The sequence below is a fragment of the Pseudomonas sp. NBRC 111123 genome, from assembly GCF_001320205.1.
GTDB lineage: Bacteria > Pseudomonadota > Gammaproteobacteria > Pseudomonadales > Pseudomonadaceae > Aquipseudomonas > Aquipseudomonas putida_J.
The window spans coordinates 56,259-113,929 of the sequence record NZ_BCAZ01000006.1 but is presented as its reverse complement, the minus strand read 5'-3'; the positions used below and the strand labels follow the sequence as shown (position 1 = coordinate 113,929).

Here is a 57,671-nt window from a genome sequence, read left to right as displayed (position 1 = left end):
ACGCTCGTCGTGACCACCACCCATGCCCGCGCCACGGTGGCGACCCACAGCATCGATCTCGTCGATGAAGATGATGCACGGCGCGTGCTTCTTGGCCTGTTCGAACATGTCACGGACACGGCTGGCACCGACACCGACGAACATCTCGACGAAGTCGGAACCGGAAATGGTGAAGAACGGTACCTTGGCCTCACCGGCAATGGCCTTGGCCAGCAGGGTTTTACCGGTACCCGGCGGGCCAACCATCAGCACGCCGCGCGGGATGCGCCCCCCCAGGCGCTGGAACTTGCCCGGGTCACGCAGGAACTCGACCAGTTCGCCAACCTCTTCCTTGGCCTCGTCGCAACCGGCGACGTCAGCCAGGGTGGTCTTGACCTGGTCTTCGGACAGCAGGCGCGCCTTGCTCTTGCCGAAACTCATCGGCCCGCCCTTGCCACCGGCACCACCTTGCATCTGGCGCATGAAGAACATGAACACGGCGATGATCACCAGGATCGGGAAACTTGCCACCAGCAGTTGAGTCCAGATGCTCTGCTGCTCAGGCTGCTTGCCTTCGACGACCACGTGGTTGTCGACCAGGTCGCCGATCAGGCCATTGTCGGTGATAGCCGGGCGCACGGTCTTGAAGTTGTCACCGTCCGCGCGCTTGCCGGTAATGATGTAGCCATCGACGGTCACTCGCTCGACCTTGCCATCCTTGACCTGCTGGATGAAGTCGGAATAGTTGAGGGTCTGCGGCTCGTTAGGGCTGGAGAAGTTGTTCATCACTGTCACCAGGACAGCCGCGATGATCAACCACAGGATCAGATTCTTTGCCATGTCGTTCAATTCGCTACCCTCTGAGGCCGGCGCACGACGCAGCCGTGCCTCGCATGATATTCATCGCCCTAACTTACTACATTACCTACGCATCCGCAGGCACCGTCTGTAACCCTTTGTGAAACCTAGACTACACGAAGTTCGGACGATCCAGACGGGGCAGCCGATTGGAAATAACTATCAGCCACCCCGCAACACGCCTCATGCCCCTTTGAAACCCTTGCCCAGCAAGTACTGCTCGCGGGAGCGGTCCCGCGAAGAGGACGGCTTGCGCATCTGTACCTTGTCGAACTTGCTGCGCACATCCTTGAGGTACATATCGAAACCTTCGCCCTGGAAAATCTTGATCAGGAAGTCCCCGCCTGGCTTAAGCACGCGGGTCGCCAGGTCCAGGGCCAGCTCGCAGAGGAACATGGCTCGCGGCATGTCCACCGCAGGCGTACCACTCATATTGGGGGCCATGTCGGAAATCACAAGGTCTACGTGCGAATCACCGACCGCCTGAAGAATTTGCTGCAGCACTTCATCCTGGGTGAAATCGCCCTGAATGAAGGTGACATCGGGGATCGAGTCCATCTCCAGAATATCGGACGCGATCAGGCGGCCCTGCCCGCCAATCAGACGACTGGTCACCTGCGACCAGCCTCCGGGGGCCGCGCCAAGGTCGATCACGCTCATGCCGGGGCGGATCAGGCGGTCTTTTTCCTGGATCTCCAGAAGCTTGTAGCTCGCACGCGAGCGGTAGCCATCCTTCTGTGCCTGCTTAACAAAAGGGTCGTTGAAATGCTCTCGCAGCCAGTTTGCGCTGCTTTTGGAACGTTGTACCACGGGGCACCTCGATGATATGCGTCGTGATTGACTGGGCGGAGCCGGTGGCCCTCGGGTAAAATGCCCGTCAATTTTACAGAATCAGACGGAAAGGGTCAGATTATGCCGCTCAATAACGAGCAGAAGAAGCAATACAAGTCCATTGGTCATGACCTGAAGCCGGTCCTCATCGTTGCCGGCAACGGTTTGAACGAAGGCGTGATCGCCGAATTGGAGCGTGCGCTGGTCGACCACGAGCTGATCAAAGTCGAAATTCGCTCGGAAGATCGCGAAGAGCGTGCAGCTGTCATTGCCGAGCTGTGCAAGGCAGGCCGTGCGGAGCTGGTGCAGACCATCGGCAAGAAAGCCCTGATCTACCGCAAGAACCCACAGCCAAACAAGCAGCTGTCCAACATCCACCGTTACAAGTAACGGGTGTGGGAGCGGCCTTGCGTCGCGAAAGGGCTGCAAAGCAGCCCCAGCGGTATTTGCGATAAAGCTGACACCCCAGGGTCGCTTCGCGACCCTTTCGCGACACAAGGCCGCTCCCACAAGGCTGCGTACCGACTAGCGGCGCGCCCTGACCGGGACCGGTTGGGCCACCAGCACGATGCCGGAGAAGCCCAGCACCAGGAAACAGAACATCTGCCAGCGCTCGCCGACCGAGATGCCGTAGCGCAAGGTGTAATACCCCACGCAGGCCGCAAAGCCCAACAACAGCATCTGCCCGCGAAACTGCCGCCACCAGGCCGCCAGGCCGTCCACCCTCGCCAGCACCGCCAGCTGGGTCAACAAGCCAAGCAACGCCACACCGATCAACCAGCGGTCGATCTGCCCGGCGACGTCCTGCACCAGCAAGGGTGCCAGGCCACTGACTTTCAGCGCCGGCACCAGCCCCACATGGAACACCCACAGGCCACCGACCCAGAAAACCTGGGCCAGTTGCCAGAGGATCCCCTCGAGGGATGGCGCCCGCAGGCGCCGATCAGATGTGTTTGACTTCGACAATCTCGTACTCGACCGTACCGCTTGGCGTCTTGACCACCACGGTGTCACCTTCTTCCTTGCCAATAATGGCACGGGCGATCGGTGCGCTGCTCGAAAGCTTGCCTTGTTTCACGTCAGCTTCATCTTCGCCAACGATCTGGTAGGTCACCTCGTCATCGGTCTCGGTGTTGGCCAGCACCACGGTGGTGCCGAAAATCACCTTGCCGGTGTGGGCGATGGTGGTGACGTCGATCACCACCGAGTTCTGCAGACGGCCTTCGATATCGCGGATACGCGCCTCGACCATACCCTGCTCCTCACGGGCGGCATGGTATTCGGCGTTTTCCTTGAGGTCGCCCAGCTCACGCGCTTCGCCAATGGCTTGGCTCAGGCGCGGGCGCTCGGTCTTGCTCAGGAAGGTCAGCTCCTCTTCCAGGGCGCGAGCGCCCTGGACGGTCATCGGGTACTTGGTCATGCTCATGCTTTGAGTCCTGCATGCAGATCCTGCAGGCGACGAACAGTCTTCTCGGGACCGAATTTCAGCGCCTCGCAGATGGCTTCACCAGCCGCAATGGTAGTGGTGCAGTAAATCTTGTGCTGCAGCGCATTGCGACGAATCGAGTAGGAATCGGCGATCGACTGGCGGCCTTCGGTGGTGTTGATGATCAGCGACACTTCGTCGTTCTTGATCATGTCGACCACGTGCGGACGACCTTCGGTCACCTTGTTCACACGGCGCACTTTCAGGCCAGCCGCTTCGATGACCTTGGCAGTACCCGCCGTGGCAACCACTTCGAAGCCCAGGGCGATCAGGTCGCGCGCCACGCCAGCCACTTGTGGCTTGTCGTCATCACGCACGCTGATGAATGCGGTACCGCCGGTCGGCAGCACTTCGCTGGCACCCATCTGGGCCTTGGCGAAGGCTTCACCGAAGCTGTCACCGACACCCATGACTTCACCGGTCGATTTCATCTCAGGGCCGAGGATCGGGTCAACCCCTGGGAACTTGGCGAACGGGAAGACGGCTTCCTTGACGCTGTAGAAGTTCGGGATGATTTCCTGAGTGAAGCCCAGCTCTTTCAGGGTTTTGCCAGCCATGACGCGGGCAGCGATCATTGCCAGGGAGGTGCCGATGCACTTGGAAACGAACGGCACGGTACGCGAGGCACGCGGGTTGACCTCGATCACGTAGATCTTGTCGCCCTGCAGGGCCAGCTGCACGTTCATCAGGCCGACTACGCCCAGTTCCAGGGCCATTTTCTTGACCTGTACGCGGACTTCGTCCTGCACTTCCTTGCTCAGCGAGTAAGGCGGCAGCGAGCACGCCGAGTCACCGGAGTGAACGCCGGCCTGCTCGATGTGCTGCATGATCGCGCCGATCACCACGTCGGTGCCGTCGCAGACCGCGTCCACGTCCATCTCGATGGCGCAGTTGAGGAAGTGGTCGAGCAGTACCGGGCTGTCGTTGGAAACCTGTACAGCTTCACGCAGATAGCGCTTGAGCTCGTCCAGTTCGTAGACGATTTCCATGGCACGGCCACCCAGTACGTAGGATGGGCGTACGACCAGCGGGTAACCGATGCTGCCAGCAGCGCGGATGGCTTCATCTTCGCTGCGCACGGTGGCGTTTGGCGGCTGCAGCAGGTTCAGGCGTTGAACCATCTGCTGGAAGCGCTCACGGTCTTCGGCGCGGTCGATAGCGTCCGGGCTGGTACCGATGATCGGTACGCCGGCTTCTTCCAGGGCACGAGCCAGTTTCAGCGGAGTCTGGCCGCCGTAGTGAACGATGACACCCTTCGGCTTCTCGACGCGGCAGACTTCCAGCACGTCTTCCAGGGTCAGCGGCTCGAAGTACAGGCGGTCGGAGGTGTCGTAGTCGGTGGAGACGGTTTCCGGGTTGCAGTTGACCATGATGGTCTCGTAACCGTCTTCACGCAGCGCCAGTGCGGCGTGTACGCAGCAGTAGTCGAACTCGATACCTTGGCCGATACGGTTCGGGCCGCCACCCAGGATCATGATCTTGTCGCGGGTCGACGGGTTGGCCTCGCACTCTTCCTCATAGGTCGAGTACAGGTAGGCGGTGTCGGTGGCGAACTCGGCGGCGCAGGTGTCGACGCGCTTGTAAACCGGGAACACTTCCAGCTTGTGGCGGTGACGACGCAGGTTCTTGTCGGTGATGCCGAGCAGCTTGGCCAGGCGCTGGTCCGAGAAGCCCTTGCGCTTGAGGCGCAGCATGTAGTCCTTGTCGATCGACGACAGGGCCAGGGTCTTGACCTTTTCTTCTTCCTTGATCAGGTCTTCCATTTGCACCAGGAACCACAGGTCGATGCCGGTCAGCTGGAAGATCTCTTCGATGGTCATGCCCGAACGCATGGCGTCGGCGACGTACCAGATACGCTCGGCACCCGGCACGGTCAGTTCGCGCTTGAGGATGCCAGCGGCTTCCGGGCTGGCCAGGTCGACTTTCGGGTCAAGACCGCAGGCACCGACTTCCAGGCCGCGCAGGGCTTTCTGCAGGGATTCCTGGAAGGTACGGCCGATGGCCATGACCTCACCCACGGATTTCATCTGGGTGGTCAGGCGAGCGTCGGCTTTCGGGAATTTCTCGAAGGCAAAGCGTGGCAGCTTGGTGACGACGTAGTCGATCGACGGCTCGAAGGACGCCGGGGTGCGGCCGCCGGTGATGTCGTTCTGCAGTTCGTCGAGGGTGTAACCAATGGCCAGCTTGGCGGCGATCTTGGCGATCGGGAAGCCGGTGGCCTTGGAAGCCAGGGCGGACGAACGCGAAACGCGCGGGTTCATCTCGATCACGACCATGCGGCCGGTGTTCGGGCAGATACCGAACTGCACGTTGGAACCGCCGGTTTCGACACCGATTTCACGCAGCACCGCCAGCGAGGCGTTGCGCATGATCTGGTATTCCTTGTCGGTCAGAGTCTGTGCTGGCGCGACGGTGATCGAGTCACCGGTGTGCACGCCCATCGGGTCGAAGTTTTCGATGGAGCAGACGATGATGCAGTTGTCCTTCTTGTCACGGACCACCTCCATCTCGTATTCCTTCCAGCCGATCAGCGATTCGTCGATCAACAGCTCCTTGGTTGGCGACAGGTCCAGACCACGGGTGCAGATTTCTTCGAATTCTTCACGGTTGTAGGCGATACCGCCGCCAGTGCCACCCATGGTGAACGACGGACGGATGATGCACGGGAACCCGAGCTTCTCGAGGACCGCGTTGGCCTCTTCCATGCTGTGGGCGATGCCGGAACGCGGGCATTCCAGGCCGATGTCCTTCATGGCCTTGTCGAAGCGCGAACGGTCTTCGGCCTTGTCGATGGTGTCGGCGTTGGCACCGATCATCTCGACGCCGAACTTTTCCAGAACGCCGTGGCGCTCCAGATCCAGGGCGCAGTTCAGTGCAGTCTGGCCACCCATGGTCGGCAGCACCGCATCCGGGCGCTCTTTTTCGATGATCTTGGCCACCGACTGCCATTTGATCGGCTCGATGTAGGTGGCGTCGGCCATGGCCGGGTCGGTCATGATGGTGGCCGGGTTGGAGTTCACCAGGATGACGCGGAAACCTTCTTCGCGCAGGGCTTTGCAGGCCTGGGCGCCGGAATAGTCGAATTCGCAGGCCTGGCCGATCACGATCGGGCCAGCGCCGAGAATCAGGATGCTTTTGATGTCTGTACGTTTTGGCATGGTTGTCACTCAAATCCGCGGGTCAGTCGGCAAGCCGTCTTGAACAATCTGGGTCAGGCGCTTCCGGGCGCGGCGCGAGCCGGCCCGGGGCCTTGATGCAGGATGCTCAGCGGCGCTTGGCCATGGCATCGGTGAAACGATCGAACAGTGGCGCGACGTCGGTCGGGCCTGGGCTCGCTTCAGGGTGACCCTGGAAGCTGAACGCGCTCTTGTCGGTGCGCTCGATACCCTGCAGGGTGCCGTCGAACAGCGACTTGTGGATGGCGCGGACGTTGCCCGGCAGGGTGGCTTCGTCAACGGCGAAACCGTGGTTCTGGCTGGTGATCATGACCACGCCGGTGTCCAGGTCCTGGACCGGGTGGTTGGCACCGTGGTGACCGTGGCCCATCTTCACGGTCTTGGCGCCGGAGGCCAGGGCCAGCAGCTGGTGGCCGAGGCAGATACCGAAGACCGGGATCTCGGTCTCGAGGATTTCCTTGATCGCCTGGATCGCGTAGTCGCATGGCTCCGGATCACCAGGGCCGTTGGACAGGAACACGCCGTCCGGATTCAGCGCCAGCACTTCGCTGGCCGGCGTCTGGGCAGGCACCACGGTCACGCGGCAGCCGCGAGCGACCAGCATGCGCAGGATGTTCAGCTTGACGCCGTAGTCGAAGGCGACCACGTGGTACGGCAGGTCGGCAGCGTCGATGGTCGGGTGGCTGTCGGTTTTCAGTTCCCACACGCTGGAGCGCCACTCGTAGCGTTCCTTGGTGGAGACGACCTTGGCCAGGTCCATGCCCTTCAGGCCTGGGAAGCCGCGGGCAGCAGCGATGGCGGCTTCTTCGCTGATGTTGTCACCAGCCAGGATGCAGCCGTTCTGAGCGCCTTTTTCGCGCAGGATACGGGTCAGGCGGCGGGTGTCGATGCCGGCGATGGCGACGACGTTGTTGGCCTTGAGGTACTCAGGCAGCGACTGGGTGTTACGCCAGTTGCTGGCCAGCAGCGGCAGGTCACGGATGACCAGGCCAGCGGACCAGACACGGTTCGACTCGGCATCTTCCGGTGTAGTACCGGTATTGCCGATGTGCGGGTAGGTCAGGGTAACGATCTGCTGCGCGTAGGAAGGGTCTGTAAGGATTTCCTGGTAGCCGGTCATAGCGGTGTTGAATACCACCTCACCAACGGTCTGACCGTCGGCACCGATGGCTTCACCGCGGAAAATACTGCCGTCGGCAAGGGCGAGTATGGCTGGCTTTGTCAAGAAGACCTCCCGTAAATCAAGCATGAAAGGGCGATCGCAGGTTGCAAAAAAGCGGAGTGACGTATGGACACGTCACCCCGCTTTTATGTGCTGAATTCAATTCGCTGCGCGCTTTTAGTGGACACACTAAAGCTGTAGCTTACAGAAAAGTGCGTTTTCGGTCTACCGCATATGTGCCTCTAAAACACATGATTGCGACAGAGCGTCATTCCTGTGCTGCCCTCTTCGCGGGCAAGCCCACTCCCACAGTGACCGCACAGAAGCACTTAAGCCATGCATAAATCCTGTGGAAGCGGGTTTACCCGCGAAGAAGCCAACACCGCTCGAACCGATCAGCGCAGCTCGAGCACGTCCTGCATGTCGTAGAGGCCCGGCTCACGCCCATCAAGCCACAGCGCTGCACGCACCGCACCCTTGGCGAAGGTCATGCGGCTGGAGGCTTTGTGGGTGATTTCAAGGCGCTCGCCTTCGGCAGCAAACAGTACGGTGTGATCACCCACCACATCGCCGGCACGCACAGTGGCGAAACCGATGGTCTTGCGATCACGCGCGCCGGTCTGGCCTTCACGACCATACACAGCGACTTCCTGCAGATCACGCCCTAGCGCATTGGCAACCACTTCACCCATGCGCAGCGCGGTGCCGGAGGGGGCATCAACCTTGTGCCGGTGATGCGCTTCGATAATCTCGATGTCGACATCATCGCCCAGCACCCGCGCCGCCATATCGAGCAGCTTGAGGCTAAGGTTGACACCCACACTGAAGTTGGCCGCGAACACGATCGGGATATCTTTGCCCGCCTCGGCCAGCAGCTGCTTTTCCTCGACCGTAAAACCGGTGGTGCCGATGATCATGGCCTTGCCGTGCTTACGGCAGAAGGCCAGGTTCTTCAGGGTCACCGACGGATGAGTAAAATCAATCAGCACGTCGAATTCGTCGGCGACTTTGGCCAGGTCATCGGACAGCAGAACACCAATTCGACCGAGGGCCGCCAGCTCACCAGCATCAGCGCCGACGAGCGAACTATCCGGGCGGTCGATTGCCGCCGTCAGCCCTGCACCCGGGGTTTGCTGCACGGCTTCGATAAGGGTTTTGCCCATCCGCCCTGCCGCGCCCATCACTGCAATACGTCGCATAGCCATTTCCTTGTCAGAGATCGCCGAAGAAGCGCTTCACGCCATCGAACCAGCCACTGGCCTTGGGCGAATGGGAGCTGTCGCCTTCCAGCGAACTGCGCAGCTCTTCGAGCAGCTCACGCTGGCGGCGGCTGAGATTGACCGGGGTTTCCACCGCCACGCGGCACAGCAGGTCACCTGCACCACCGCCACGCACTGGCGCCACACCCTTGCCACGCAAGCGGAACTGCTTGCCGGTCTGGGTGCCTTCGGGAATTTTCAGCTTCACGCGACCATCGAGGGTCGGCACTTCCAGCTCGCCACCCAGGGCAGCATCGGTGTAGCTGATTGGCACTTCGCAATACAGGTGCTTGCCGTCGCGCTGGAAGATCTCGTGTTCGCGCACGCTGATCACAACGTACAGGTCGCCGGTCGGGCCACCGTGGGTACCCGCCTCGCCCTCGCCAGACAGCCGGATGCGGTCGCCGGTATCGACGCCAGCTGGCACCTTGACCGACAGCGTCTTGTATTCCTCGACACGGCCTTCGCCATGGCACGAAGTGCACGGGTCGGTGATGATCTTGCCCTGGCCGTGGCAGCGCGGACAGGTCTGCTGCACCGAGAAGAAGCCTTGCTGCATGCGCACCTGGCCAATACCGCCACAGGTCGGGCAGGTCGACGGGGTCGAGCCCTTCTTGGCGCCGGAGCCATCGCACGGCTTGCAGTTGACCAACGTTGGCACGCGGATGCTGACCGTAGTGCCACGCACCGCTTCTTCCAGGTTCAGTTCCAGGGTGTAGCGCAGGTCGCTGCCACGCTGGGCACCGCCACGGCCACCGCCGCGACCGCCACCAAAGAAGTCGCTGAACACATCACCGAAGATGTCGGAGAAGTTGGCGCCACCGAAGCCGGCACCACCGCCACCCATGCTCGGGTCGACGCCGGCATGGCCGTACTGGTCGAATGCCGCACGCTTGCTCGCATCGGACAGCACTTCGTAGGCCTCGTTGGCCTCCTTGAACTTGTCTTCCGACTCTTTATCGCCCGGGTTGCGGTCCGGGTGGTATTTCATCGCCAGGCGGCGGTAGGCCTTCTTGAGGTCAGCTTCGCTGGCGCCGCGCTCGACACCCAGGACCTCATAATAATCACGCTTGGACATAGGTCATTTGCACCTTGTGGGGCGTCCGGCATCTGCGCCGCGCCGTCAGCACCTGCCTGCACACCACGAATGGCGTGGACAAATGCTGTAAAAAATCTCGAATTCCAGATACGCCAACGCGGGAGCAAGCCCCCGCGCGGCGACATCCTACCAGTTCACAAGCTCAAGCCGGTGAACGGGTCGACAGCATGCAACGCTTACTTCTTGTCGTCGCCTTTCACTTCTTCGAACTCGGCGTCAACCACGTCATCGTGCTTGGCTTCCGGCTCGGCTTGCTGCGCGCCGCCCTGAGGCTGTTCGGCCTGCTGCTCGGCGTACATCTTCTGAGCAACGGGTGCCGAGACCTTGGACAGCTCTTCGACCTTGGCGTCGATGGCAGCCTTGTCGTCGCCTTTGACAGCGGCTTCCAGGGCAACCACGGCAGCTTCGATCGCGGTTTTCTCTTCAGCAGTGACCTTGTCACCCGCGTCAGCAACCATTTTGCGAGTCGAGTGCACCAGCGCGTCACCCTGGTTACGGGCAGCGGCCAGCTCTTCGAACTTGCGGTCTTCCTCGGCGTTGGCCTCGGCGTCACGCACCATGCGCTCGATTTCTTCGTCGGACAGGCCGGAGTTGGCCTTGATCACGATCGACTGAGCCTTGCCGGTGGCCTTGTCTTTGGCGCCGACGTGCAGGATGCCGTTGGCGTCGATGTCGAAGGTCACTTCAATCTGCGGTACGCCACGTGGCGCTGGCGGAATGTCAGCCAGGTCGAACTTGCCCAGCGACTTGTTCTGCGCGGCCTGCTTACGCTCACCCTGCAGCACGTGGATGGTCACGGCGCTCTGGTTATCGTCGGCAGTCGAGAACACCTGCGACTTCTTGGTCGGGATGGTGGTGTTCTTCTCGATCAGCGCAGTCATCACGCCGCCCATGGTTTCGATACCCAGGGTCAGCGGGCTGACGTCCAGCAGCAGTACGTCTTTTACGTCACCGGCCAGCACGGCGCCCTGGATAGCAGCACCCATGGCCACGGCTTCGTCCGGGTTGACGTCCTTGCGCGCTTCTTTACCGAAGAAGTCGGCAACAGCCTTCTGCACCATCGGCATACGGGTCTGGCCACCGACCAGGATCACGTCGTCGATCTTGCTGGCGTCGATGCCGGCGTCTTTCAGAGCGATGCGGCAAGGCTCGATGGTACGGTTGACCAGGTCTTCGACCAGCGACTCCAGCTTGGCGCGGGAGATCTTCACGTTCAGGTGCTTCGGACCGGTCGCGTCTGCAGTGATGTACGGCAGGTTGACGTCGGTCGACTGAGCGGAGGACAGCTCGATCTTGGCTTTTTCAGCAGCTTCTTTCAGACGCTGCAGCGCCAGTGGGTCGTTCTTCAGGTCCATGCCGGACTCTTTCTTGAACTCGTCCACGAGGTAATCGATCAGGCGCATGTCGAAGTCTTCGCCACCCAGGAAGGTGTCGCCGTTGGTGGCCAGTACTTCGAACTGGTGCTCACCGTCGACTTCGGCGATTTCGATGACCGAAACGTCGAAGGTACCACCACCCAGGTCATAAACGATGACGGTGTGGTCGCCCTTGGCCTTGTCCATGCCGTAAGCCAGCGCAGCGGCGGTCGGCTCGTTGATGATGCGCTTGACGTCCAGACCGGCGATGCGGCCGGCATCCTTGGTGGCCTGGCGCTGGCTGTCGTTGAAGTAGGCCGGAACGGTAATGACCGCTTCGGTGACAGGCTCGCCGAGGTAGTCTTCGGCGGTCTTCTTCATTTTCTTCAGTACTTCGGCGCTGATCTGTGGTGGCGCCATGTCCTTGCCGCTGGCCTGCACCCAAGCGTCGCCGTTACCGCCTTTGACGATCTTGTATGGCACCAGCTTGATGTCTTTTTGCACGACGTCTTCTTCGAAGCGGCGGCCGATCAGGCGCTTCACTGCGAACAGGGTGTTGTGCGGGTTGGTGACTGCCTGGCGCTTGGCCGACTGACCCACCAGGATTTCGCCGTCGTTGGCGTAGGCCACGATCGAAGGGGTGGTACGCGCGCCTTCGGCGTTTTCGATGACCTTGACGTTACCGTTTTCCAGAATGGAGACGCACGAGTTGGTGGTCCCCAGGTCGATACCGATGATTTTGCCCATGTTAGCTCTCCCGAAACTTGAATTTGGTGGCAGCGGCTACTTCTGGCCAACTGCGGTAATACTTGAACGCTTGACACCTAGATGGGGGTGCCCCGACAGATTTCAAGCCTTCTCATCGATAGAAGGTTGCTGGGCTGCCGGTGCCTTGCTCACCACCACCATGGCGGGGCGCAGCAGGCGACCGTTGAGCAGGTAACCCTTCTGGAACACGTTGAGCACGCTGTTCGGCTCTACGTCGGCGCTTTCCTGCATGGCCATCGCCTGGTGGTGCTCGGCGTTGAATGGCTGGCCGTGCGGGTCGATGGCTTCGAGGTTGTAGCGCTTGAGGGTGTCCTGGAACATCTTCAGGGTCAGCTCGACGCCATCACGGATGGTCTTGACCTGTTCGTCGTCGGCACTGGAGTGCGCCAGGGCCAGCTCAAGGCTGTCGATCACCGGCAGCAGGTCGCCAGCAAACTTCTCGAGGGCGAACTTGCGGGCCTTGTCGACCTCCTGCTCAGCGCGACGAATGCTGTTCTGCGCTTCTGCTGCGACACGCAGGGACTGATCCTTGGCGGCGGCCAGCTGCTCCTCGAGCTCCTGAACGCGGGCGCCGTTATCCACTGCACCAGCCTCTTCGGCATTAAGGTCTTTTTCATTCAGCTGTTCGTCAGCCATGGGGTCTCTCCTCCGCAATTTCTGTTGTACGAGCAAAGCTCGCCGTGTCTGCCGGCTATATGGGGCCGGAAAAAACAGGTTCAAGGGGCAAGTGGGTTTTCAGGGCCACAACAGAATCCGCCAGAGGGCATTGGCAGGCTCGAAAAAAGTACTGTATAAATAACCAGACCTGAACTTCGGGAGCCGCCCCCATGCTGGTGCACCTGTCCATTCACAACTACGCCATCGTCGAGCACCTCGACCTCGAAATCGCCCGCGGCATGTCGGTCATCACCGGCGAGACCGGCGCAGGCAAGTCGATCATGCTCGACGCCCTCGGCCTGGCCCTGGGCGACCGCGCCGACAGTGGCGTGGTGCGCCCCGGCACCGACAAGGCAGACATCCTTGCCACATTCGACCTGGTGGACATCCCCGAAGCCCATGCCTGGCTGGCGGAGCGCGACCTGGACAACGACGGGTTGTGCATTTTGCGCCGGGTCATCACCGCAGAAGGCCGTAGCCGCGGCTACATCAACGGCACCCCTTGCCCGCTCGGCGACCTCAAGGCACTTGGCGAGCTGCTGATCGATATCCACAGCCAGCATGAACACCAGTCGCTACTGAAAACCGACACCCACCGCCGCCTGGTGGACGAGTACGCCGGCGCCATCGACCTGGCCCGCCAGGTGCAGCTTGCCGCCAAGCGCTGGAACCAGACCCGCCTGGAGCTCGAGCGACTGAGCAATTCCGGCGACGAGCAACGCGCCCGCCATCAGCTGCTCAGCTATCAGCTTGAAGAGCTCGACAACCTCGGCCTGGGCGAGAACGAACTGGAGCATCTGGAGCAGGAGCACAAGAATCTGACCAATGCCGAAGCCCTGTTCGGCATCTGCCGCCAGGTCATCGACCAGTGCAGCGAGAGCGATTCGGGCAACGTGCTCAGCGCCCTCACCTCCAGCCTCAACCGCCTCGGCGCTGCAGCGAACGCCCCGCGCGCGCTGGGCGAGGCCGCGAACATGATCGCCAGCGCACAGATTCAGGTAGAAGAAGCGATGGGCGAACTCAACCGCTTCCTCGACAACTTCGATGCCGACCCCATGCGCCTGCAAGCCCTGGAAGAGCGCCTCGACACCATCTATACGCTGGCGCGCAAACATCGGGTGCACCCCACCGAGCTGCCGCACCTGCAGCAACAGCTGATGGACGAACTGGAAGGCCTGAACGCCAGTGACGAGTCGATCGAGCGCCTGGGCGAGGAGCTCGGCGCCTTCGCCCAGCACTATAAAGAAAAGGCACTGGAGCTGAGCGCCCTACGCCAGCAGGCAGCCAAGCAGTTGGCCGTCGCGGTTGAACAGGAAATCCAGCGCCTGGGCATGCCAGGTGGCCGGTTCTGCATCGAACTCACGCCCAACGAAGGTAACGACCTGTCACCGCACGGCCTGGAGCAGATCGAACTGCTGGTCAGCGCCAACCCCGGCCAGCCGCTCAAGGGCCTGGCCAAGGTGGCGTCTGGGGGCGAGCTGTCGCGTATCAGCCTGGCAATTCAGGTGATCACGGCGCAAACCTCGCGCATTCCGACCTTGGTATTCGACGAAGTCGACGTCGGAATCGGCGGCCCGACAGCCGAAATCGTCGGCCAGCTGCTACGCCGCCTGGGCGAACGCGGCCAGGTACTGACCGTGACGCACCTGCCGCAGGTGGCTGCGCAAGGGCACCATCACCTGTTCGTGCACAAGGTACGCAACAGCGACACCACCCATACCGCAGTGGCCAGCCTGGGCAAGCGCGAGCGGGTCGAGGAAGTGGCGCGGATGCTCGGCGGCATCGACCTGACCAAGGAATCCCTGGCGCATGCGCGCAAGATGGTGGTTTCCGGCAAGGCCTGAAGCTGTCGCGACTTTTGTAGGAGCGCCCCGGCAAGGCCGCTCCTACAGGGGTCACCTCCCTGATAACTTCAACTCAGAAAGCACAAAGGCGACCCGAAGGTCGCCTTTGTCATTCGTAACGCGCTAAATCGTTACTTTTTCTTACGCACATAAAGGACCAGGTTATGGTCCACGAGCTCGTAGCCATGCTCGGCCACGATCTCTTTCTGGCGACGCTCGATTTCAGCGTCCATGAACTCGATCACTTCACTGGTCTCCACGTTGACCATATGGTCGTGGTGACCGCCGTCAGCCAGCTCGAACACCGCGTGGCCACCGTCGAAGTTGTGGCGTACCACCAGACCAGCTGCTTCGAACTGGGTCAGTACGCGATAGACGGTTGCCAGACCGACGTCCTCGCCAGCCTCCATCAGCGCCTTGTAGACATCCTCAGCACTCATGTGACGTTGCTCGGTGGAGTCGAGCATTTGAAGGATCTTGACTCGAGGCAGGGTCACCTTGAGGCCGGCTTTGCGCAATTCGCTATTTTCAACCATGGTCAGCTTTCTCGCCGATGCTGCTTCGCAGCTTCTACTAATACGGGTATGATCGGGGTTTACGTTGTCCAGCCAAGATAGTGGAAGTCGCCCACCGATGCAAAACACCAAGCTCTTGCTAAACAGCCTCGCCCTCGCGGGACTGCTCGCACTCGCCGGTTGCTCGTTTCCCGGGGTTTACAAAATCGACATCCAGCAGGGCAATGTCGTCACGCAAGACATGATAGACCAATTACGCCCCGGAATGACCCGTCGGCAAGTAAGGTTTATCATGGGCAACCCGCTGCTGCAGGATACGTTCAACACCAACCGTTGGGATTACCTGTACAGCCTGCAACCGGGTGGCGGCAAACGCCAGCAGGAACGCATGAGCATCTTCTTCAACGACAGCGACCAACTGGTCAGCCTGTCGGGTGACTTCATGCCAGGCGTGAGCCGCGACCAGGAAATCCTCGGTGGCAGCAACACCACCACGGTCAGCCCGGAAGCCCAGCCAGAGCAGGCCAAGCCGCAACCGGCAGAAAAACCGGCCAAGCCAGGCTCGACGGAAGAGTCCATCCAGCGCGAGATCGACACCATCGAGACCACCCCGGTCCCGACGCCAGCGCCGCTGGAAACCTCGCCGCAGTAATTGCCGGCCAGATGAAAAAGCCCGGACCATGGTCCGGGCTTTTTATTGTCAGCCAGATCAGCTAGCGCTTGGCCTTGGCCTGTGCAGCTCGCTGCCTGCGCGCCTCGACCGGGTCGAGCAGCAGAGGCCGGTAGATTTCCAGACGGTCCCCCTCCTCGACCAGGCGCTCGTGCGCATCCGCAACCACTTTGCCGAAAATGCCTACAGGGCATTGCTCGATATCCAGCCCACCGACTTGCCCGGCAATGCCGGACAGGCGCAGCGCTTCGCGCACGGCCACCCCACCCGGCACTTCACAGGCCAACAGCCACTGGCGCTCCGCCGTGGCGTAGGCCACCTCGACATTAACCATTGAGCTGCTTGGCACGCTGACAGAAGGCATCCACCAGGGTATTGGCCGCCTGGTTGAACAGCGGCCCCAGCGTGGCGCGCACCAGCGCACCGGCGTAGTCGAAAGTCAGGTCGAGGCTGATCTTGCAGGCTTTTTCACCAAGCGGCTTGAACACCCACAGACCATGCAGTTGAGTAAACGGCCCCTCTTCCAGGTTCATCTCGATGGACTGCCCCGGCACCAGCACATTGCTCGTGACGAACTGCTGGCTCATGCCCCCCTTGGCCACTTCCAGCTTCGCACGCATGTGCGTGTCACTGGCCTCGATCACCGTCGACGCCGAGCACCACGGCAGGAATTCAGGGTAGCTGGCCACGTCGTTGACCAGATCGTAGAGTGCCTGGGCAGGGTACGGCAGCAGGGCGGAGCGTTGAATATGGGTAGTCATCCAGGCGTCACTTCCAAGGCTGGGTGGCGGCGCTTCGCAGCGTGCCGAAAACAGGTTCTGTGCATAGAACAGGCCTTGTATTGTCCGGTATTCATTGCAGTGGCTCAAGCACACCGAAATCCCATAGCCGACCGCGCGATGACTTGCCTATAATGCCGCCCCTATGGCTAAACAAAAGAAACATCCGACCGGGACCATCGCGCAGAACAAGAAAGCGCGACACGATTACTTCATCGAACACAAGTTCGAGGCCGGGCTGGTCCTGTCCGGTTGGGAAGTAAAGAGCCTGCGGGCCGGCAAAGCGCACCTGACCGACAGCTACGTGCTGCTCAAGGATGGCGAAGCCTGGCTGTTCGGCAGCCACATCACCCCGCTGAACACCGCCAGCACCCACGTCATCGCCGACCCCATGCGCACCCGCAAGCTGCTGCTGAACAAGCGCGAGCTCGAGCGCGTGGAAGCCGCCGTGGCGCAAAAGGGCTACACCTGTGTGGCCCTGGCGCTGTACTGGAGCAAGCACCTGATCAAGTGCGAGATCGCGCTTGGCAAGGGCAAGAAGGAGTTCGACAAGCGCGACACCATGCGCGAACGCGACTCCAACCGCGAGCTGCAGCGTGCGGTGCGGAACAAGGGCAAGGAAGAATAATCCTAGCCCCGCCCGCTGTAGGAGCGGCCTTGTGTCGCGAAAGGGCCGCAGAGCGGCCCCGGGAAATTCAGCTGCGAAGCTGAAATCCTGGGGCCGCTTCGCAGCCCATTCGCGACACAAGGCCGCTCCTACAAAAGCTGCGCTCAGCCTGAAGCACGTGCGCTCAACGCCCGCTGCGCCGCTCCGCCCGGGCCACCCGCTGCGCCTCGTCCTGCGCCTCTTCCAGCACCTCCTGCACATACAGAATGTGCCGGCTGGACACCTCCCGCGCCTCTTCCGCCCTGCCCTCGACAATCGCCTGGTACAACTCGCGGTGCTGACTGATCAGCATGTCGCGTGTTTCCGTGCGCTGCTGATACATGCCACCAATGTTGGTCACCACGTTGCGCTTGAGCAGGTCGAACAAGCCACGAATGGTATGCAGCAACACGGCGTTATGGCTGGCCTCGGCAATCGCCAGGTGGAAGCGCGCATCGGCCGCGCCCTCCTCCGCCCGCGTCACCTCGTCAGCACGCGCATAGCAGTCCTGCAAGGTATCGAACGCCGCCTTCAGCCGCGCACGGTCCGGCTCGGTGGCACGCTGGGCCGCGTAGTAGGCGCATGACGCCTCCAGGGTATGGCGGAATTCCAGCAGGTCGCGCTGCGCTTCGGCACTGTGCTCAAGCAGCTGCAGCAACGGGTCGCTGAAGGTCGAGCCAAGCGATTCGGCCACGTAATTGCCACCGCCCTGGCGGCTTACCAGCAACCCCTTGGCCACCAGCTTCTGGATCGCCTCACGCAGTGACGGGCGCGACACACCGAACTGTTCGGCCAGGACGCGCTCGGCCGGCAGCCGCTGCCCGGAGGTCAGCGTGCCTTCCAGAATCATCCCTTCCAACCGATCGACGATGTCGTCGGACAGGCGCCGCTGGCGGACCTGATCAAAAACCATCACGTGCTCTCCACAAACCCCCAGCAAATTTCAGGGGGGGCGCCTATTCTCGCCGATTCGCGCCGCGCCAGCACGCATCAGCCGACGGTTTTCGCAAGCAAGCAGCTGCCCGTTCATCGAACCACGACCAAAGTTTTGCACGGGACAAATTGACACACCCACGACAGCGCTTTTAACCTAGCGACCAGCCATTGTAAATTGGTCTTACCAATTATCCAATGCCAGTGCCTGACCAACAACAATTAGGGGCCACCCCATATGCAAACCTGGCAACAACTCTACACCCCGCTTGGTAGTCTCGGCCTGTCCGCACTGGCGGCGGTCATCCCTATCGTGTTCTTCTTCCTGGCCCTGGCCGTGTTCCGCCTCAAAGGCCACGTGGCTGGCAGCATCACCCTTGCCCTGTCGATCCTGGTGGCGATCTTCGCCTTCCAGATGCCTGTCGACATGGCCCTGGCTGCCGCAGGTTATGGCTTCCTCTACGGCCTCTGGCCGATTGCCTGGATCATCGTTGCCGCGGTGTTCCTCTACAAACTCACCGTCAAGAGCGGCCAGTTCGAAGTGATCCGCAGCTCGGTGCTGTCGATCACCGACGACCAGCGCCTGCAGGTGCTGCTGATCGGCTTCTGCTTCGGCGCCTTCCTCGAAGGCGCGGCCGGCTTCGGCGCCCCGGTGGCCATCACTGCCGCACTGCTGGTGGGCCTGGGCTTCAACCCGCTGTACGCCGCCGGCCTGTGCCTGATCGCCAACACCGCACCGGTGGCCTTCGGCGCCCTGGGCATCCCGATCATCGTGGCCGGCCAGGTCACCGGCATCGACGCCTTCCACATCGGCGCCATGACCGGCCGCCAGCTGCCGCTGCTGTCGCTGTTCGTACCGTTCTGGCTGGTGTTCATGATGGACGGCCTGCGCGGCGTGAAAGAAACCTGGCCCGCAGCCCTGGTCGCCGGCTTGAGCTTCGCCGTGACCCAGTACTTCACCTCGAACTTCATCGGCCCAGAACTGCCCGACATCACCTCGGCCCTGGCCAGCCTGATCTGCCTGACCTTGTTCCTGAAAGTCTGGCAGCCCAAGCGTTCTTTCGCCGAAGCCAAAGGCAGCGTCGGCGCCGCCGTAGTGCAGCCGAGCGGCAGCCAGCCGACCCCATACAGCTTCGGCGAGATCTTCAAGGCCTGGTCGCCGTTCCTGATCCTCACCGTACTGGTCACCATCTGGACCCTCAAACCGTTCAAGGCGGCCTTCGCCCCGGGCGGCGCGATGTACAACTTCGTGTTCAACTTCGCCATCCCGCACCTGGACCAGCTGGTGATCAAGACCGCGCCGATCGTTACCGCGCCAACCGCCATGCCCGCGGTGTTCAAGCTTGACCCGATCTCCGCCACCGGTACCGCGATCTTCCTTTCGGCGTTGATCTCCATGGCCGTGTTGAAGATCAACTTCAAAATTGGTCTGACCACTTTCAAAGAAACCTTCTGGGAACTGCGCTGGCCAATCCTGTCGATCGGCATGGTGCTGGCCTTCGCTTTCGTCACCAACTACTCGGGCATGTCTTCGACCATGGCCCTGGTCCTGGCCGGCACTGGCGCCGCCTTCCCGTTCTTCTCGCCGTTCCTCGGCTGGCTGGGCGTGTTCCTGACCGGTTCCGACACCTCGTCCAACGCCCTGTTCAGCTCGCTGCAGGCCACCACCGCGCACCAGATCGGGGTCAACGACACCCTGCTGGTCGCGGCCAACACCAGCGGCGGCGTGACCGGCAAGATGATCTCGCCGCAGTCGATCGCCGTGGCCTGCGCCGCCACTGGCTTGGTCGGCAAGGAATCCGACCTGTTCCGCTTCACCGTCAAGCACAGCCTGTTCTTCGCCACCATCGTCGGCCTGATCACCTTGATCCAGGCCTACTGGCTGACCGGCATGCTGGTTCATCACTAAAGTGAAAGGGGCCGGGCGCCGTGACGCGCCCGGCATCTCCTTCAACCCACGCTGCGAGAATCCATGATCATTTCCGCCTCCACCGACTATCGCGCCGCGGCCCAACGCAAGCTGCCTCCGTTCCTCTTCCACTACGCCGACGGCGGCGCCTACGCCGAGCACACCCTGCGCCACAACGTCTCGGACCTGGCCAGCATCGCCCTGCGCCAGCGCGTGCTGAAGAACATGTCCGCGCTCAGCCTCGAAACCAAGCTGTTCGACGAAACCCTGAGCATGCCCGTGGCCCTGGCCCCGGTCGGCCTCACCGGCATGTACGCCCGCCGGGGCGAAGTGCAGGCGGCGCGTGCGGCAGCGGCCCACGGCATTCCGTTCACCATGTCGACGGTGTCGGTGTGCCCGATCGAAGAAGTGGCCCCAGCCATCGACCGGCCGATGTGGTTCCAGCTGTACGTGCTCAAGGACCGCGGCTTCATGCGCAACGCCCTGGAGCGGGCCAAGGCCGCCGGCGTGAAGACCCTGGTGTTCACCGTCGACATGCCGGTACCCGGCGCCCGCTACCGCGATGCCCACTCCGGCATGAGCGGTGCGAACGGCCCGATGCGCCGCGTGCTGCAGGCCATGACTCACCCCGAGTGGGCGTGGGACGTTGGCGTGATGGGCCGCCCGCATGACCTGGGCAACATCTCCAAATACCGTGGCAACCCCACCGGCCTTGCCGACTACATTGGCTGGCTGGGCAACAACTTCGACCCGTCGATCTCGTGGAAGGACCTGGAGTGGATCCGCGAATTCTGGGACGGCCCGATGATCATCAAAGGCATCCTCGACGCCGATGACGCCCGTGATGCGGTCAAGTTCGGCGCCGACGGCATCGTCGTGTCCAACCACGGCGGCCGCCAGCTCGACGGCGTGTTGTCCAGCGCCCGCGCCCTGCCGGCGATTGCCGATGCCGTCAAAGGTGACCTGAAGATTCTCGCCGACTCCGGTATCCGCAGCGGCCTCGACGTAGTGCGCATGATCGCCCTCGGCGCCGACACCGTGCTGATCGGCCGCGCCTTCCTCTGGGCCCTGGCCGTGCATGGCCAGGCCGGGGTGAAGAACCTGCTCGAACTGTTCGAGAAAGAAATGCGCGTGGCGATGGTGCTGACCGGCGCCAAGTCGATCAGCGAGATCACCCGCGATTCGCTGGTCCGCGAACTGGGCGCCTGAGCGCCTCCAACCGTACCGCCTGAATGACCGGGGCACGCCGCGCGCCAGACGCCGCGGCCCCGCGAGGAGATTGCATGAGCCTGCCCGCTGCGTTCCTGCGTGATGTCGCGCGCCTGATCCCCGCCGAACGCCGTTTCGACGACCCGACCTCCACCCTGGCCTTCGGCACCGACGCCAGCTTCTACCGGTTGATCCCCAAACTGGTGGTGCGCGTCGAGTCCGAGGACGAAGTGGTCGGGCTGATTCAACTGGCCCAGCGCGAACGCGTGCCGGTAACCTTCCGCGCCGCGGGCACCAGCCTGTCCGGCCAGGCCATCAGCGACTCGGTGCTGATCGTGCTCGGCGATAACTGGAACGGCCGTGAAATCCGCGGGCAGGGTGAACAGATCCGCCTGCAACCCGGCGTCATCGGTGCCCAGGCCAATGCCTGGCTGGCACCGTACGGGCGCAAGATCGGCCCCGACCCGGCCTCGATCAACGCCTGCAAGATCGGCGGCATCGTCGCCAACAACGCCAGTGGCATGTGCTGCGGTACTGCGCAGAACACCTACCACACCCTCGCCGGCCTGCGCCTGGTGCTGGCCGACGGCACCCGCCTGGACAGCGAAGACCCGACCAGTGTCGCGGCCTTTGCAAACAGCCACGCCGAACTGCTCGAAGCGCTGGCCCGCCTCGGCCGCGAAACCCGCGCCAACACCGAGCTGGCCGACCGTATCCGGCACAAATACCGACTGAAGAACACCACCGGCCTGTCACTCAATGCACTGGTGGACTACGACCAGCCGCTGGATATCCTGCAGCACCTGCTGGTCGGTTCCGAAGGCACATTGGGCTTCATCAGCGCCGTCACCTACAACACCGTGCCCGACCACCCACACAAGGCCAGCGCCCTGCTGGTGTTCCCCAGCGTGGAAAGCTGCTGCCGCGCCGTTACCGTGCTCAAGCGCCAGCCGGTGTCTGCCGTTGAACTGCTCGACCGCCGCAGCCTGCGCTCGGTGCAAAACATGCCAGGCATGCCGCTGTGGGTAAAAGGCCTGTCGGACAACGCCTGCGCGTTGCTGATCGAGTCCCGCGCCGCCAGCCAGAGCCTGCTGCACGAACAACTGCAGTTGGTGATGGCCTCGATCGCCGACTACCCGCTGGAGCAGAAGGTCGAGTTCAGCGAGGACCCGGCCGTGTACAACCAGCTGTGGAAGATCCGCAAGGACACCTTCCCCGCCGTCGGCGCCGTGCGCCAGACCGGCACCACGGTAATCATCGAAGACGTCACCTTCCCCGTCGAGCAACTGGCCGAGGGCGTCAACCGCCTGATCCAGCTGTTCGACAAGCACCATTACGACGAGGCGATCATCTTCGGCCACGCGCTGGAAGGTAACCTGCACTTCGTGTTCACCCAGGGCTTCAACAGCGCCGAGGAAGTCGCCCGCTACCAGGCCTTCATGGACGACGTGGCCCAGCTGGTGGCCGTCGAGTTCGGCGGTTCGCTCAAAGCCGAGCACGGTACTGGCCGTAACATGGCGCCATTCGTGGCGCTGGAATGGGGCCACGACGCCTACCAGCTGATGTGGAAGCTCAAGCGCCTGCTCGACCCCAACGGCATTCTCAACCCCGACGTGGTGCTGAGCGAAGACCCCGACATCCACCTGAAAAACCTCAAGCCGCTGCCCGCTGCCGACGAGATCGTCGACAAGTGCATCGAGTGCGGTTTCTGCGAACCGGTCTGCCCTTCCAAAGGCCTGACCCTCAGCCCACGCCAGCGCATCGTCATGTGGCGCGACATCCAGGCGAAAAAACGCGCCGGCGTCGACACCCGCGAGTTGCTGCAAACCTATCAGTACCAAGGCATCGACACCTGCGCCGCCACCGGCCTGTGCGCCCAACGCTGCCCGGTGGGCATCAACACCGGCGAGCTGGTGAAAAAACTGCGCAGCCAGGCCGCCGACCACGCCAGGACCGCCGACTGGCTGGCCGACCACTTCCACACGGCCCTGGGCGGCGCCCGCTTCACCCTGACCGCCGCCAACACCGCCCGCAAGCTACTTGGCGCGCCACGCCTCGGGCGCCTCAGCGCATCACTGAGCAAGGCCAGCAACGGCCGCCTGCCGCAGTGGACCCCGGCCATGCCACAGCCATTACGCACCATGGACTTCGGCCCGGCGAGCAACGATGCCCGCCCCCGCGTGGTCTACCTTGCCGCCTGTGTGTCACGCGTGATGGGCCCCGCCTACGCCGACCGCGAGCAAAGCTCGCTGCTCGACAAGACCCGCAGCCTGCTGGAAAAGGCCGGCTACCAAGTGGTGTTCCCGGACAACGCCGACAGCCTCTGCTGCGGCCAACCGTTCGCCTCCAAAGGCTACCCCGAGCAGGCCGAACACAAGCGCCAGGAGCTGATCAACGCCCTGCTCCACGCCAGCCGCGGCGGCCTCGACCCGATCTACTGCGACACCAGCCCCTGCACCCTGCGCCTGGTCCAGGACCTTGGCGAAACCCGGCTGGACCTGTACGACCCAGTGCGTTTCATCCGCACCCACCTAGTCGACAAACTGGAATTCACCCCCCAGGAAGAGCCAGTAGCCGTGCACGTGACCTGCAGCACCCAGCACCTGGGCGAGAGCCAGGCACTGATCGACCTGGCACGCCGGTGCAGCAAGCAGGTGGTGATTCCGGAGGGCATTCACTGCTGCGGCTTTGCCGGCGACAAGGGCTTCACCACACCGGAGCTCAACGCCCACTCGCTGCGCAGCCTGAAGGATGCGGTGCAGTATTGCAGCGAAGGCATCTCCACCAGCCGCACCTGCGAGATCGGCCTGTCCAGCCATAGCGGTATCGACTACCACGGCCTGGTCTACCTCGTAGACCGCGTCACCCGCCCACGCGCAATTTGAGTCATCCCTGTAGGAGCGGCCTTGTGTCGCGAAAGGGCTGCGTAGCGGCCTCAGGATTTCAGCTTCGCAGCTTGATTTGCCGGGGCCGCTACGCAGCCCTTTCGCGACACAAGGCCGCTCCTACAAAAACCGCATCGCCCGGTCGATGGCAACATCCAGCCACACACCACCCAAGCGCCAAGCCATCACCCCGATTGAACCCTCGCCAAATCCCGGCAGTCCACCTTTATAGGCCCACCTCCCAGCGGCCATGAAAGGAGACACTCATGAAAGGTACCGCGCTTTCGGCCCTCTTCGCGGCCGCTACCCTCCTCGCTTCGCCGGCATTTGCCGCCGATGACCTGTGCACCGCCAACCTGCAGAAGATCGACGACAGCATGGCCACCGCCGGCGCCACCTCCGAAGGCCTGGACAAAGCCCTCACCGAACAGGTCGACAAGGCCAAGTCTGCCCAGGCCGCAGGCAATACCAAGGACTGCATCGCCATCACCAGCAAGGTGCTGGAGCGCCTGGAAAAGACCGAGAAAGGTAGCGGTTCGGCCGGCGGCAGCGGTGCTTGAGCCCTCTCAGCGCGGGCGACAGGACCGGTTGTCGACGCCGCCCGCGCAATGGCGTATACTCCGCCTCACGTGCCGTAAGGTGCGTTAGCCAAGAGCGAGTGTGGGGCCGATCAGGATTCGACGCCGGTAGCGAAACTCTAGGTGCATGCCGAGTTGGTAACAGAACTCGTAAATCCACTGTTGCAACTTTCTATAGTTGCCAATGACGAAAACTACGAGGGCTACGCTCTCGCTGCGTAAGCAGCTGAGCCCGCTCTCCTGGTAGCTTCGGCTCCAGCAATCATCAGGGGATGCCTGTAAACCCGAAATGATTGTCATACAGAACAGGATCGTCGTGTAGCACGTTGGGGGCAAAGCGACTAAAACTTACCCAACTCATCCAAAGCACCCTGCCCGTCGGGCGGCTGCGGATTAAATCAGTAGACACGGCTAAGCATGTAGTACCGACAGCGGAGTACTGGCGGACGGGGGTTCAAATCCCCCCGGCTCCACCAAATCCAAAGAAGAAGACGCCCTCGGGCGTCTTTTTTTGTGTCTGAAATCTGCCGGTGTCGTAACACCCCGTTACGCTGAAAATCAGATTTAACCCCTTTCTTGTAGGGCATTTCCCAAAGATACTCCCAGCCATTGTGGTGTTCCGGGCTAGGCACTAGTGTCGGCTTGTCGTTGCCAAGCAACGATCGGCTTTGACAGGCCGCCCCGAACTAACCACATGGCTTTGCCTTTTATGGCAGCTGTCATGGGGCACCCCGTGTGCGCCGGTTTTGGTCTGTTCGCCGGTCTGTCAACCCATGCACAGCTGCCGCCTTTCTGTTTGACAGCAGATGGTCGTGGCCCTAACTGAACAGGCCTGCACAATGCTGAAGATAGTCCCCGATCCGCCCCACCTCCTCCACTCCCTGGAAGACACGCTGATGATGGCCGCTGACTACGCGCTATGCGCAGAGGCCGTCGCCCAGCAGGCAATGCTGATGCAGCCCAAGTCGCCTGTGTCACTGCTGATCATGACCTCAATGCACGAGATCGATGCCTTGCGCAAATTGCTCGAAGCGGCGTTGATCCAAATCCAGAAGCCCGCTGATCCGCAGAAGCTGCACTGATCCGCATCTTGATCTGCCTGGCCGGCCAAGCCAGGCATCAACGACTTCAGGGAGATCAATCAATGGCCACCGAAGAAACCCGGTTCACCGTAGGCAAAACCACCTTCTTCCAAGGTGAAAACCAGACCCACCCGCTATTTCGCATCGAAGCCGGCATCCCTTGCCAGGCCGCCCGCGAACAGGCCTCGGAACTGATGGGCTATGCGCGAGACCTGAGCCTCGACGGGCTGATGGAAGACAAACCCCAGCTGCTCTGGGCCTCGCACTACCTCTGCGCCCTGGCCAAGGCTCTGCTGGATGACGCCGAGTTAGGCATGACAAAAACGCCTTGAACTGGCCTTGGCAGCCGCTTTTTTGCAGGAGCGGCCTTGTGTCGCGAAAGGGCCGCAAAGCGGCCCCGGCAATCCCAGAGTCAGCCAATCATTTCTTCCGCGCCCGGACAATCATGGCATCCAGCTCAGCCAGTAGCTGATCCACATCCAGCTCAACAAATTCTCCTGGGTTGAGAATCTGCTCCATCACATCAGGATTGATGCGTTCAAAAAATTCATCCTCTGTTGGCCCCACCGCCCAGAGGTACCCCATCTCACTGTGCAACTGATGCAATGCACCGGAGAACTGAAGCGCCACAAGCGCAGCATCAAGTTCTTGGCGAGACACTTGGGGTGACTGCCTGGCGACCAATTCTCTCAACATCGAACTGGTAATCCCCGAACCAACCAGATTCAGGATCAGCGCTTCAAGTTCAGGCAGCTTGCTCATAGGCACCCCTTGCGCTCAGCGGCTGCCAAGGTCGTAACCCATCATGAACATTCCCATTTCGAGTTTCCGAACAGGCTTCCCGGCTCCCTCGTGGAAGCGGCTTCCCTGCGCCAACGGATGAGCCAAAGCCTCACTCAGCACCCAGCTCGCGCGCATGTTCCAGAGCGCGTGGTGATGACCACGTCGCAAGCGGGGAAACTTGAATTCATGCTCGTTACCTGGGTCGCGGTTCTTCGGCGCGGTAGCGTTCTGAGCCTCCTTCGCCGGCGCCCAAGGGAAGCGAAGCCCCTCCGGGAGGGCAGTCAGTTTTCGTTCGCTGCAATATCTCATCACAAGCCAGCCCAAGGCCGCAGCGACGCGGCTGTCATAGATGATGAAGTTTTCACATATCAGCGAGTAAACCTTGGTCATACCAGCGTTGAAGCGCAGATCACTGCGGAATTTCGGGCTATCGAGATTTCCCTGGCGCAGTACCTGTGCGACCTGTTCAATCATCGCTGCCAGCCCCACACGATTCTCTTCAAGCCATTGGTTGTTTCGAGCAGAAACACCACCCCAGGACATCGTCGCCTGAGTGCCACGCAGCATCGTGTCGTCACAGGCTGCGGCGCCAAGGTCTGCAGCCAGCGCTTCGAGGGCTGCAGCATTGCTGTCGGCGCAACTGCCCGCGCTGATGTTCAAATGCGGCACACCCGAGTGATGCCATTCGTATTGCTCATAGGCATCGTGGAGGTTGCAGAACTGCCAGTGCTTGGCCGTCTGTCGGTTGGTGTATTCATGCTTCACGTCCTTGTTCGATCCAAGCAGCTCAGCGAGCCACTCAATGAAAGCATTGACCTCTGCGCGGTCTTTGTAAGCGGGGAAACTACGGTGCGAGACCTTGATCTTCATGCGACGCTCCACTAATTTGAGGGCCTTTCTTGCTGGCAAAGTGATACTGACGGACAATAGGGACACATTTTGTCCGTGAGGTGCCTGTGGCTAAGAAAATTTCCAAGGAAAGCAGGTGCAAGGCACTGCTGGGTATCTTGCAGCGTGAGCGTGGCTCGCTGGCCACTGAAGAGCTTCACGCTCAACAGGCCCATTGGATCGAACAGGTCCCCCATCTCAAAACTACATTGCGCGACCTCCAGAACCTCGCATCGGAGGGCCTGGTCTCTGGTGAAAAGCCGGTAGGGCAAAAGTCGTATCGCTGGAAGCTGCGAAAGGCTCGGCTGGATCTCGCACTGACGCCATCTGAATCAATGACGCTGGAAGCCATGCTGCAGCATGCCGAGCGTTTCGGATTCAAAGTGGTTGCTGATCAGCTCGTGGAGCTCCGCAACTACGCGCTTGGGGTGATTGGCCGAAATTCGAAACACGACCTGGTCGGCCAAGGCAGAATCACTACGGGCACTCGCTTCATGACCCTGCTGCCCGGCGCTTATGATCCAGCTCACCTCGAGACGATCCAAGCGGCGATGCTTGAGGGCCAAACGCTAAAGGTTGCCTACAAGCCCCGCGATGTTGGCGATATCGAATGCACCTACATCTTGAAGCCGCTCGCCCTGTCATTCCAAGACTCCAACATCTATCTCTCGGCTTTCGTCGAATCCGAACAATGGCCCAAAGATAAAGCGCCCGAGCCGAATGCCCCGCGCGGGAAATACAGCAGCAATGGCCCTGACAAGCAGTGCGTGCTCATGCTTCATCGGATGGTCGGCGTTGAGACCTATTGGCGTGACACGCCTGAGCCGGAGGGTTACCAAGTTGGCTCGTTTGAGGTGCAGCGAGATCTCATGACCATTCACCACGAAGTGCCAATTGGCTTGCGGCTACGCCTTGAAACCAACCTCCTTAACCGCCTCACGGAAAACCCGCTAAGCGAAAATCAGCAGATCGAGCACGTCCCTGGCGGAGCGATTTTGCAATGCACTATTCAAGATACCCAGGGCCTGCGCCTGTTCTTGATGAGTAACGCTGACGAAATTGAAGTTATGGGGCCCGACTACCTTCGCGAACACATCAAGCATGCATTGCGTCGGGCCCTGAAAATGTACGCTGGCGATGAGCTGTGATACCCCGCAGCGGCAGATCAGGTCGAAATGATCGACCTGGTCAACGCCTCAGTAACCTTCCATGAACAACGTCGCCTCAAGATGGCGCAATCTGTACTGCTCGGAGCCTGCCTGGTTCAGAGCCACCAACATGGCCTGGCCCAGCGCATTGGCGTCGAGTTGAGCCGCCCAGCAAGTGTAGGCATTGCGCCAGACCATACTGGTCGACCGAGGGCGCGAGCCGCCGCGGCCAGCAACGCGGCCCAGTGCCGGGTAGCGCTGGCGCAACAGCGCGACGTCATTATCCGTTAGTGCCTGCTCGGCCAATTCAAGCAATGCCGTTGCCACCCGCGAGTCATAGATGAGGAAATCATCGGGATAGAACATTGCGTACAGCTTGGTCCAGGCGCCATTCATTGCGGCTGCCTGTCTGCGGCTGCGACGCTGGGCGAGGCGCAGGTTGTCGACCACCACCTGGGCATCTTCAGTGGGCACGCGCACCCCGCCCCACGCACAGATTTCAGCGAACAGCTGAAGCACTGCGTCGGCATTGCGGTCCAGATCCTCAGCCAGCAAACGCGCCCGCGCAATGAAATCGTCCAGAACCTTTTCAGTGGCAATGTAGCCAGTTGCCGGGGATGGCCAGAAGTAAGTGTCCAGGCGAGCCTTGAAGCCCGTCACCGGTTGCTCGGGATAAAGCGTTCGACGCTTGCGGTCGAAGATCTGGAAAGGTGTCTGAATCAGATGATTCATCAAATGCGCTTCGATGCTTGGTGCGCCCTGCAGGTTCGCCTGTGCGGCCACCGGCTGGGGTGCTTCGGCCTCCACGGCGGTTTCCTCCTGCTCGGTCAGGCCTAATACTTCATAGAGCCCCTCGGCAATACGCTTGTACTGCGGCGCCTGGCCTGCCTTGACCCAATGGCCCGTGCCTTGGGCCGCATTGGCCATCTGCGTGCGGATATGGCTCTTCTTGAAGAAGCCAAAGCCAACCCGATAACACTCAACGTTCCCTTCAAGTGTCTGGCGAATGACTCGACGGTCCTCTCCCAGCAGGTCCGTGGCCCGAAGTTGACGAGGCAAAGCCCCCTGCTCCACTTCCAGAACGATCGACTCGTACAGCGTCATTGAGCTTTTCCTTGTATTTCGAATCCGACTGCAAATAGCCACTAACGCTTATATCGGCAGCCTCCATGCCCGCTACAGTGCACGGCCGCCTGCACGATGGCCCTATGCCATGGCCAACACCGCCTTACCTTGGTTAAGCTACCGCCACTTACGCATCTGCAGATGTGCGCACAAAGTGGCCAAGCAACCGAAGGAACGACCATGGCAGCCAGCAGCAATTTCGCCTTTCTTCAGGAACATGACCCCGTGTTCCTTCAGCTTGCGCGTACCGCCGAGCAGGCATTCGCCAGCGATCCAAACACCACGCTGATCAAACTTCGCCAGCTCGGCGAAGCCTTGGCCCAAGACTTGGCCAGCCGTGCCGGCATCGTGTTCGAAGCCCACACCACCCAATCTGACCTGCTGTACAAGCTCAGCCGTGAGATCCAGCTGGATCAGAACATTCGCAACCTGTTTCACACCTTGCGCGTGGAAGGGAACAAGGCCACTCACGAGTTCCGCACGCAGCACCGCGAGGCCATGGATGGGCTGAAGGTGGGGCGTGCCTTGGCTATCTGGTACCACCAGTCATTTGGCAAGAATACCGCTTCGTTCAAGCCCGGGCCTTTCGTTACACCTAGCGACCCAAGCACTTCGCTACGTGACCTGCAAAGCCAGATCGAACAGCTCAAGGCGCAGCTCAGCGAGTCCAGCCAGCAGCTGGAAAGCAATCAGCAACTTGCCACCCTGCTCAAGCGTGAAGCAGAGGAATATGCAGTCCTCGCCGAGCAGATGGATGCCGAGTCGAGAAACCACAAGCAGTTGGCAGCAGAGCACGAAGCGGCTTTGACCAAGTTGCGCGCAGAACATGAGCAAAGCCTGAAGGCACTGCAGCAGCAAATCGCCGCACAGCCGCAGGCCAGCAAAGACGTTGCCGAAAAAACCAGGAAGGCCAGCAACAAGTTCCAGCTGTCGGAGGACCTTACCCGCATCCTCATCGACCAGCAGCTGAACGACGCAGGTTGGGAAGCCGACTCTCTGGAACTGACCTACAGCAAAGGTGCACGCCCGGAGAAAGGCAAGAACAAGGCAATCGCCGAATGGCCCACCAGTAGCCCGAAAGCCTGCGCCGACTACGTACTGTTCGCCGGCCTGGTACCCATCGCCATTGTCGAAGCCAAACGGCAAGGCATCGATGTTGCCGACCGGATCACCCAAGCCGAGCGGTACGCTCGCGAATTCAGATTCTCTGCCGAACATGTACAGCCCTGGCCGATGGCCGGCCAACCCCAGCATTGGGTTGATGGCAGCAATGGCCACTTCCAGGTGCCCTTTGCCTTTGCCTGCAATGGTCGCCCCTATATCAAGCAGCTTGCTGAACAGTCTGGTACCTGGTTCCGCGATTTGCGCAGCCCTGCCAATACCCGTCGGCCATTGCAAGACTTCCACACACCAGGCGACCTCCTCGACCTGCTCAAACGCAGCAAGGCAGAAGCCGAGGAAAGGCTGGCAAAGGAAGGCTTTGGCTATCTGAAGTTGCGCGACTACCAGGAGAAGGCCATCAAGGCCGTCGAACAGGCGCTGGCCGGCAACCAGCGCAATTGCCTGCTGGCGATGGCAACAGGCACAGGCAAGACCCGCACCATCATTGGCCTGATGTACCGCTTCCTCAAGGCAGAACGTTTCAAACGTATTCTGTTCCTGGTAGACCGCAGCGCCCTTGGCGAGCAGGCCATTGATTCGTTCAACGACACCACGCTTGAGCAGAACCACACCCTGGCCCAGATCTACGACATCAAGGCACTGGGCGACATGGCTGCCGAAGCGCAAACCCGAGTTCAGGTGGCCACGGTGCAAGCCATGGTCAGCCGCATTTTCCGCTCGGACAACCCTCCACCTGTGGGCGAGTTCGACTGCATCATCGTCGACGAGGCCCACCGGGGCTACACCCTCGACCAGGAGATGACCGAAGGCGAACTGGTCGTGCGCGATGCCAGCCAGTACCTCTCGCAGTACCGTCGCGTGCTGGATTACTTCGACGCCTGCCGTATCGGCCTCACGGCTACGCCCGCAAAACAGACCAGCGAGATTTTTGGCAAGCCGGTGTTCACCTACAGCTACCGGGAGGCCGTGGCCGATGACTGGCTGATCGATCATGAGCCACCAATCCGCTACGAAACCCAGCTTACCCAGCGTGGCATCCACTATGAGAAGGGCGAGTCGGTCAGTGTCATCAACGCCCAGACCGGTGAAGTCGATACGACGGAACTGGAAGACGAGCTCAATTTCAATATCGAGTCGTTCAACCGCCGCGTCATCACGCCTGCCTTCGACAAGGTCATCTGCGATGAGCTGGCCAAGGAACTGGACCCGTTCGGCGAAGAGAAGACCATGATCTTCTGCGTCAACCAGGCCCACGCAGAACGCGTGAAAAACCTGCTGGATGACGCCTTCAAGGCCGCTTATGGGGAGCAATACAACGAAGCGACCGTGCGCATCATTACTGGCCAGAGCGATCGGGTCGAGCAACTGATTCGCTGCTACAAGAATGAACCGCACCCGAGTATCGCCATTACCGTAGACCTGCTGACCACCGGCATCGACGTGCCGACCATCTGCAACCTGGTGTTCATGCGCCGCGTGCGCTCGCGCATCCTCTATGAGCAGATGAAAGGCCGGGCTACCCGACGCTGTGACGAGATAGGGAAAACGGTATTCCGCATCTATGACCCCGTCGACCTCTATGCCAGCCTGGAAGAGGTCGACACCATGAAACCGTTGGTCAAGAACCCGAATATCTCCCTGGAGCAATTGGTGGGTGAGCTGACTGACGACGCCAGCCACGACGCCCCTGGCAGCCAGGAAGACAGCAGTCACGCCCATGACGTGCTCGACCAATTGAATCAACGGGTCATGCGTATCCTGCGCAAAGCCGAGCACAAGGCCGAAAACAATCCGGCCATCAAACAGAAGCTCGATGAATTGCAGCAGTCCTGGGGCGTCGAACCCGGCAAACTGCATACCCATTTGCACGAGCTTGGGCCGCAGCAAGCTGCCAACTTCGTTCGCCAACACGGCCAACTGATCAATCAGCTGGCGGCTGTCAGTGCCCTGCTCGGGTCGGAGCGGTATCCGATCATCTCTGCGCACGAAGACGAGTTGGTGGTGCGTGAGCAGAACTACGGCAACTATGGCAAGCCGGCTGACTTCCTGGAAAGCTTCCACGAGTTCATCCACAAACAGCTGAACCAGTCGGCCGCGCTAAGCGTTGTGGTAAACCGCCCCAAGGATCTGACTCGCGAGCACTTGCGCGAAGTGCGGTTGCTGCTCGATCAGAACGGTTTCAACGAAGCCAGCCTGAAAAGCGCCTGGCGTAATCAGACCAACCAGGAAATCGCGGCAAGCATCCTTGGGTATATTCGCCAGGCTGCTATTGGCGAGGCACTGTTGCCGTTCGATCAACGTGTGGCAGAAGCCATGAAACGCATTTATGCCATGCAGGCCTGGACCCCAGTGCAGCGCCGCTGGCTGGATCGCCTTGCCAGGCAGTTGGTGCATGAGGTGGTGATCGATACGCAGCAAGTCAATGACGCATTCCGGGTCGATGGCGGCATCAGAGGCCTGGACCGCAATCTTGGCGGTAAGCTTGATCAGGTGCTGGAAGCGTTGAACGATAATTTGTGGTCGGCGGCTTGAAGCGTTCTATTCACTCGAAGGCCAGTCAGCAGGTGTCCATACTGCGCCCCGGTCGAGCGGAAATTCGTGTTATCCGCTCACTGGGCCAGTGCCCGAATCAGCTTGCAAAACAGACCTGCCGTGCATAACCTCCCCCGCAATACACCCGCCATGCCTATGGTTGCTCCGGCAGCTACGCACACATTGAGCGGGTTTTCTTTGCCCGGCAGCTTTCCAGCAAACCCGGCCTCGACATTCCTTTGCAATTCGCGCTGCTCAAGCACCGCGGGCTCGCATTCTTATCTTTTTTGAGAGTTACCATGACCAACTCCGACATCGTCCAGAAGCTCTGGAACCTGTGCGACGTACTGCGCGACGACGGGATCAACTACAGCGACTACGTTACCGAACTGGTACTGCTGCTGTTCATCAAGATGGAATACGAGCAGGTACAGAACAACGACGCCTTCAGCCACAAGCTGCCAGTGGGTGCACGCTGGCCAGACCTGGCCGGTAAATCCGGGATTAATCTGCTCGACCACTACCGGCAAATGTTGCTGGACCTGGGCAAGAACAGCGACCCGTTGATCGCCGCCATCTATGCTGACGCACAGACCCGGCTCAAGGAACCGCGTCATCTGGAGCAACTGATCAAGAGTCTGGATGGCATCGACTGGTTCAGCGCCCGCGAAGATGGCCTCGGCGATCTCTATGAAGGCCTGCTGGAGAAGAACGCAAGCGAGACCAAGTCTGGTGCTGGCCAGTACTTCACACCGCGCCCGTTGATCGACAGCATTATCCGCTGCATCAAACCGCAGCCCGGCGAGACCATCCAGGATCCGGCCGCTGGCACCGCAGGCTTCTTGATTGCCGCTGACGCTTACATCAAAAGCCAGACCGACGACCACTACGACCTCGACGAAAAAGCCCGCAGCTTCCAGCGCAATCGTGCCTTTGTCGGCGTGGAGTTGGTGCCAGGTACTCGCCGTCTGGCGTTGATGAACACCTTGCTGCATGGCATGGAAGGTGATGAAGAAGGTGTGGTGCACCTTGGCAACGCCCTGGGTCAGACCGGCGCTAACCTGCCCAAGGTCGACGTCATACTCTCCAACCCACCGTTTGGCACTGCCAAAGGCGGTGGTGGCCCGACCCGCGACGACCTTACCTACCGTACCAGCAACAAGCAGCTGGCTTTCCTCCAGCATATCTACCGTGGCCTCAAGCCCGGCGGCCGCGCTGCCGTAGTTCTTCCGGACAACGTGCTGTTCGAGGCTGGCGTCGGCACGGATGTGCGTCGCGACCTGATGAACAAATGCAACCTGCACACCATCCTGCGTCTGCCAACCGGCATCTTTTACGCGCAAGGCGTGAAGACCAACGTGCTGTTCTTCCAGAAAGGCAGCCAGGACAACCCGCGCCAAGACGAAGGCTGCACCCAGCGGGTATGGATCTATGACCTGCGCAGCAACATGCCCAGCTTTGGCAAGCGTACCCCGTTTGGCGTGCAGCACCTCAAACCCTTCGAAGAAGCTTATGGTGATGACCCAAATGGAAACAGTCTCCGTGCCGAGAACGTCGAGGGCATTGCCGAGAAGAGCCGCTTCCGAGTATTTACTCGAGAGCAAATTCGGGAGCGCGGCGACTCGCTGGATATCAGCTGGCTGAAAGAAGACACCGGCCTCGACACTGCTGGCCTGCCCGCACCGGAGATATTGGCAGGGGAGGCAATGGCAGAACTAGCCGAGGCTCTACGGGAGTTGGATCAACTGATGCAAGCATTGGGCGCGGGGGATGAAGCCGAGCAGCAGAAACGGATGCTGGCGGCGGTTGTGGGATTGGATGTAGGAGTTGGAGAATGAGTATTGGACTTCCGGCCGGCTGGGCTGCCGCGCGTATTGGCGACTTGGCGGAGCTGAATCCGAAGCAGGTATTCGATGATGATACTGTAGCTGGCTTTGTGCCCATGTCTCTTGCGCCAACCAACTTTCGAGAAAAACTTCGTTTCGATAAACGCCCGTGGGGCGAAATCAAAAAGGCTTACACAAATTTCAAAGACGGAGACGTGATTTTTGCCAAAGTCACGCCCTGCTTTGAGAACGGCAAGGCAGCCTTGGTCGAAGGCTTACCCAACGGTATCGGTGCCGGCAGCAGTGAGTTCTTCGTCCTCCGCCCGAGTTGTAACGAAGTATCAGCTAAGTATTTACTGGCTTTGATCAAAAGCTATGATTTTCTACGAGAGGGTGCGGAGAACATGACGGGCGCAGTAGGTCTCCGCCGCGTACCCAAGCAGTTTGTAGAGAATTACGATGTCCTAGTGCCTCCGGCTGCCGAACAAAAACGCATTGCCGCCAAGCTCGACGAGTTGCTGACACAGGTCGAAATATTGAAAGCACGTATCGACGGTATCCCCGCTCTACTGAAGCGCTTCCGCCAATCCGTCCTTGATGCTGGAGTTTCCGGTCGCTTAACTGAAGATTGGCGTAGAGACCAAACAGGCATCGATTCACAGTATGATGCCGACGGTTTGCCTCTCGGATGGTCTGTAGTACCTTTGGGTCGTTATGTTGTTAACCATGACGGTGCCCGTAAGCCTATTTCATCCAAGGAGCGCGAGTCTCGGATAGGTGATAATCCCTATTTCGGTGCGACAGGTCAGATCGACTGCATTGACGGTTATACGCATGACGGTGAGTTCGTGTTGGTTGGCGAAGATGGAGCGAATCTCCTAACTCGCGTTAAGCCCTTAGCCTTCACCGTTAAAGGGCAGGTCTGGGTGAATAATCACGCACATGTCATCGCAAGCCCACTTGGACACTCCAACGCTTATTTAGCTATCTACTTAAACACTCTCGACATTACTCAGTGGGTTAGCGGATCGGCTCAGCCAAAACTGAACCAGAAGAACATGAACGAAATCCCTGTTCATGTTCCGCTAGCTACTGAACAACTTGAAATCGTCCGGTGCGTCGAAAACCTCTTCGCTATTGCTAACCAATTGGAAGCCAAGCTCGCTTTAGCGCAAAGCCGTATCGACCATTTGGCTCATAGCATCCTGGCAAAAGCTTTCCGAGGCGAACTAGTGCCTCAGGACCCTAAGGATGAACCGGCTATTGCGCTGCTCGAGCGCATCAAAGCCCAACGAGCCTCAGCCCCCAAGACTAAGCGCAGTCGCCGATCCGCCACGGCGAGATAATCCTCACACCTGGAAGAAGTTGAACCATGCCCGTCCCGACCTACGACCAGTTCATCGAGCCCATCCTGCGCTTTCTCGCCTCCCATCCAGAGGGTGCCACCGCGGGTGAGACCCACGAAGCAGCCGCAGTCAAGCTTGGCCTGAGCGAATCGCAGCGGCAGGAGACCATCGCCAGTGGCCAGGCTACCTACAAGAACCGTTCGGGCTGGGCGCACGATCGGCTGAAACGCGCGGGCTATTCCAGCAGCGCCAAGCGTGGCTACTGGCAACTGACCGATACCGGCCGCGCCTTCGCCCAGGCTAACCCTGCCCCATTGAGCGCAGAGCAGGTCGAGCATCTAGCGGTGAACTTCATGAGCGTGAAGCTGAAGACAGCGCCGGATGCCGCACCACTGGATGAAAGCAACGATGCGACATCGCCAATTGCCAAGACCGACCTCGCTACCAGCAGCCCGCAAGAGCGCCTGAACCAGGCTATCCTTGAGTTGCGTACCAGCGTCGCGGGCGATCTATTGGACAGCCTGTTGCAAGCGAGCCCGACGCGCTTCGAGCATATCGTACTCGACGTACTGCACAGCCTTGGCTACGGCGCAAACCGTCAGGCACTGCAGCAAGTCGGTGGCAGTGGCGACGGCGGCATTGACGGCGTGATCTCGCTGGACGCACTGGGACTGGAAAAGGTCTATGTGCAGGCCAAGCGCTGGCAAAGCACCGTCGGCCGGCCCGATCTGCAAGCGTTTTATGGGGCTCTAGCTGGGCAGAAAGCCAAACGCGGTGTATTCATCACCACTTCCGGCTTCACCGCCCAGGCCGTTGACTTCGCGCGATCGGTCGAGGGCTTGGTGTTGGTCGACGGTGAACGCCTGGTCAACCTGATGCTCGACCATGATGTGGGCATCAGCTCTCAGCTCTACAAGGTGCCCAGGCTCGACAGCGATTACTTTGACGAATCGCTTGGCTAAGCCGCGCACCCAAAACACATCCGTTCTGCTACTGCATGAAGCTGGGCATTTCTATTTATGCCGCGTCCGACTTGGTCAGATACGGCACCTTTCCAGACGGCACCCAGTTGGCTGCTGCCTCCAGATGCACATCCTGATCATCGAAGAAGATGTGCGGATTAAATGCCCGAAGCACTTTAGGCTTCCCGACGCCACCAAGAAAGAAAGCTTCGTCAACGTATACGCCCCAAGCGCGAAGGGTGTTGATCACCCGCATCTCGGACGGTGAGTTTCGTGCAGTGACGATGGCGATTCTAATCGGTGAATCCTTCCCGCCGGTTGGCAACCGCTCCTGTAGCTTGGCAAGTTTGATCAGGAGGCTAGCGTAAGGCCCCTCCTCCATCGGAGTATGTTGCAGCGCATCTTCCTGGGCCTGAAAGGCATCCAGACCCTGAGTTTTGTAAACCAACTCACTGGCGTCGGAGAACAGCACTGCATCACCGTCGAAAGCGATACGCACCTGGCCTTCGGGAATTTTCGGAGCGTTGACTGGCGGCGCCTTGAGGATCGCCGCCGCACACTGCCGGGAGTCGATGACCTTTTGTGCGTCCTCCACATTGGTGGTCAAGAAAAGGTCGACATCGAACGCATCCATGTAGTCGGCAACAGACTCCCCTCCGGTAAAGGCAGATCGGGTTATCGCCAACTGATCACGGCGGATGGTTTTGAGCACTCGGATGCCGGTATCCGGGCTGTTGCGCGACATCACCACCACTTCGACCAGCGGCGACCGGTCGTCACTTTTCACGTGCTGATTGAGATCGAGCAGTGCCTTGACCAAGTGGTAGCCGGTACCCGGCTCAAGCGGCTCGTCCTCGTGTTCCTGCATGTACCGACGATAGTTATCGATCACGCTTTCTGGGTCGTTCTCCAGCGCCTCCTTGAACATCTGATCTGACTCACTCATATCGAACAAAGCAGTCGCGGATATGCCAACTACCAAGGTATTGCTCAGATCAAACGCCATGGTTCATTCCCTTTAAGTCTCGCGGAAAATACTAGCAGTTCGCCAGGCAACGCCAAAGAGGCTAAGAAAATGGGCGCGTAGAGAGCTAAAGATGTGTGCGCTTTATTTACCTGTATAAGCCTACATAATAGGCATGTCGCCAAAATTGACATATCGTTTAAATGTCATTTCCGCCATCCATGATCGAGAAGCAAGCAAATGCCTATCAGACCGAGACCTTACACATTTGAATGCACGCAATGCGGCTGGATAAAGACTCTGGCGCCCCCCAGTGATGCCCTGGGGCCAGGAGACTGGTTCGAAAAATGCCCTCGGTGTGGCAACGAGCACCTTGAACTCCGGCAACCAAGCTACGTTGAACGCCTGATCGTGGAAGTGATTTCAAGAAAGCGTCGCTTCTGAGGATGCTTCTGAGGATGAAGACAGCCAAGGAAATAGCCTTGTGGAGTGTGGCCAACAGCCACCACATCAATTAGCATCTGATGTCATCTTGATCTTACCTCGCGTTTCCTGAACGCAACCAGAATCTCCGCTGCACAGCCCGGCGGTGATCGGATGGATTCTCTCAAAATGGATTTGAACCTGAGCCCAACCTTCGACTACCTCGCACAACCGTTTCAGGTTGATGTGCTGGCTCTGTTCCCCTTTCTAAACGCTAAAGAAATTCGCAACCCGGGCGATGGTACTGAGTTGCGCTAGAAATTTGCGCACCCTGCCCCTGGGTAAATTTTTCAAGGAAGCATCATGCACGAAAAAAACATTGAGCTACTGCGTGACGAAGCCCAGCGACTGCTGCAGGTTGAAGTCGATCTTCTGAAGCAGATGCAGAGCCAACCGGGGGTTGTCACGCAAGCCCATGCAGGTGAACAACAGACGTTCACCATCGCGTCCATTTCCAAAGACATCGAAGTGTTGCGCGGCGAGCTTTCCAAACTCAACGATCTGGAAATGGTGCTGGCAGTTGTGGGCACCATGAAGGCAGGCAAATCGACCACTATCAACGCGATCGTCGGTACCGAAGTGCTGCCCAACCGTAACCGACCGATGACAGCTCTGCCTACGCTGATTCGTCATACGCCAGGCCAGATCGAGCCGGTCCTCAAACTTGAGAACAGTGCTCCAATCAACGACTTGATCCTTGAGCTGGCGGATGCCCTCGAAAGCCCTCAAGCCTCAGAGCAGTTGCGCAAGCTTGCGGTGGATGACGACATGCGCGAGTTGCTAGCGCTCATCAGTCAACGAGAGCGATTTGCCAAGCGACATGACGGCGCTGACTCGATCTTCCAGTTCCTCAAGAGTCTCAATGACCTGGTTCGCTTGAGTGCTGCGCTGAATGTCGAATTCCCGTTTGCGGATTATGACGAAGTTCATGAGATGCCAGTGATCGAGGTAGAGTTCGCTCACTTGGGTGAGACCGGCCAGGCAGGTGGCCGTCTCACGTTGCTGGACACTCCCGGGCCTAACGAGTCGGGGCAGCAACATTTGCGCAAAATGCTGAGCGAACAGCTGAAGAAGGCTTCGGCGGTACTGGCCGTCCTCGATTTTACTCAGCTCAAATCGGACGCCGACGCACAGGTTCGTACAGAGCTGGCGGAGATCGCCAGTGTCGCAAGCGGGCGTCTGTTTGCCCTGGTCAACAAATTCGACCAGAAGGACCGCAACGGCGATAGCGAGGACAAGATCAAGAGCGTCGTTGCAGACGATCTGATGCAAGGCATGGTAAAGCATGCGGACGTTCACCCCGTGTCGTCCCGCTGGGGATACCTGGCCAACCGGGCCAAGCACGAAGTGTTCCTGCATAAGAAGCTACCCGATCCAGATAAACAGCCCTGGGTCGTCGATTTTGCCGAGGAAGCATTCGGTCGTCGCTGGCAAAACAGTATTGACGATATGGACGAAGTCTTGAAGGCGGCCAATGCGCTATGGAAGGACTCGCTTTTCACACGCCCGCTGACCGACGTCATTCAGACCGCACATGCACGAGCTGCGACTTTCGCGGTTGACTCTGCCGCGTCGAAGCTTATTCACACAGCCGAATCGGTAGAAAAATTCCTTGGGGTTCGTGAGACCGCACTGGCGAAAAGTGCCAAGGTGCTGCGCGAGCAGATTTCCTCATTGAAGGGGGACATCGATAAGATCGAGAACATTCGCTCACACACCGAGAAAGAAGCAAAAGAAACGTTGGCAGACATTCAGAAACGTACGCAGAAAGTCTTCAAACAGATCAAGACTGAGACCGAACGAGCGATTGACGCCTACTTTAAGGAAGGTAAAGCCATCGAACTCGAGCAGACCTCCAGTAAGCCCGAAAAACAGAGAGATACTGATTTGGCACCTCTCTCTGGCATGAGCGGAGCAGTGGCGAGCTTGGTCGCATCGTTTATGAGTAGCGTAAAGACCAAAGTTGATTCCCATCAGGAAATTAAATTCTTTGGGGGATTGAAAGCAAAAGCCGATGCAACTCAGGATTTCAACCCCAACGATCCAATTATAAAATTCGACGATGAGAAATCTGCGAAAGAACTCATTGCAAAAATTGACGGAGCCATAAAGAAAAAGATCGGCAGTGCAGAAAAAGTAATGTTAGATGTCATGGGTAAAATCCTTGATAGTTTTGAGAAGAACTTCAAGACCAAGGTAACCGGCCATGCCCAGAAAATTGTCGACGACCTAAACCATAGGCTGTCGTCTGACGGTTTCTCGATCGAATTGAAAATCCCAAATGCCAGATCGTTACGTATCGAGCTAAACGCCAGCGATGCATTGGCCGGCATGGTCAGCCAGAAGAGCAAGCAAGTCACCCGTTATCGTCGCGAGACAGGCGTCTGGGGCACTGTTTGCAAATGGTTCGACAGCAACGACTGGGGCTGGGAGTCCTACAGCACTACCGAGAAGTTCTACCAGGTCGACATTCGGCAAGTGAAAGAGTCAGTTTCGACTGCAATTGCCAAGGTCTTCGATGGCCTGAACGAAACGATAGCCAAATCCATTGAAGTCCCGCTGAACGATGCTGTGGACAAGTTCTTCAGCGCCTTCATCGATACCGTTGAGCAGATTCGTGGCGACCTGCTTCAGGGCATTCGAGACCAGGAGATAAGCCAGGCTGAGCAACTAGCGTTGAGCCAACGGCTGGCTGGCCTCAAGCGCAATGTGCCGGCCATTCTTGCCGACAGCCGCGACTTGAAAAAAGACACTGAAGCATTCGACATCCTTCCAGAAGGCGTTTGAGCATGAGCGAACAGCAGCCAATCACACAGCAATCCGAAATATGTCAGGTTCTGACGTGCCTGCCAGAAAAGTTTGTCGTGGACTTTGCCAACGGAATTGATGTTGCACGCGAGCGGCAGGCTTATCTCAAGGGGCGCACCGGCTTTGCTGCTCGTTTGTTCGATGGTTTTACCGGCCAAGGTGCCCGCCACCAAGCCGAAATCAATGCCAGCTTGACCGACGGTGTGGAAGGTGCGCTGAACTGGCTGAAAGATCTCAGCCAGTCGTTAGCCAGCAGTAATCTTGCCATTGCACGTGTCAACGATCGGGTCAATCACTTGAAACTGGATGTCGCCCGCATAGCGACCTATTCCATTGACACTCGCCGTCAGCTGGAAAACCTGGCTGACCGTTTGACCGAGCGCTGTGACAACCTGGACCAACAGGTTGCCCGCATTGATTTCGTGCAGCGAGTACAGCTACATCTGGACATGGTGTTCAACAAATGGGGGGCCGGACGATTCAACAGTTTCTCGCTTTCGGGTCGTTGCTATGCAGCTCTGGAAGAACTGCGTTGGGGCGCTTTTGGTGACTACTGTCGCCAGGCTACTGGGGATGATCGTCAGCGGTTGCTGGAGAATTTGTCCAACCGTGTCATCACTCACCTGGCCAACGACTGCAACGTGACGCGCAAAGAGCGTATCGCGACCCGTGAACGCTGGCTTGAGAAACCCGTGGGGCGGGACGTCTTGCCAGAGGCCAGCGAATCGTTGGCTTATCTGGGAGACGAACATGAGCCACAGAAGTCGCCTTTCGTATTCGCAGTATCGCAGGTGCCTGATGAGTTGCCGCTGCACCTTCCACGGCTCAACTCACCTGAGCGTATGAGCGAAGCGATGATCAGCGAGCTGTTCCTGGAGGTGGCTCATGTCTGAACATATGAAAGTAGGCTTGGTGCTCTCGGGCGGCGGAGCCAAAGGCGCGTACCAAGTGGGAGTCCTGAAGGCGCTGCGCGAAATGGGTACCCGAGTGGATGCCGTGTCCGGGGCGAGTATTGGCGCACTTAACGGGGCCATTCTGGCGTCGTCTCCCAGTTTTGAAACAGGTATTCAGCGTTTGGAAGAGTTGTGGGGCACGCTGGCTCAGCGCTCCCCGCTAGAGATGAACATTCCGGGTTATCTCAGCTTGCTGATCTCGGCCGGGATGAAATTCCACGGCGCCGGCACTGTCGATATTGTGGCTCGCTTGGCAAACCGTGCAGCTCAACGTTTCGGCTATTCGCTACCGAAAGGCTTCGACATTTTCGACACGGGTGTCTTGTGTGATAAACCGCTGCAAGCATTGATGGACCAGTACTTGGTCACTGATGATCTGGCCACCGGTTTGCCGCTCTACATCTCGGTTTACAAGAGCTTCGGCGGCTTGTATGACCTGCTCGCTGCTTTCCAAGCTGAATTTGGCTTTGCAGACACACCTGATTCCGAATTCTTGCATCTACAGTTACTGGCGCCTCAGATGCAAAAAGAGATTCTGCTCGCCTCTGCGGCCATCCCTTTGCTCTTCGCTCCGCGCCAGACCAATGGAACGCTCTACTCGGATGGCGGCCAAGGTGGCTGGCAATCCATGCAAGGCAACACACCTATCACGCCGCTACTGCAGGCCGGCTGCAATCTGGTGATTGTCACCCACTTGAGTGATGGCTCCCCATGGAGCCGCCAGGACTTCCCAGATGCCACCATCTTGGAAATTCGCCCTCAGGAAAGCCTGTCCCGAGCTTCGGGACCACTGGGTGGTAGCCGTGACTTGTTGGGCTTCGATAGCGACAAGATTCCGTCCTGGATCGAACAAGGCTACCGCGACACTCTGCATTGCGTAGGCCGAGTGATGAGTGCCGGAAAAGCCCGCCATGAGTTGCGACAGTCCGAGGCGCGTTTGGCGCAGAGTGAGAAAGGGAATGCGAGTGCAGACCAGGCACTGGCTGATGTGATGGCTCAGTTGAAGTAATGGGTGGGTTTACGATGAGCGTGGGTAAGCCAATAGATATCAAAGGTGATAATGACTTGTTGAGTTTGCTTCGACGAGCCGATCCTGATGAATTGGGAGTATTCGTCGACTACCTGACCGATAGTGAAAAGGGCCGTTTGTCATTATCCAATGATGTGTGTGCCACCCTGGTGGAAGCCAAGTCTGCACGCGTCTATCCAGAAGCGGTCATTCGCACGATGATTCGTGAGCTCCAACTCTTTGGCGGTAACAGTATCGTCAACCTCTTCCGCAGTGGAGGAGTGCAGTACAGCGAAATACTTTTCGATGTACTGGAGCATCTGAAGGGCTCGCGTGATGACGGAGACTCAGTCGCCGACATCGAAGTCAAGGTACTGAAAAAATTGTGGGGCCTCACATTGGAGGGTGTCCCACGGGAACAGAGGGCTGAACTACTGTGCAAATTTGCGTCGGTAAATGCTGCCAATGATCGCGGTTCCGATACTCTGAGCATGGCGCAATTGCTGTCCAACGCGATGGCGGCCAGTTCCTTCGGAATTGCCGGGGGTGCTGCAGCAGGCGTCGGATTTGCCTCCACACGCGCTGTCAGCACAATGCTAGGCCCAATCGGGCTCGCCTTGTCAGGCGTTTGGGGAACCTACAATCTGACTTCGGCCGCTTACCGGGTCACCGTGCCATGCGTTGTCCTGATTGCATACCTACGGCTAAGGCTCGACGCCTGAGGCCATTAATCTCAGATAGTGCATAAAAAAATATCCGCGCATTTGCGCGGATAATTGTGCTGGATACTGGCACGGGATGGAGAACACTGACTTCGTCTGGAGGATGAAATCTAGGCCTCTTCACCCTCATGAGATGCTTCCCGCTGAATTTGCGTGTATCCGATAAACTGCTTCAACGCCCAACGTGCTTGCGCAAACTTGATAAAGCGCTGCTCTTGTCGATCATTCAGCTCCTTATGAAGGTCATGGTAGAAATTGATCGTGCGCTTTCTTCCCTCGAAATCATCGATCAGCAACCGCGTATCAGTAGCCATTTTGCGGACTTGATGCAGTTCGGTAGGCGGCTCATCCCCCTGCCCTTCGCAGTAACGCGGCAATTTTTCTTCCAGATCATCATTGGCCCCCTGGATATTGAGGCGCAGCTCCAACAAGACAAAGTTACCCAGCCGACGACGCTGATACTTGTCTTGCTTACGGACATTCCCTCCTTCTCGGTTTCTATTTTCAGTGGCCCAGAGGTGTTCTACAGAGTAATAGTCGGAGGTCTTGCCCTCAGAAACCCCGAGCAAGATCTTGTCAATCTGGATCGTCTTTCGCGGCTGGAGCTTCGCTTCATAATTCATGAGGAAGTATCGCAAGCCGCTCCACTTGTAAAAATCATCAGGGCTTTCCGGATCAAGCGAGAATGATTTTTCGAAGCGGTGATCCGCCGCTAGCCAATAGGTAAAGCCAACGAGCCGGTACTCCAATGCATCTTCATCGGTTTCCAACCGAGTGCGCCCCACCTTTAACTCGTCAGGTGGGATCGAGGCCAGCAGCTTGCTGTGGTAAAACTGTGCGGCATACCAAAAAAGGTCGCCCTGCCCGGTGTCGTTGCGCGACGTCATATTACGCGCCATGTAGACCCTGAAATTGAGGATTTCAAGCAACCGAAGCAATTTGTGCAGGCGCACACCCGAACCTTTCAGTTTGATCACCATGGCCAGAAACAGCGGCATGATCGACGCGTGACGTGCCTGCGCTCGGATTTGATCAAGGAGTACAACGGTCTCAGGCTCCAGATCAGTGTGATCACGCCCGTACAGACGCTGATACCAGAGCGCGGCAGTTTTCATGAACTGGACAAACTCAGCTATTTTTCTGATAACCGGATCGCGCTGCGAATCACCAACCAGGCAACTGTCGAGGTTGACGCGTTTCTTGAGCTCTTCGTAGCCATTTTGGCTATCTGTCTTGTTCAGCTTGAAATGCACGACTAGGCAATAACGAAGGAAAGCACTTTCTTCGACTGCTGATGTTTTGCCAGCGATATTCAGGGCCCTCAGTATTTCCGACCAATCCTCGTCGATGCTATCCCGGAGCGAAGCTGCAGAAAGTTTGACGCAGCAGTAGATCAAATAGTTTTTAACCTTCTCCAGCTCACTAAGCGATTTGCCCCTGTTATTGATGACCTCAAACATGATCCCTGTTTCGGCATCTTCCTCAGGCGCAAACACCAGAAACCCAAGCCGGCGCTCAAGAACTGACCGTATGCGTTGCGGCTCAATGCCTTGAGCGCTTTTATCTTCCAACCATTTTCTAATCGTGTCTTTGGCGATTAGCAAACGCTTATGCGCCACCAGTTTAACCGGGCTGTTGTCAACGCTGCCCTCCCCCATCACCACACGTTCGAAGAATAATCGCGTGTCGGAGTTCAACCGCAGAACAGCACGCTCGTTACCCAATTCGCCGCGGCGTAAATACAACGCCGAAAATGCAGCGCGATCTTCGACCGGTAGAAAATTACCAAGCTGGGATAAGAAAATAGCAAGTGTGGTTAACCGCTGCTGACCATCCACGACGCTTAAAGCGTTGCCCGTTGCATGTGTCGGTCGACTGAGAACAAGCGTGCCGGTGTAATGACGCAATGTGGCACCATCCAGCATCAGATGATCGATATCCTTGAGCAGATCGTCGACCTGCTTTTTGTCCCAGGCGTATCCGCGCTGATAATCTGGGATGGTGAAAAACCGGTCCGTAAAAATACCCGGCAGCGTTAGCAGCTGAGCGCCAAATCCTTGGGTGGTCATTGCAGAGTTTCGCTCCGTGAATGGCGTGGGCATGCGCAGTCTTCCAGCTAGTGAGTCGCGCACATTCGAATTACGGCGGATACTAGCACTTTGCCAGAACGCATGACATGCGCCATCAAAGACAAGGCTCAGGCCGTTGTTAGCTGATTGGTCACACCGCGGATTTGGTGCAGACCTCCAGCGGGGTTAACGGACGAGATAACAAGACTCCGACAAGAGCGGCAAATACCAGCGCGGCAATACCTGCGGTTAGTAATACAGCTGCAAAACCGCCAAGAAACGCCTGCCGAGCTAGGGGAGCCACAGTTTCCCGTAAGCCGGGCTCCAGTAAAGCCAACGCCGACTGCAAATCACCTGCGGCAACCCGCGAGGCCATTGCGGCAACCGGCTCCAAAATCCCAGGCGCCATGGAAGCCACGGCCTCACGCAGCAACTGCCCACTGCGTGCAGCCAACACACCCCCGAGCACACCAATCGCCAACACAATCCCCCCAAACCGCGTAGTCGTACTCAACCCAGAAGCCATCCCGGTACGCTCCCGCGGCACACAAGCCATGATGTTCTTCTGCGTATCTCCATTGAGCAGCCCAGCCCCCGCGCCCAACACCAGGCTGGCCAGGGCAAACGCCACATACCCGCCAATCCCGACAGCCCAGGCGCACAGCAGATTCCCCACCCCCACCAGCACCAGCCCCAGGGCAAACACCTGCGCCGGGCTCAAACGCACAGCCAACCGCATCCCCCACCGCGGCGTCAGTAACATCGCCACGGCAAACGGCAACATCCCCGCCCCGGCCGCCAGCGCCGACAGTTGCAGCCCGTTCTGCAGATACAACGGCAACAACGTCATCATCACTTGCGCACAAGCGGCGTAGGCGAACATCCCCAGCAAGGCCCCAATGAAGCGCCCGCTGCGCATGAGCTGCAGGTCGATCATCGGCCGTTCCTGGCTGCGTTCGACCATGATGAACAGGCCGAACAGGAACGCGCTGATCAGCAAACGACCTAGCGTATCGACGCTGGTCCAGCCAACCTGGTTGGCCTCGATCATCGCCCAGATCAAACAGCCCAGGCTGCCAGCGAAGGTCAGGCTGCCCATCGGGTCGAGCCGGGCGGCATCGCTGTCGCGGGACTCTTCGATACTGCGCAGCACCATCAGCGCCAGCACCGCCACCAGCGGCAGGTTGATGTAGAAGATCCAGCGCCAGCCGAGGGTGCTGGCGATCACGCCGCCGAGCAGTGGCGCGAAGGTGATGGTCGCGCCCATGCAGGCGCCCCAGAATGCCCAGGCGCGCATGCGTTCCTGGGGTTCGTGGAAGCGGTGGCCGATGGCGGCCAAGGCTGAGGTCAGCAGCATTGCCGCGCCCACGCCTTTGGCCGCGCGGGCCAGGTCGAGGAACAGCAAGGTGGGGGCAGCGCCGCAGGCCAGTGAGGCAATGGCGAACACGGCCAGGCCGATCAGCAGCATACGCTGACGGCCGAAGCGGTCGGCCAGGCTGCCGGCGGGCAGCAGGCAGGCGGCAAAGGCCAGCAGGTAGGCGCTGACCACCCATTCGATATCGGCGAACGAGCCGGACAGGTCGCGGGCGATGCTGGGCAGGCTGACGGCGACGATGTTGGTGTCGAGGATGATCAGGGCGCAGACCAGGGAGGCGGTGAGCAGGGTGAAGCGTGCTGAGGGCATGGATGGCTCCGGTGAGTGAGCTGGTTGGCTGGTCTGTGGGATCGCCGGGGCTGCATTGCAGCCCTTTCCGACCGGTCCGGCGCCCCCGGCAACGCCGCTCCTGCAAGGGAACGCATAGCTTGTGGGCGCTGGCTTGCCGGCGATAGGCCGCGCAGCGGTACCCTGCCTGTTGGACTCACCTTAATGCCAGCAGCCCCGAAGCTTGTTAGCCTCAAGGGACCGCGTCATTAGCTTGCAGGTAACACCGCATGGAAATCCGTCACTTCCGCTACTTCCTCTGCGTCGCCCGCCACGGTCACTTCACCCGTGCCGCCGAGCAGCTGGGCATCGCCCCGCCCACGCTCAGCCGGCAGATCCAGGACATGGAGCGCGAGCTGGGCGTGCGGCTGTTCGAACGCAATCAGCGCGAAGTGAACCTCACCGCCGCCGGGCAGGCGTTGCTGATCGAAGCCGAGCAGGCAGTGCGCCAGTTCGATGCCGCGCAGTTGGGCGCGCAGCGTGCCGGGCGCGGGGAAAGCGGGCGCATCGAGCTGGGCTACGTGGCGTCGGCGGCATACTCGGGCATGCTGCAGCGGCAGGTGATCAGCTTCAGCGATGCACACCCCGGTGTGCGCCTGAACATCCGTGAACTGCCCATGGTCGAGTTGCCGGGCATGGTGCGTGATGGCCTGCTCGACCTGGCCTATGTGCGCTCGCCGATGGAGTTGCCAGAAGAACTCGAAGCCATCGCCCTGCATCAGGAAGGCTTCGTGCTCGCCCTGCCCGCCAGCTCACGGATCAACGAACTGGCGCAGATTCCGGCCGCGCGCCTGGCCAACGAGACCTTCATCCTGCCGGAGCAGATTTCCGGCACGCTGGAGGCGGCGGCGCAGGGTGGTTTCGTCCCGCAGCTCGGGCCACAACCGGGCAGCCTGGTGGCGGTGATTACCTTGGTGTCGCTGGGGCAAGGGATCGCAGTCGTGCCGGAGTCGGTGGTGCAGCGCATCAGCCTGCCGCAAGTGAACTACCGGCGGATTGCCGATTGCCAGCCCAGCTCGTGGTTGAGCCTGGTTTACCGGCGCTTCGAGAAAGCGCCGGCGGTGAACAGGTACATCGAGATGGTGGGCGATTAGTGGCCGAACAATTTGTCTCACGACTGGTGAGACTTTTATCTGCTGCATGGTGTTCGCCGTGATGTTTTCAGCGCCTGCCAGATCGAGCGCCGCCCGCGCGGCGCATCGCGGATAAATCCGCTCCTACATCTGTTGCAACGTGCCGAACCTGTAACGCCATGGTTGTCAGCCCTGGCACATGACTTGAGTCCTACAGGGCGGTTGACAACCATGGCCTCACAGGCATGGCCACGTTGCAACAGATGTAGGAGCGGATTTATCCGCGATGCGCCGCGGGGCGGCGCTCGATCTACCAGGCGCTGAAACCATCACGTCGAAAAACAAAAAAACAAGGGCACCCATCCACGGGTGCCCTCGCCCTTGTTGCAAGGTGAACTCAATCACCCTATCGACCGCGCCCCCACCGTTTGCGCATGGCCCCGCGAGGTCACGATCCCCAGGAAGGAAATCACGATCGCCAGGCCCAAGGTCGAACTCACTTCCGCCCGGTGCTCAGGCGTGTACATCATCACCGCCAGTGCACCGGCGATGAAGATGATCACCGCCCAGGTCAGGTACGGGAACAGCCACATGCGGAACTTCAGCTCGGTGTTCTCGCGCTCCAGGCGGCGGCGCATGCGCAGCTGCGAGATGGCGATGACCATGTACACCAGCAGCGCGATGGCACCGGAGCTGGCCAGCAGGAACTCGAACACGCCCTTGGGTGCGAAGTAGTTGAGGATGGCGATGGCGGCGCCGATCAGGGTGCTACCGAACACCGCGGCGCGTGGCACGCCGACCTTGGAGGTCTTGTTGAGGAACGCCGGTGCGTCGCCGCGTTTGGCCAGCGAATACATCATCCGCGAAGCGATGTAGATCGACGAGTTCATGCAGCTGGTCACTGCCACCAGCACCACCAGGTCGACCATGAAGGCGGCGTTGGGGATGTTCATGATTTCCAGTGCGCGCTGGTACGAGCCCACCACCGCCAGCTGCGGGTCGTTCCACGGCACCACCGAGATGATCACGAAGATCGACAGGATGTAGAAAGTGCTGATCCGCCAGATCACCGAGCGGGTGGCCTTGGCGATGTTGCGCGAAGGGTCGCTGGATTCGGAGGCGGCGATGGTCACGGCCTCGGTGCCGATGAAGCTGAACATCACGGTGATGAACGCACCGATGACTGCAGACCAGCCCTTGGGCGCAAAGCCGCCATGCTCGGCGATCAAACCGTTCAAGCCACTGACCTCACGGTTCGGCAGCCAGCCCATCAGCGCTGCAAAGCCCAGGCCGATAAAGCCGAGAATCGCCGTGACCTTGAGGATGGCGAACCAGAACTCGAACTCGCCGTACTTGGCCACGCTGAACAGGTTGGTGCCCGCCAGCAACAGCACCGAGGCGAGGGCAAAGATCCAGCTGGGGATATCGGGGAACCAGGCGTTGAGCACATGCCCCGCCGCCAGTGCCTCGATGGGAATCACCAGCACCCAGAACCACCAGTACAACCAGCCGATGGTATAGCCGGCCCAGCGGCCGATGGCCTGGTCAGCATAGGTGGAGAACGATCCAGTGTCCGGATGCGCCACGGCCATTTCGCCGAGCATGCGCATGACCAGCACCACCAAGGTCCCGGCCACGAAGTACGAAATAATGGTGGCTGGCCCGGCCGCCGCGATGGCGTGCCCTGAGCCTACGAAAAGTCCTGCGCCGATGATGCCGGCGATGGACAGCATCGTTACATGACGTGGCTTGAAACCTTGTGCAAGGTTGCCATCAGATCCCACGGTGTTCATTGATGTTGTTCTCTTTTTGCTGACACAAGGAAGGACGGGCAGGCGTAGGCGAAAATATCTCCTTTCAAATCAATAAGTCGACATGTTGCTGGCGGTCTGTTGTTGATCTTTGGCACGCGTCACAGAGCAAGATGCCGGTGTGGTTCGGGCTTCATTTAAGCCCCGCGAGGCTGTGGGAAATTACACGAGAACGCCTCGGAACTGTTCGATCACGACAGCGCATTTCCAGAAACGCCAGATGTCGCGAATGGCATATCCGATTACGCCAGCGGGGCATTTGAAGCTTTTGTTTTTCATCTGGATGTGTGTCGCCAGGCCCGGCCTCTTCGCGGGCAAGTCGGGGCGCCGAACCGCCGCTCCCACAGGATCACCACCGTGACACAAACAAAAAAGCCCCGGTCTCCCGGGGCCTCTGTTGCTCAGGCGTCTGCCTACGCCTGCCCAGTGCGCTCGAAGCGCGTGGCCAGCAACAGGTAAGCGAAGATTCCCAGCACGCCATGGGCGGCCACGAACCAGAGTGCGTTGTGGAACGAGCCGGTGCTGGCGACCACGTAACCGATCACCAACGGGGTGACGATGCCGGCGATGTTGCCGATACCGTTGAACACGCCGCCGCAAAGGCCGACCATCTTTTTCGGTGCCACATCCGACAGCACCGCCCAGCCCACCGCCGCCAGGCCTTTGCCGAAGAAGGCCAGGGTCATCAGGGCGATCACCGCCGCGTTGCCATCCACATAGTTGGCCAGCACCAGGCTGGTGGACAGTGCCATGCCGATCACGAATGGCGTCTTGCGTGCCTTGGACGGGTGCACGCCGCGGCGGATCAGGCAGTCCGAAACGAAGCCACCGAGAATGCCGCCGGTGAAGCCACAGATGGCCGGCAGCGCGGCGACCCAGCCGGCTTCCATGATGGTCATGCCACGGCCCTTGATCAGGTAGATCGGGAACCAGGTGATGAAAAAGTAGGTGAGCGCGGTGATGCAGTACTGGCCCAGGTACACCGCCCACAGGTTGCGGCTGGTGAACAGCTGGGCGATCTCGGCGCGGGTCGGTTTGCTCTTGGCCGTCTTGCGTTCCTGCTCCAGGTCGACCAGGGCACCGCCTTCGCGCATGTAGTCGAGCTCTTCGCGGCTCAGCCCCGGTGCGCTGTGCGGTTCGTGATAAAGACGGAACCACACTACGCTCAGCACCAACCCCAGCACGCCCATCCAGATGAACACCTGCTCCCAGCTCAAGGTGTGGGTCATCCACGCCATCAGCGGGGCAAACACCACCACCGCCATGTACTGCGCCGAGTTGAACAAGGCTGACGCCGTGCCGCGTTCACGGGTGGGGAACCAGCAGCTGACGATACGCGAGTTGGCCGGGAATGCCGGTGACTCCACCAGGCCGAGCATGAAGCGCATGGAGAACAGCGCCACCGCCGCCGACACCCCGGCCAGGCCCAGCCAGCCAACCGTGCCCTGCAGCAGGGTGAACAGTGACCAGAGGATCAGGCTGATGCCATAGACCCGGCGCGCACCGAACCGGTCGAGCAGCCAGCCACCGGGGACCTGGCCCAGGGCGTAGGCCCAAGCGAAGGCCGAGAAGATCATGCCCAGCATCACCGGGTCGAGGCCCAGGTCTTTCAGTACCTCGGTGCCGGTGATCGACAAGGTGGCGCGGTCGGCGTAGTTGATGACGGTGATGACGAAGATCAGCGCCAGGACCAGGAAGCGATGGCGGCCGACCCCGGCCACGGCCTGCGGTGCGGCGACGGCGGATTTGCTGTTCATGTGGACCCTCTTGCTTCTCGGTGGAAGCGATTGTTTTTGTACAGAGAAGGTGTGGCCCTTTGGGGCCTTGTGTTGCCTGTGCAGGCCTCTTCGCGGGTGAACCCGCTCCCACAAGGTCATCCACAGTTTTCAGCACCTGTGGAGAACCCTGTGGGAGCGGCTTTAGCCGCGAAAGGGCCCTAAAGGTCGATCACCCGATTCGGCGGCACCTCGCCCCTGAAACAGGCTTCAAGGTTGTTCAACACCATGCGCCCCATCTCCAACCGGGTCTGCAGCGTGGCGCTACCTCGATGCGGCTGCAGGCTGACCTGGTTCAGATCACGCAACGCCGGCGGCACATACGGCTCGTCGACAAACACATCCAGCCCGGCCCCGGCGATGTGCTGTTCCCGCAACGCCTCGACCAGCGCGTCCTCGTCAACCAACTTGCCGCGCGCCACATTGACCAGGTACCCCTCCGGCCCCAGTGCATCAAGCACCTCGGCCGTCACCAGCACCTGGCCGCCATCGGCAGAAGCCGCCACCACCAGTACATCCACCGAGCGCGCCAGCTCGACCAGATTGGCCTCGTAGCGATAACCCGTTTCTGGCTGCTCGCGCCGCCCGTTGTAGGCAATGCGCATGTCGAATGCAGCGGCACGCCGGGCGATGGCCTTGCCCACCTCGCCAAGCCCGACGATACCCAGTTCAATGCCGCTGACCTTGCGCGCCAGTGGCAGGTTGACCGTGCCCCACAAACCGTCGCGCACCAGCCGCTCACCCTCGCCCAGGCGGCGCAGGGTACTGATGATCAGGCCCATCGCCAGGTCAGCCACATCCGCGGTGAGCACACCCGGTGTGGTGGTGACATGGATACCGCGGCTGGCCGCGTGGCGCAGGTCCACGGCGTCGGTGCCGATACCGCTGATGGCGATGATCTCAAGGCTGGGCAACTGGTCCATCAGCGCGTTCGACAAGCCCTTGGCACCGCCGGTGACTACAGCGCGAATGCGCGGGCCAACCTCGGCGAGCAGCTGTTGCGGGTGGTCATGCTGATACAGCCGATGCACCTGGTAGGCACTGACCAGCTGGGCATCGATGGCCTCGGGGACGGGCTGGGTCAGCAGCACGTCGATGGCGTTGTTGTTCATCCTGGGCATCCGGCAGTTCGAAGACATGACTCGATGCTAGGCCCGCATTTGATACAGGTCTAATATAGATAGTGGATCGAATAATTCAGGAATTGAATCATGGAGCTGCATCAGTTGCGCTGCTTCGTCGCGGTCGCCGAAGAGCTGCATTTCGGCCGCGCCGCCACCCGCCTGCACATGACACAGCCGCCGCTGAGCCGTCAGATACAGCTGCTGGAACACGCCCTTGGGGTACTGTTGCTGGAGCGCAACAACCGTCAGGCACGCCTGACCCTGGCCGGGCAAAGCTTTCTTGAAGATGCCCGGCGTATCCTGCAAGTCGCCGAATCGGCCAGCCAGTCGGCGCGGCGTATCGCCCATGGCGAAGCGGGCCGCCTGACCCTGGGTTTCACCGCTGTCGGCGCCTACAGCATGATCCCGCGTTTGCTGGTGCATGCCGGGCAGACCCTGCCGGACATCGAACTGGTGCTCAGCGAACGCGTGTCCTCCACCCAGGTGCATGACCTGGAGGCCGGCCTGATCGATGTTGGCCTGGTGCGCCAGGTGCTGCCCAGTGCGCGCGTGGAATACCTGCCGGTCCACCGCGAAGCGTTCGTCGCCGCCCTGCCCGCCGGGCATGCGCTGGCGGCGCGCGAGCGGCTCAGGCCCAGCGATTTCGATGGGCAGCCGTTCGTGATGTACAGCGCTAACGAAGGGCGCTATTTCCATGACCGCATTGCCAATCTGTTTGCCCGGCATGGGGTGCAGCCGCGGTATCTGCATCAGCTGGGGCAGACGCATTCGATCCTGGGCCTGGTCAATGTCGGGCTGGGTTGCGCGGTGGTGCCGGCTTCGGCGCAGGCATTGCGCCTGGAGCAGGTGGTGTTCAAGCCGTTGGTGGGGATCGAGCAGCAGGCGGAGATCTTTCTGGCGTTCTGCCGGGATAACCCGAACCCGGTGCTCGGGGGTTTTGTGGAGATGGCGCGGGCATTCTTCGAGCCTGAATGACCCGAGCTGCACTGCTTTTTGTAGGAGCGGCCTTGCGTCACGAAAGGGCTGCGAAGCAGCCCCAGCAATTCATGCATCTGCGCTGACATCCTGAGGCTGCTTTGCAGCCCTTTCGCGACACGAGGCCGCTCCTACAAGTGCTGACAAGCTATGCCTTAACGCACCAGGCAAGGCCGCTTGTTATCGAAGCTCCAGCCCGGAATCAGGAACTGCATCGCCACGCTGTCATCCCGCGCCCCCAGCCCCATGTTGCGGTAGCATTCATGGGCCTTGGCCAGCTGGTCTTCATCCAGTTCCACCCCCAGCCCCGGCCGCGCCGGCACCCGCACATGGCCATCGACGATGCGCAGCGGCTCACGGGTCAAGCGCTGGCCGTCCTGCCAGATCCAGTGGGTATCGATGGCCGTGATTTCACCCGGCGCCGCCGCCGCCACCTGGGTGAACATCGCCAGCGAAATGTCGAAGTGGTTGTTCGAATGCGAGCCCCAGGTCAGGCCCCAGTCGTTGCACATCTGCGCCACCCGCACCGAACCCTGCAAGGTCCAGAAGTGCGGGTCGGCCAAGGGGATGTCCACCGACTGCAGCTGGATCGCATGGCCCATCTGCCGCCAGTCGGTGGCGATCATGTTGGTGGCCGTCGGCAAGCCGGTGGCTCGGCGGAACTCGGCCATCACTTCACGCCCCGAGTAGCCGTTCTCGGCACCGCACGGGTCTTCGGCATAAGCCAGCACAGCGTGCTTGTCGCGGCACAGGGCGATGGCCTCCTTCAGCGACCAGGCGCCGTTCGGGTCGAGGGTAATGCGCGCTTCGGGGAAGCGCTCGGCCAGGGCCGTCACTGCTTCCATTTCCTCCTCGCCACGCAGCACGCCGCCCTTGAGCTTGAAGTCGCTGAAGCCATAGCGCTGCTTGGCGGCTTCGGCCAGGCGCACGACGGCTTCCGGGGTCAGGGCCTTTTCGTGGCGCAGGCGGAACCACTCATCATCGGCATCGGCTTCGTTGCGGTAGGCCAGGTCGGTCTGCTGGCGGTCACCAATGTAGAACAGGTAACCCAGCATCTTCACCGCCTCACGCTGCTGGCCCTCGCCCAGCAGTGCCGCCATCGGCACGTTGAGGTGTTGGCCGAGCAGGTCGAGCAGCGCCGCCTCGATAGCCGTCACCGCATGCACGGTGATGCGCAGGTCGAAAGTCTGCAGGCCGCGGCCGGCGGAGTCGCGGTTGGCGAAAGTCTGGCGCATGGCATTGAGCACGCGCTGGTAATGGCCAATCGGTTGGCCGACCACCAGGCTGCGGGCGTCTTCCAGGGTCTGGCGGATCTTCTCGCCACCGGGCACTTCGCCAAGGCCCGTGTTACCGGCACTGTCGCGCAGCACCACGACGTTGCGAGTGAAGTACGGGCCGTGGGCGCCACTGAGGTTGAGCAGCATGCTGTCGTGGCCTGCCACTGGGATCACGCGCAGCTCGGTGACAACCGGGGTGCTGGTGTGAACGGCGGGATTGGTCTGCATATTCATGGTTGTTGTCTCGCAGTCATCAGTGGGTCTGGCCCAGGGCCGAAGGGGCCTTGAGGTCGTCAGAAGGAGCGCCCTTCGGGCGAATGCGTACGAAGAAGATGGCGATGGCCGCCAGCACCGAGGTCACGGCCAGGCCATACAGCCCGCCCTGGATCGACCCGGTCTGCTGCTCGAGCAGGCCGAATGTAGTGGGGGCGACGAAGCCGCCGAGGTTGCCGACCGAGTTGATCAAGGCGATCACTGCCGCCGCGATGCGGGCGTCCAGGTAGCCCTGCGGGATCGGCCAGAACAGCGACGAGGCCGACTTGAAGCCGATGGCGGCGAAGCACACCGCGACAAAGGCGAACACCGGGCCGCCGGTGGTGGACATGAACATGCCGATGGCAGCGACCACCAGGGCGCCGGCCACCCAGGCCTGCTGGAACTTCCAGCGCGTGGAACCGGCGGCGAAGGCATACATGGCAATGATCGAGATCAGCCATGGGATCGAGTTGAAGAAGCCGACCTGCAGGTCGCTGAGATCGCCCATACGCTTGATGATGCTCGGCAGCCAGAAGGTGGCAGCGTAGATGGTCAGCTGGATGCAGAAGTAGATGAGGCAGAACAGCACGATCTGGCGGTCCTTGAGCAGGCTCCAGGTCGAAGGCTTCACCGCGCCGACGGCTTCGCGCTCACGCTGCTCACGGTCGATGGTGGCGACCAGCGCGTCCTGCTCGGCCTGGCTCAGCCACTTGGCATCCTGCGGTTTGGAGTCGAGCCAGAAGAACACGAAGAAGCACAGGGTCACCGAGGCCATGCCTTCGATGAACAGCATCCACTGCCAGCCATGCAGGCCCAGGCCCTGGATCTGCATCAGTGCGCCGGCCAGCGGCCCGGAAATCAACGACGCCAGGGCGGACCCGCTGAGGAAAATGGCAATCGCCTTGCCGCGTTCGGCGGCCGGCAGCCAGCGGGTGAAGTAATAGATCACGCCGGGGAAGAAACCCGCCTCGGCAACACCCAGCAGAAAGCGCAGCACGTAGAACTGGGTTTCGTTCTGCACGAAAGCCATGGCGGTCGCCACCAGGCCCCAGGTGAACATGATGCGGGTCAGCCACAACCGCGCGCCGACCTTTTGCAACAGCATGTTCGAGGGCACTTCGAACAGCGCATAGCCGATGAAGAACAGCCCGGCGCCGAAACCAAAGGCGGCGGCACTGATGCCCAGGTCGCTTTCCAGGTGCGGGCGGACGAAGCCGATGTTGACGCGGTCGAGGTAGTTGACGATGAACATGATGACG

The 57,671-nt window shown here is 60.1% G+C and carries 47 protein-coding genes and 1 other RNA gene (2 of these 48 cut by a window edge); 23 read left to right on the top strand and 25 right to left on the bottom strand.

Features of this window, described 5'->3' with window-relative positions; translation table 11 throughout:
* Positions 1-819, bottom strand: partial view of an ATP-dependent zinc metalloprotease FtsH gene (gene ftsH, locus APH27_RS05610; RefSeq protein ID WP_027917691.1) — the beginning only. Its footprint begins 1,086 nt before the window's first position; the window shows 819 of its 1,905 coding nt (coding positions 1-819); its start codon is at positions 817-819; its stop codon lies off the left edge, out of view.
* A 201-nt stretch (positions 820-1,020) separates the two neighbouring features.
* Positions 1,021-1,647, bottom strand: a complete 627-nt coding sequence (gene rlmE / locus APH27_RS05605; RefSeq protein ID WP_011532133.1) for a 23S rRNA (uridine(2552)-2'-O)-methyltransferase RlmE — start codon at positions 1,645-1,647, stop codon at positions 1,021-1,023.
* A gap of 102 nt (positions 1,648-1,749) precedes the next feature.
* Here rlmE and yhbY point away from each other — a divergent pair, with 102 nt between their 5' ends.
* A complete protein-coding gene (yhbY, locus tag APH27_RS05600) occupies positions 1,750-2,058 on the top strand; it encodes a ribosome assembly RNA-binding protein YhbY (protein ID WP_027917692.1) in 309 nt (102 codons plus the stop codon).
* Positions 2,059-2,193: 135 nt separating this feature from the next.
* Here the strand turns inward: yhbY and APH27_RS05595 are convergent, their stop codons facing one another.
* From APH27_RS05595 to grpE, 8 genes are all read right to left on the bottom strand, one after another.
* Positions 2,194-2,634, bottom strand: coding sequence for an MFS transporter (locus APH27_RS05595; RefSeq protein ID WP_081784256.1), 441 nt, complete (start codon positions 2,632-2,634; stop codon positions 2,194-2,196).
* Entirely contained in the window at positions 2,612-3,094 is a 483-nt protein-coding gene (gene greA, locus APH27_RS05590) for a transcription elongation factor GreA (RefSeq protein WP_177326679.1), read from the bottom strand. The genes APH27_RS05595 and greA overlap by 23 nt, the downstream gene beginning before the upstream one ends.
* Complete coding sequence (gene carB, locus APH27_RS05585) at positions 3,091-6,312, bottom strand: carbamoyl-phosphate synthase large subunit (RefSeq protein WP_027917695.1); 3,222 nt, start codon at positions 6,310-6,312, stop codon at positions 3,091-3,093. Before carB ends, greA begins: the two co-directional genes overlap by 4 nt.
* Before the next feature lie 106 nt (positions 6,313-6,418).
* A complete protein-coding gene (carA, locus tag APH27_RS05580) occupies positions 6,419-7,555 on the bottom strand; it encodes a glutamine-hydrolyzing carbamoyl-phosphate synthase small subunit (RefSeq protein ID WP_003249935.1) in 1,137 nt (378 codons plus the stop codon).
* A gap of 332 nt (positions 7,556-7,887) precedes the next feature.
* The gene (gene dapB, locus APH27_RS05575) at positions 7,888-8,691 is read right to left on the bottom strand and encodes a 4-hydroxy-tetrahydrodipicolinate reductase (protein ID WP_003249933.1); all 804 of its coding nucleotides are present in this window, start codon (positions 8,689-8,691) and stop codon (positions 7,888-7,890) included.
* 13 nt (positions 8,692-8,704) lie between these two features.
* Complete coding sequence (gene dnaJ, locus APH27_RS05570; protein WP_027917696.1) at positions 8,705-9,829, bottom strand: molecular chaperone DnaJ; 1,125 nt, start codon at positions 9,827-9,829, stop codon at positions 8,705-8,707.
* 197 nt (positions 9,830-10,026) lie between these two features.
* Positions 10,027-11,952, bottom strand: coding sequence for a molecular chaperone DnaK (dnaK, locus tag APH27_RS05565; protein ID WP_027917697.1), 1,926 nt, complete (start codon positions 11,950-11,952; stop codon positions 10,027-10,029).
* A 102-nt stretch (positions 11,953-12,054) separates the two neighbouring features.
* Entirely contained in the window at positions 12,055-12,609 is a 555-nt protein-coding gene (gene grpE / locus APH27_RS05560) for a nucleotide exchange factor GrpE (RefSeq protein ID WP_027917698.1), read from the bottom strand.
* 191 nt (positions 12,610-12,800) lie between these two features.
* Here grpE and recN point away from each other — a divergent pair, with 191 nt between their 5' ends.
* A complete protein-coding gene (gene recN, locus APH27_RS05555) occupies positions 12,801-14,474 on the top strand; it encodes a DNA repair protein RecN (RefSeq protein WP_027917699.1) in 1,674 nt (557 codons plus the stop codon).
* Between the two features lie 131 nt (positions 14,475-14,605).
* Here the strand turns inward: recN and fur are convergent, their stop codons facing one another.
* Positions 14,606-15,010 carry a ferric iron uptake transcriptional regulator gene (fur, locus tag APH27_RS05550; RefSeq protein WP_008096237.1) on the bottom strand — a complete coding sequence of 135 codons (405 nt, stop codon included), beginning with the start codon at positions 15,008-15,010 and terminating at the stop codon, positions 14,606-14,608.
* Positions 15,011-15,107: 97 nt separating this feature from the next.
* Here fur and APH27_RS05545 point away from each other — a divergent pair, with 97 nt between their 5' ends.
* Complete coding sequence (locus APH27_RS05545) at positions 15,108-15,641, top strand: outer membrane protein assembly factor BamE (protein WP_027917700.1); 534 nt, start codon at positions 15,108-15,110, stop codon at positions 15,639-15,641.
* 61 nt (positions 15,642-15,702) lie between these two features.
* On the opposite strand, the gene APH27_RS05540 is transcribed toward APH27_RS05545, so the two are convergent.
* Both APH27_RS05540 and APH27_RS05535 read right to left on the bottom strand, forming a co-directional pair.
* Positions 15,703-15,993 (bottom strand): RnfH family protein, encoded by a 291-nt coding sequence (locus APH27_RS05540; protein ID WP_082435003.1) that lies wholly within the window; start codon positions 15,991-15,993, stop codon positions 15,703-15,705.
* Complete coding sequence (locus APH27_RS05535; protein ID WP_027917702.1) at positions 15,986-16,420, bottom strand: type II toxin-antitoxin system RatA family toxin; 435 nt, start codon at positions 16,418-16,420, stop codon at positions 15,986-15,988. The genes APH27_RS05540 and APH27_RS05535 overlap by 8 nt, the downstream gene beginning before the upstream one ends.
* A 163-nt stretch (positions 16,421-16,583) precedes the next feature.
* On the opposite strand from APH27_RS05535, the gene smpB reads away from it, so the two are divergent.
* The gene (smpB, locus tag APH27_RS05530; RefSeq protein ID WP_027917703.1) at positions 16,584-17,066 is read left to right on the top strand and encodes an SsrA-binding protein SmpB; all 483 of its coding nucleotides are present in this window, start codon (positions 16,584-16,586) and stop codon (positions 17,064-17,066) included.
* 163 nt (positions 17,067-17,229) lie between these two features.
* Here the strand turns inward: smpB and APH27_RS05525 are convergent, their stop codons facing one another.
* Positions 17,230-17,997: an FCD domain-containing protein gene (locus APH27_RS05525; protein WP_060484221.1), complete on the bottom strand. Its 768-nt coding sequence runs from the start codon at positions 17,995-17,997 to the stop codon at positions 17,230-17,232.
* 258 nt (positions 17,998-18,255) lie between these two features.
* On the opposite strand from APH27_RS05525, the gene APH27_RS05520 reads away from it, so the two are divergent.
* From APH27_RS05520 to APH27_RS05490, 7 genes are all read left to right on the top strand, one after another.
* Positions 18,256-19,926 carry a lactate permease LctP family transporter gene (locus APH27_RS05520; RefSeq protein WP_060484220.1) on the top strand — a complete coding sequence of 557 codons (1,671 nt, stop codon included), beginning with the start codon at positions 18,256-18,258 and terminating at the stop codon, positions 19,924-19,926.
* Positions 19,927-19,989: 63 nt separating this feature from the next.
* A complete protein-coding gene (gene lldD, locus APH27_RS05515; RefSeq protein WP_027917706.1) occupies positions 19,990-21,135 on the top strand; it encodes an FMN-dependent L-lactate dehydrogenase LldD in 1,146 nt (381 codons plus the stop codon).
* 74 nt (positions 21,136-21,209) lie between these two features.
* Positions 21,210-24,020, top strand: a complete 2,811-nt coding sequence (locus tag APH27_RS05510; RefSeq protein WP_060484219.1) for an FAD-binding and (Fe-S)-binding domain-containing protein — start codon at positions 21,210-21,212, stop codon at positions 24,018-24,020.
* A 266-nt stretch (positions 24,021-24,286) separates the two neighbouring features.
* Positions 24,287-24,580, top strand: a complete 294-nt coding sequence (locus tag APH27_RS05505) for a hypothetical protein (protein ID WP_027917708.1) — start codon at positions 24,287-24,289, stop codon at positions 24,578-24,580.
* Positions 24,581-24,682: 102 nt separating this feature from the next.
* Positions 24,683-25,074: a transfer-messenger RNA gene (gene ssrA, locus APH27_RS05500) on the top strand.
* A gap of 363 nt (positions 25,075-25,437) precedes the next feature.
* A complete protein-coding gene (locus APH27_RS05495; protein WP_027917710.1) occupies positions 25,438-25,680 on the top strand; it encodes a hypothetical protein in 243 nt (80 codons plus the stop codon).
* Positions 25,681-25,742: 62 nt separating this feature from the next.
* Positions 25,743-26,012, top strand: coding sequence for a DUF3077 domain-containing protein (locus APH27_RS05490; RefSeq protein ID WP_027917711.1), 270 nt, complete (start codon positions 25,743-25,745; stop codon positions 26,010-26,012).
* Positions 26,013-26,100: 88 nt separating this feature from the next.
* Here the strand turns inward: APH27_RS05490 and APH27_RS05485 are convergent, their stop codons facing one another.
* On the bottom strand, positions 26,101-26,442 hold the full coding sequence (locus APH27_RS05485) for a hypothetical protein (RefSeq protein ID WP_060484218.1): 342 nt from the start codon (positions 26,440-26,442) through the stop codon (positions 26,101-26,103).
* A 15-nt stretch (positions 26,443-26,457) separates the two neighbouring features.
* Entirely contained in the window at positions 26,458-27,333 is an 876-nt protein-coding gene (locus tag APH27_RS05480) for a hypothetical protein (RefSeq protein WP_060484217.1), read from the bottom strand.
* Between the two features lie 86 nt (positions 27,334-27,419).
* Between APH27_RS05480 and APH27_RS05475 the strand changes: the two genes are divergently transcribed.
* Positions 27,420-28,499, top strand: coding sequence for a YafY family protein (locus APH27_RS05475; protein ID WP_256250553.1), 1,080 nt, complete (start codon positions 27,420-27,422; stop codon positions 28,497-28,499).
* A gap of 48 nt (positions 28,500-28,547) precedes the next feature.
* On the opposite strand, the gene APH27_RS05470 is transcribed toward APH27_RS05475, so the two are convergent.
* Positions 28,548-29,603: a hypothetical protein gene (locus APH27_RS05470; protein WP_060484216.1), complete on the bottom strand. Its 1,056-nt coding sequence runs from the start codon at positions 29,601-29,603 to the stop codon at positions 28,548-28,550.
* 201 nt (positions 29,604-29,804) lie between these two features.
* Between APH27_RS05470 and hsdR the strand changes: the two genes are divergently transcribed.
* The 4 genes from hsdR (at position 29,805) to APH27_RS05450 (ending at position 37,412) form a co-directional block, all read left to right on the top strand.
* Positions 29,805-33,278, top strand: a complete 3,474-nt coding sequence (gene hsdR, locus APH27_RS05465) for a type I restriction-modification system endonuclease (RefSeq protein ID WP_060484215.1) — start codon at positions 29,805-29,807, stop codon at positions 33,276-33,278.
* A gap of 299 nt (positions 33,279-33,577) precedes the next feature.
* Positions 33,578-35,116 carry an N-6 DNA methylase gene (locus APH27_RS05460; protein ID WP_060484214.1) on the top strand — a complete coding sequence of 513 codons (1,539 nt, stop codon included), beginning with the start codon at positions 33,578-33,580 and terminating at the stop codon, positions 35,114-35,116.
* The gene (locus APH27_RS05455; protein WP_060484213.1) at positions 35,113-36,450 is read left to right on the top strand and encodes a restriction endonuclease subunit S; all 1,338 of its coding nucleotides are present in this window, start codon (positions 35,113-35,115) and stop codon (positions 36,448-36,450) included. Before APH27_RS05460 ends, APH27_RS05455 begins: the two co-directional genes overlap by 4 nt.
* A 26-nt stretch (positions 36,451-36,476) precedes the next feature.
* A complete protein-coding gene (locus APH27_RS05450; protein WP_060484212.1) occupies positions 36,477-37,412 on the top strand; it encodes a restriction endonuclease in 936 nt (311 codons plus the stop codon).
* 55 nt (positions 37,413-37,467) lie between these two features.
* On the opposite strand, the gene APH27_RS05445 is transcribed toward APH27_RS05450, so the two are convergent.
* The gene (locus tag APH27_RS05445; RefSeq protein ID WP_060484211.1) at positions 37,468-38,418 is read right to left on the bottom strand and encodes a 5'-nucleotidase; all 951 of its coding nucleotides are present in this window, start codon (positions 38,416-38,418) and stop codon (positions 37,468-37,470) included.
* Between the two features lie 570 nt (positions 38,419-38,988).
* Between APH27_RS05445 and APH27_RS26785 the strand changes: the two genes are divergently transcribed.
* Genes APH27_RS26785 through APH27_RS05425 form a run of 5 tightly spaced genes read left to right on the top strand, consistent with a single transcriptional unit; the run spans position 38,989 to position 44,351 of the window.
* Positions 38,989-39,117, top strand: a complete 129-nt coding sequence (locus tag APH27_RS26785) for a hypothetical protein (RefSeq protein WP_256250552.1) — start codon at positions 38,989-38,991, stop codon at positions 39,115-39,117.
* 45 nt (positions 39,118-39,162) lie between these two features.
* Entirely contained in the window at positions 39,163-41,646 is a 2,484-nt protein-coding gene (locus APH27_RS05440) for a dynamin family protein (RefSeq protein ID WP_060484210.1), read from the top strand.
* Positions 41,647-41,648: 2 nt separating this feature from the next.
* Entirely contained in the window at positions 41,649-42,560 is a 912-nt protein-coding gene (locus APH27_RS05435) for a diguanylate cyclase regulator RdcB family protein (RefSeq protein ID WP_060484209.1), read from the top strand.
* Positions 42,553-43,629 carry a patatin-like phospholipase family protein gene (locus APH27_RS05430; RefSeq protein WP_060484208.1) on the top strand — a complete coding sequence of 359 codons (1,077 nt, stop codon included), beginning with the start codon at positions 42,553-42,555 and terminating at the stop codon, positions 43,627-43,629. The genes APH27_RS05435 and APH27_RS05430 overlap by 8 nt, the downstream gene beginning before the upstream one ends.
* A gap of 14 nt (positions 43,630-43,643) precedes the next feature.
* The gene (locus APH27_RS05425) at positions 43,644-44,351 is read left to right on the top strand and encodes a hypothetical protein (protein ID WP_156335849.1); all 708 of its coding nucleotides are present in this window, start codon (positions 43,644-43,646) and stop codon (positions 44,349-44,351) included.
* A 110-nt stretch (positions 44,352-44,461) separates the two neighbouring features.
* On the opposite strand, the gene APH27_RS05420 is transcribed toward APH27_RS05425, so the two are convergent.
* Both APH27_RS05420 and APH27_RS05415 read right to left on the bottom strand, forming a co-directional pair.
* A complete protein-coding gene (locus tag APH27_RS05420; RefSeq protein WP_256250551.1) occupies positions 44,462-46,453 on the bottom strand; it encodes a DUF262 domain-containing protein in 1,992 nt (663 codons plus the stop codon).
* 118 nt (positions 46,454-46,571) lie between these two features.
* On the bottom strand, positions 46,572-48,104 hold the full coding sequence (locus APH27_RS05415; RefSeq protein ID WP_060484206.1) for an MFS transporter: 1,533 nt from the start codon (positions 48,102-48,104) through the stop codon (positions 46,572-46,574).
* A 248-nt stretch (positions 48,105-48,352) separates the two neighbouring features.
* Here APH27_RS05415 and APH27_RS05410 point away from each other — a divergent pair, with 248 nt between their 5' ends.
* A complete protein-coding gene (locus APH27_RS05410; RefSeq protein WP_027917722.1) occupies positions 48,353-49,216 on the top strand; it encodes a LysR family transcriptional regulator in 864 nt (287 codons plus the stop codon).
* Between the two features lie 380 nt (positions 49,217-49,596).
* On the opposite strand, the gene gabP is transcribed toward APH27_RS05410, so the two are convergent.
* The 3 genes from gabP to APH27_RS05395 all read right to left on the bottom strand — a co-directional run bounded on the left by gabP (position 49,597) and on the right by APH27_RS05395 (position 53,893).
* The gene (gene gabP / locus APH27_RS05405; RefSeq protein ID WP_027917723.1) at positions 49,597-50,988 is read right to left on the bottom strand and encodes a GABA permease; all 1,392 of its coding nucleotides are present in this window, start codon (positions 50,986-50,988) and stop codon (positions 49,597-49,599) included.
* A gap of 431 nt (positions 50,989-51,419) precedes the next feature.
* Positions 51,420-52,763 carry an MFS transporter gene (locus APH27_RS05400; protein WP_060484205.1) on the bottom strand — a complete coding sequence of 448 codons (1,344 nt, stop codon included), beginning with the start codon at positions 52,761-52,763 and terminating at the stop codon, positions 51,420-51,422.
* A 179-nt stretch (positions 52,764-52,942) separates the two neighbouring features.
* Positions 52,943-53,893 carry a 2-hydroxyacid dehydrogenase gene (locus APH27_RS05395; protein WP_060484204.1) on the bottom strand — a complete coding sequence of 317 codons (951 nt, stop codon included), beginning with the start codon at positions 53,891-53,893 and terminating at the stop codon, positions 52,943-52,945.
* A 99-nt stretch (positions 53,894-53,992) separates the two neighbouring features.
* Between APH27_RS05395 and APH27_RS05390 the strand changes: the two genes are divergently transcribed.
* The gene (locus tag APH27_RS05390) at positions 53,993-54,880 is read left to right on the top strand and encodes a LysR substrate-binding domain-containing protein (protein ID WP_027917726.1); all 888 of its coding nucleotides are present in this window, start codon (positions 53,993-53,995) and stop codon (positions 54,878-54,880) included.
* A 155-nt stretch (positions 54,881-55,035) separates the two neighbouring features.
* Here the strand turns inward: APH27_RS05390 and gudD are convergent, their stop codons facing one another.
* Both gudD and APH27_RS05380 read right to left on the bottom strand, forming a co-directional pair.
* Positions 55,036-56,391: a glucarate dehydratase gene (gene gudD / locus APH27_RS05385; RefSeq protein WP_060484203.1), complete on the bottom strand. Its 1,356-nt coding sequence runs from the start codon at positions 56,389-56,391 to the stop codon at positions 55,036-55,038.
* Between the two features lie 19 nt (positions 56,392-56,410).
* A protein-coding gene (locus tag APH27_RS05380; protein WP_027917728.1) for an MFS transporter crosses the window boundary here: on the bottom strand, positions 56,411-57,671 show its 3' portion. Its footprint extends 92 nt past the window's final position; the window shows 1,261 of its 1,353 coding nt (coding positions 93-1,353); its start codon lies beyond the right edge, outside the window; it ends in the stop codon at positions 56,411-56,413.

What these genes read in the sequence shown, in the direction of transcription:
- smpB (WP_027917703.1), top strand. Translation starts at nt 16,584, where the DNA reads ATGGCTAAACAAAAGAAACATCCGACCGGGACCATCGCGCAGAACAAG.
- APH27_RS05430 (WP_060484208.1), top strand. Translation starts at nt 42,553, where the DNA reads ATGTCTGAACATATGAAAGTAGGCTTGGTGCTCTCGGGCGGCGGAGCC.
- APH27_RS05400 (WP_060484205.1), bottom strand. Translation starts at nt 52,763, where the DNA reads ATGAACAGCAAATCCGCCGTCGCCGCACCGCAGGCCGTGGCCGGGGTC.
- APH27_RS05510 (WP_060484219.1), top strand. Translation starts at nt 21,210, where the DNA reads ATGAGCCTGCCCGCTGCGTTCCTGCGTGATGTCGCGCGCCTGATCCCC.
- APH27_RS05490 (WP_027917711.1), top strand. Translation starts at nt 25,743, where the DNA reads ATGGCCACCGAAGAAACCCGGTTCACCGTAGGCAAAACCACCTTCTTC.
- APH27_RS05535 (WP_027917702.1), bottom strand. Translation starts at nt 16,420, where the DNA reads ATGACTACCCATATTCAACGCTCCGCCCTGCTGCCGTACCCTGCCCAG.
- hsdR (WP_060484215.1), top strand. Translation starts at nt 29,805, where the DNA reads ATGGCAGCCAGCAGCAATTTCGCCTTTCTTCAGGAACATGACCCCGTG.
- APH27_RS05435 (WP_060484209.1), top strand. Translation starts at nt 41,649, where the DNA reads ATGAGCGAACAGCAGCCAATCACACAGCAATCCGAAATATGTCAGGTT.
- APH27_RS05445 (WP_060484211.1), bottom strand. Translation starts at nt 38,418, where the DNA reads ATGGCGTTTGATCTGAGCAATACCTTGGTAGTTGGCATATCCGCGACT.
- APH27_RS05425 (WP_156335849.1), top strand. Translation starts at nt 43,644, where the DNA reads ATGAGCGTGGGTAAGCCAATAGATATCAAAGGTGATAATGACTTGTTG.
- APH27_RS05470 (WP_060484216.1), bottom strand. Translation starts at nt 29,603, where the DNA reads ATGACGCTGTACGAGTCGATCGTTCTGGAAGTGGAGCAGGGGGCTTTG.
- APH27_RS05460 (WP_060484214.1), top strand. Translation starts at nt 33,578, where the DNA reads ATGACCAACTCCGACATCGTCCAGAAGCTCTGGAACCTGTGCGACGTA.
- APH27_RS05480 (WP_060484217.1), bottom strand. Translation starts at nt 27,333, where the DNA reads ATGAAGATCAAGGTCTCGCACCGTAGTTTCCCCGCTTACAAAGACCGC.
- APH27_RS05495 (WP_027917710.1), top strand. Translation starts at nt 25,438, where the DNA reads ATGCTGAAGATAGTCCCCGATCCGCCCCACCTCCTCCACTCCCTGGAA.
- dnaJ (WP_027917696.1), bottom strand. Translation starts at nt 9,829, where the DNA reads ATGTCCAAGCGTGATTATTATGAGGTCCTGGGTGTCGAGCGCGGCGCC.
- gudD (WP_060484203.1), bottom strand. Translation starts at nt 56,391, where the DNA reads ATGAATATGCAGACCAATCCCGCCGTTCACACCAGCACCCCGGTTGTC.
- lldD (WP_027917706.1), top strand. Translation starts at nt 19,990, where the DNA reads ATGATCATTTCCGCCTCCACCGACTATCGCGCCGCGGCCCAACGCAAG.
- gabP (WP_027917723.1), bottom strand. Translation starts at nt 50,988, where the DNA reads ATGAACACCGTGGGATCTGATGGCAACCTTGCACAAGGTTTCAAGCCA.
- APH27_RS05440 (WP_060484210.1), top strand. Translation starts at nt 39,163, where the DNA reads ATGCACGAAAAAAACATTGAGCTACTGCGTGACGAAGCCCAGCGACTG.
- APH27_RS05520 (WP_060484220.1), top strand. Translation starts at nt 18,256, where the DNA reads ATGCAAACCTGGCAACAACTCTACACCCCGCTTGGTAGTCTCGGCCTG.
- APH27_RS05485 (WP_060484218.1), bottom strand. Translation starts at nt 26,442, where the DNA reads ATGAGCAAGCTGCCTGAACTTGAAGCGCTGATCCTGAATCTGGTTGGT.
- APH27_RS05410 (WP_027917722.1), top strand. Translation starts at nt 48,353, where the DNA reads ATGGAAATCCGTCACTTCCGCTACTTCCTCTGCGTCGCCCGCCACGGT.
- grpE (WP_027917698.1), bottom strand. Translation starts at nt 12,609, where the DNA reads ATGGCTGACGAACAGCTGAATGAAAAAGACCTTAATGCCGAAGAGGCT.
- APH27_RS05455 (WP_060484213.1), top strand. Translation starts at nt 35,113, where the DNA reads ATGAGTATTGGACTTCCGGCCGGCTGGGCTGCCGCGCGTATTGGCGAC.
- dnaK (WP_027917697.1), bottom strand. Translation starts at nt 11,952, where the DNA reads ATGGGCAAAATCATCGGTATCGACCTGGGGACCACCAACTCGTGCGTC.
- APH27_RS05395 (WP_060484204.1), bottom strand. Translation starts at nt 53,893, where the DNA reads ATGAACAACAACGCCATCGACGTGCTGCTGACCCAGCCCGTCCCCGAG.
- greA (WP_177326679.1), bottom strand. Translation starts at nt 3,094, where the DNA reads ATGAGCATGACCAAGTACCCGATGACCGTCCAGGGCGCTCGCGCCCTG.
- APH27_RS05505 (WP_027917708.1), top strand. Translation starts at nt 24,287, where the DNA reads ATGAAAGGTACCGCGCTTTCGGCCCTCTTCGCGGCCGCTACCCTCCTC.
- fur (WP_008096237.1), bottom strand. Translation starts at nt 15,010, where the DNA reads ATGGTTGAAAATAGCGAATTGCGCAAAGCCGGCCTCAAGGTGACCCTG.
- dapB (WP_003249933.1), bottom strand. Translation starts at nt 8,691, where the DNA reads ATGCGACGTATTGCAGTGATGGGCGCGGCAGGGCGGATGGGCAAAACC.
- carB (WP_027917695.1), bottom strand. Translation starts at nt 6,312, where the DNA reads ATGCCAAAACGTACAGACATCAAAAGCATCCTGATTCTCGGCGCTGGC.
- APH27_RS26785 (WP_256250552.1), top strand. Translation starts at nt 38,989, where the DNA reads ATGGATTTGAACCTGAGCCCAACCTTCGACTACCTCGCACAACCGTTT.
- APH27_RS05545 (WP_027917700.1), top strand. Translation starts at nt 15,108, where the DNA reads ATGCAAAACACCAAGCTCTTGCTAAACAGCCTCGCCCTCGCGGGACTG.
- recN (WP_027917699.1), top strand. Translation starts at nt 12,801, where the DNA reads ATGCTGGTGCACCTGTCCATTCACAACTACGCCATCGTCGAGCACCTC.
- yhbY (WP_027917692.1), top strand. Translation starts at nt 1,750, where the DNA reads ATGCCGCTCAATAACGAGCAGAAGAAGCAATACAAGTCCATTGGTCAT.
- APH27_RS05420 (WP_256250551.1), bottom strand. Translation starts at nt 46,453, where the DNA reads ATGCCCACGCCATTCACGGAGCGAAACTCTGCAATGACCACCCAAGGA.
- APH27_RS05540 (WP_082435003.1), bottom strand. Translation starts at nt 15,993, where the DNA reads ATGGTTAATGTCGAGGTGGCCTACGCCACGGCGGAGCGCCAGTGGCTG.
- APH27_RS05415 (WP_060484206.1), bottom strand. Translation starts at nt 48,104, where the DNA reads ATGCCCTCAGCACGCTTCACCCTGCTCACCGCCTCCCTGGTCTGCGCC.
- APH27_RS05525 (WP_060484221.1), bottom strand. Translation starts at nt 17,997, where the DNA reads ATGGTTTTTGATCAGGTCCGCCAGCGGCGCCTGTCCGACGACATCGTC.
- APH27_RS05450 (WP_060484212.1), top strand. Translation starts at nt 36,477, where the DNA reads ATGCCCGTCCCGACCTACGACCAGTTCATCGAGCCCATCCTGCGCTTT.
- APH27_RS05390 (WP_027917726.1), top strand. Translation starts at nt 53,993, where the DNA reads ATGGAGCTGCATCAGTTGCGCTGCTTCGTCGCGGTCGCCGAAGAGCTG.